Origin of the sequence: Kluyvera sp. (assembly GCF_047971185.1) — a bacterium.
Taxonomy (GTDB): domain Bacteria; phylum Pseudomonadota; class Gammaproteobacteria; order Enterobacterales; family Enterobacteriaceae; genus Kluyvera.
This window is the reverse complement of record NZ_JBKDZH010000042.1, coordinates 56468-112159: the sequence shown is the minus strand read 5'-3', so window position 1 is coordinate 112159 and position 55692 is coordinate 56468. Positions and strand designations below refer to the sequence as shown.

Here is a 55692-nt window from a genome sequence, read left to right as displayed (position 1 = left end):
TGCGCCAAACGTTGAAGTGCTGCTGATTTCCCGCGTGTTGCTCGGTCTGGCAGTCGGTGTGGCCTCTTACACCGCACCGCTGTATCTGTCTGAAATCGCACCGGAAAAAATTCGCGGCAGCATGATTTCCATGTACCAGTTGATGATTACCATCGGTATTCTCGGCGCGTATCTCTCCGACACCGCCTTCAGCTACAGCGGCGCGTGGCGCTGGATGCTGGGCGTGATCATCATTCCGGCGGTACTGCTGCTGATTGGCGTGATCTTCCTGCCGGACAGCCCGCGCTGGTTCGCAGCGAAACGTCGCTTTAACGATGCGGAACGGGTGCTGCTGCGCCTGCGTGACACCAGCGCTGAAGCCAAACGCGAGCTGGATGAAATTCGTGAAAGCCTGAAGGTTAAACAAAGCGGCTGGGCGCTGTTTAAAGAAAACAGCAACTTCCGACGCGCAGTGTTCCTCGGCGTACTGCTGCAGGTGATGCAACAGTTCACCGGGATGAACGTCATCATGTACTACGCGCCAAAAATCTTTGAACTGGCCGGTTACACCAACACCACCGAACAGATGTGGGGCACCGTGATCGTTGGCCTGACCAACGTACTGGCAACCTTTATCGCCATCGGCCTGGTTGACCGCTGGGGCCGTAAACCTACGCTGATCCTCGGCTTTATCGTGATGGCCGTCGGCATGGGCGTGCTGGGTTCCATGATGCACGTCGGCATCCACTCCGCTACGGGGCAGTATGTCGCCGTGCTGATGCTGCTGATGTTCATCGTCGGCTTCGCCATGAGCGCCGGTCCACTGATTTGGGTACTGTGCTCTGAAATCCAGCCGCTGAAAGGCCGCGATTTCGGTATCACCTGCTCCACCGCCACCAACTGGATTGCCAACATGATCGTCGGGGCCACCTTCCTGACCATGCTGAACTCGCTGGGCAGCGCCAACACCTTCTGGGTATACGGCGGCCTGAACGTGCTGTTCATCTTCCTGACCCTGTGGCTGATTCCAGAAACCAAAAACGTCTCTCTGGAACACATTGAACGTAACCTGATGCAGGGCCGTCCGCTGCGCGAAATTGGCGCTCGCGACTAACCTTCATCCCGCTTCCTCCCGCCCGGGAGGAAGCTTCCCCTTGCACCGCCCCGCGTCTCGCTCTATTCTCAGCCGTTATGAAAACCCCTCGAATTCCTATCGCCATTCAGCAAAACGTGATGCGCAGCCTGCGGGAAAAACTCGCCCAGGCCAATCTGGCGCTGGGCCGCAGCTACCCTGAACCTAAGCTGGTGTATCAGCAGCGCGGCACCTCGGCGGGCACCGCCTGGCTACAGCAGTATGAGATTCGCCTCAACCCGGTGCTGCTTCAGGAAAACCTACAGGCGTTTATTGATGAAGTGGTGCCGCACGAGCTGGCCCACCTGCTGGTGTGGAAACACTTTGGCCGCGTCGCGCCGCACGGCAAAGAGTGGAAATGGATGATGGAGAGCGTGCTCGGCGTACCGGCGCGGCGCACGCACCAGTTCGAACTGGATTCGGTGCGTCGACAAACCTTTCCCTACCGCTGCGGCTGCCAGCTGCATCAGTTAACGGTTCGCCGCCATAATCGTGTGCTGCGCGGTGAAGCCACCTACCGCTGCGTGCACTGCGGTGAGCCATTAGTTGCAGAAATGTAACCATTGGAAATAACAGGAAGTTTTCCGCGCTAACTGATTGCATCTGACAACCACATTCGTTACGTTGCGAGCTCGTTTTGAGATGGAGTTCGTGATGTACCGTCATTTTTCTTTCACCGTTGCGTTTCTGGCAGCGGCTCTCTCCGGCCAGGCATTGGCCACCGGTATCAACAGTTTTTCCCAAGCGAAAAGCGCGGGCGTGAAGGTTAACAGCGACGTCCCCGGCGATTTCTACTGCGGCTGCAAAATCAACTGGCAGGGCAAAAAAGGCGTTATCGATCTGGAATCGTGCGGCTATAAAGTGCGTAAAAATGAGAACCGCGCCAGCCGCGTCGAATGGGAGCACGTCGTTCCCGCCTGGCAGTTCGGCCATCAGCGCCAGTGCTGGCAGGACGGCGGCAGGAAGAACTGTTCCAAAGATCCGGAATATCGCAAGATGGAAAGCGATATGCACAACCTTCAGCCCGCCGTTGGCGAAGTGAACGGCGACCGCGGCAACTTTATGTACAGCCAGTGGAACGGCGGCGAGGGTCAGTACGGCCAGTGCGCCATGAAGGTCGATTTTAAGCAGAAAGTGGCCGAGCCGCCGGAACGTTCGCGCGGTGCCATTGCCCGTATCTACTTCTATATGCGCGACCAGTATAGCCTCACCCTGTCCCGCCAGCAGACTCAGCTGTTTAACGCCTGGGACAAAATGTATCCGGTCAGCAGCTGGGAGTGCGAACGCGACCAGCGCATCGCCAAAATTCAGGGCAACCATAATCCCTATGTGCTGCGGGCTTGCCAGGCACAAAACAGCTAACCTACACTAGCGGCAATCGTTAATTTGCTCCTGCCCTCTCCCGAGCGAGGGGGCAAAGCCACAGATGGAATTCAGACTTATGCGTATCCCTCGCATCTACCACCCGGAACCGATCACCGTCGGCACGCAGATCCCGCTGTGCGAGGACGCCGCCAATCACGTAGGCCGCGTTCTGCGCATGGGCCAGGGCCAGGCCGTTCAGCTGTTCGACGGCAGCAACCAGCTGTTCGACGCCGTCATTACCGAGGCAAGCAAGAAAAATGTGATGGTGGAGATCCAGAGCGGTACGCTGGACGATCGTGAATCCCCCATCCACATTCATCTGGGCCAGGTGATGTCGCGGGGCGATAAAATGGAATTCACCATCCAGAAATCGATTGAACTGGGTGTAAGCCTCATTACGCCACTTTTTTCCGAGCGCTGCGGGGTTAAACTGGACGCTGAACGTCTGAATAAAAAGATTCAGCAGTGGCAGAAAATCGCCATCGCCGCCTGCGAGCAGTGCGGCCGTAACGTGGTGCCGGAGATTCGCCCGGCAATGGACGTAGAAGACTGGTGCGCCGAGCAGGATAACGCCCTCAAGCTCAACCTGCACCCGCGCGCCAGCGCCAGCATCAACACGCTGCCGCTGCCGGTGGAACGCGTCCGCCTGCTGATTGGCCCGGAAGGCGGTTTGTCCGCTGATGAAATTGCCATGACCGCACATTACCAGTTTACTGATATTCTGTTAGGGCCTCGCGTTCTGCGCACAGAGACTACCGCACTCACCGCCATCACCGCACTGCAGGTGCGCTTTGGTGACCTGGGTTAAAGGAGAAAAATAATGATCAAGCTCGGCATCGTGATGGATCCCATCGCAAGCATTAACATCAAGAAAGACACCAGCTTCGCTATGCTGCTGGAGGCACAACGTCGCGGCTACGAACTCCACTATATGGAGATGAACGATCTCTATCTGCTGAACGGCGAGTCGCACGCCCGTACGCGTCTGCTGAGCGTTGAGCAGAACTACGACAAATGGTACGAATTCGGCAGCGAGCAGGAGATTAAGCTCGCCGATCTCGACGTAATCCTGATGCGTAAAGATCCGCCGTTCGACACCGAATTTATCTACGCCACCTATATCCTTGAGCGCGCGGAAGAGAAAGGGACGCTGATCGTCAACAAGCCGCAGAGCCTGCGCGACTGTAACGAGAAGCTGTTCACCGCGTGGTTCTCCGACCTCACGCCGGAAACGCTGGTCACCCGTAACAAGGCGCAGCTGAAAGCGTTCTGGGAAAAACACGGCGACATCATCATGAAGCCGCTGGACGGCATGGGCGGTGCGTCGATCTTCCGCGTGAAGGAAGGCGATCCGAACATCGGCGTGATTGCCGAAACCCTGACCGAACTGGGCAGCCGCTACTGCATGGCGCAGAACTACCTGCCGGCAATTAAAGACGGCGATAAGCGCGTGCTGGTCATCGACGGCGAGCCGGTGCCTTACTGCCTGGCGCGTATTCCGCAGGGCGGCGAAACCCGCGGCAACCTGGCCGCCGGTGGCCGTGGCGAACCGCGCCCGCTTAGCGAAAGCGACTGGGCGATCGCCCGTAAAGTGGGCCCAACGCTGAAAGCCAAGGGGCTGATCTTCGTCGGTCTGGACATCATTGGCGATCGTCTGACGGAAATTAACGTCACCAGCCCAACCTGCGTGCGCGAAATTGAAGCGGAATATCCGATTTCCATCACCGGTATGCTGATGGACGCTATCGAAAAACGCCTGCAAAAATAGTCGCTTGCTCTAACACGGCGGGAGGGAACCCGCCGCCAGCCTGGCAACCAGCGCTGCATATACGCAGGCCAGCCAGGTGACAGCCGTGCGCTTTCCCCTCATACTGGGCATTGCTGCTTTTTAAAACAGGACAAGAACCTCTGATAATGAATTTACAGCATCATTTTCTTATTGCTATGCCAACCCTCCAGGATCCTATCTTCCGCCGTTCCGTGGTCTACATCTGCGAATACAACGACGACGGCGCAATGGGCATCATCATTAACAAGCCGCTGGAAAACCTGCAGATCGAGGGGATCCTCGAAAAGCTGAAGATCGATCCGGAACCGCGCGATCCGTCGATTCGCCTGGATAAACCGGTCATGCTCGGCGGCCCGCTGGCGGAAGATCGCGGCTTTATTCTGCACACACCCCCGGCGTCGTTTTCGTCCAGCATCCGCATCTCCGACAATACGATCGTGACGACCTCCCGCGATGTGCTGGAAACGCTCGGCACCGAACGTCAGCCGTCGGAAGTGCTGGTGGCGCTGGGCTATGCTTCCTGGGAGAAGGGCCAGCTGGAGCAGGAGATCCTCGATAACGCCTGGCTTACCGCCCCGGCTGATTTCAATATTCTGTTTAAAACGCCGATTGGCGAGCGCTGGAAAGAAGCGGCGAAGCTGATTGGCATTAATATTCTGACCATGTCAGGCGCTGCGGGGCACGCATAATGAGTGGAACACTGCTGGCTTTCGATTTTGGCACCCGCAGCATCGGCGTAGCGATTGGCCAACGCATTACCGGCACCGCCCGGCCGCTGGCGGCCATCAAGGCGCAGGACGGCACGCCCGACTGGAACATCATTGCCCGCCTGCTTAAAGAGTGGCAGCCAGAGACGGTTATCGTCGGCCTGCCGCTGAATATGGACGGCACCGAGCAGCCGCTGACCGCCCGCGCGCGTAATTTTGCCAATAAAATTCACGGCCGCTTTGGCGTGCCGATCACGCTGCATGACGAACGTCTGAGCACCGTTGAGGCTCGCGCCGGGCTGTTTGAACATGGGGGATTCAGAGCGTTGAACAAAGGCAGCGTCGACTCCGCCTCAGCCGTGGTGATTCTGGAAAGCTATTTCGAGCAGGGTTACTAGCCGTAGGCAGCCCCGGGAATCTTTTCCCGGGAACACGCCAGAATACGCATCTCGCCGATCAGTGGCGCAGATTTTCATTGGCCCAGCTGACCGCCTGCGTTCTGTTCTTCACGCTCAGTTTACGGAAAACATTATACAGATGGGTACGCACGGTGTTTTCGCTGATAAACAGCGCACGGGCAATATCCATATTGGTCGCGCCGTGGCGTAATTCATTCAGAATTTCGCATTCACGTTCCGTCAGCGGCACGCTATCGTGGTTTTCCGCAGCGTGTTCAACGGCATACATTGCCGGGTGCATCACGCTCAATTCAGCCGTCTGCTCGCCGTTTAAGACCGCTTTGACGCCCTCAATTAAGCGCGATTCTTCGTCGTCATGACGGAAAACGCCGTACAGTGCTGGCCATTGCGCCATTTCGTATAATTCATACTTCTGCGCGCTGTTAATAATTAACAGGCGTGGTGAATCAAACTGTGTGCGGATAATATCACGCCAGATACCGTTCAGCTTTTTGTTGGAAACGGCGATATCAAACAATACCACGGTGCCCTTACTCAGGCGCTGCATCAACGGCTTATTGATGTTATGTACTTCGACAGAAACTGACAGCAATTCAGTGAGGTAGTTTGAAAACGCGTTGGCTTGTACTGACGGATGGGTGATTAAGATAATCTTGCGGGAATTAGATACACTCTCAGTTACTTCAAACATTTTGAAACTCTCCATAGTCTATATCCACCATCATGGTGATTTAATAAGTCAAAGCAAAGGTAAACCTAATACCATTAATAATAAGAACCAACCAGTAAGTGAAACATTATTTTATAAGATTAGTCCTAATTACATAAATAGGATAGAACGAAGACCTTAGAAGTGTCAAAAGAATATCACCCTTTTTTGTAAGTCTACGCAACATAATGTAATTAACCCATTGCAAAAATCTCATCCCTATGGCGTAGGAACGAATAACATATTAGAATAAACGTCGTAGGAAGTTTTGTTTCCGCCTCGCTAAATATCACTCGGTAATTACAAAAAGGTACATTCCCGCAACAGCGTTAATAAGTAAGTTTACAAAATTAAAAGTCATATTGATTATTAAACAAACGTTGAGTTGAGAAACAAAACAGCCATCACATTATTGCGCTAAATAATGTGATAGCCGACATAATTGTTTCAGGACGACTGCCGCCAGTCGATCGTGCTGGCTAAAAACCAGACGCCTTTTCCTCTTTTATAGCATCCCCGCCTTCACCCACTGCTGATAGCTCTGGCTAAAGGTCTGCATGCCCGTTTGTAGCCCGGTCTGCATGACGCCGGCAATCTGATGCGTTTTCCCCTCACGGATCAGATTACCGACGGCCGGGGTATTAATCAGCATTTCGAACAGCGCGACGCGCCCGCCCTGCTTATCCGGCTGAAGCCTCTGCGCCAGCACCGCGCAAAGGCTGCTGGCAAGCTGGTTGCGCACCGGGTCCTTCTCCTGGGCCGGGAACACATCCACCAGCCGCTCAATCGCCTGCGCAGCACCGCGCGTATGCAGGGTCGCCAGCACCAGATGGCCGGTCTCCGCCGCCGTCAGCGCCAGGCGAATGGTTTCGCTGTCGCGCAGCTCCCCCAGCAGAATGACATCCGGATCCTGGCGCAGCGCCACCCGCAGCGCGTCGGCAAAAGAGGCGGTATGCTCCCCCACTTCACGCTGCTGAATCAGGCAGCCGCCGCTGGTGTGCAGGAATTCAACCGGATCCTCCAGCGTCAGAATGTGCCCCGCCAGATGCTGGTTGAGGTGATCCACCATCGCCGCCAGGGTGGTCGATTTCCCGCTGCCCGTCGCCCCCGTCACCAGAATAAGCCCGCTCTCTTCTTGCAGCATTTCGGCCAGCGCGACCGGCGTATGCAGCTCGGCAAGCGTTGGGCAGCGCGTGGGCAGAAGGCGCAGCACCAGCGACGTTCCCTGACTGTGCGCAAACGCGCTGGCGCGCAAACGCGGGCAGCCGGAAAGCGAGACGGAAAAATCAAGCTGTCGGTGCCGTTGCCACGCCTGCCGCTGGCCGTCGCTCAGCCAGCTCGCCATTAATGCTTCGGGATCCGGGGCGGGAAACGGCGCAATTTCCAGCTTGCCCCGCCTGCGCCAGCGCGCGTTTGCGCTGCTACACAGGTGTAGATCCGACACGTTATGCTTTACACTAAGCGCCACGATTTCTTGTATATCCATAGACCCACCAGCCCATATGAACGATATTGCGCATAACCTGGCACAGGTCAGGGAGAAAATCTCAGCGGCAGCAGCGCGTTGCGGCCGGGATTCAGAAGAAGTAACGCTGCTTGCAGTGAGTAAAACAAAACCTGCGAGCGCCGTCGAAGAAGCCGTTGCGGCGGGCCAGACCGCATTTGGTGAAAACTACGTTCAGGAAGGGGTAGAAAAAATTCGCCACTTTCGCGAGCAGGGCGTCACCTCGCTGCAATGGCACTTTATTGGCCCGTTGCAGTCCAATAAAAGTCGTCTGGTTGCCGAGCACTTCGACTGGTGCCATACCGTAGACCGGCTGAAAATCGCGGTTCGCCTGAGCGAACAGCGCCCAAGGGAGCTAGCACCGCTCAATGTGCTGATTCAAATCAACATCAGCGATGAGCAGAGCAAATCAGGCATTCCGCTGGAGGCGCTTGACGCGCTGGCGGCTGAAATCGCCGCGCTGCCGAACGTCCGCCTGCGCGGCCTGATGGCGATTCCCGCGCCGGAAAAAGAGTACGACCGGCAGTTTGCCGTGGCCCGCGAAATGGCTGTAGCATTCGCGCGGTTGAAAGCAGACTACCCGACCGTAGACACGCTATCTCTGGGTATGTCTGACGACATGGAAGCCGCTGTTGCGGCAGGTAGTACAATGGTACGCATTGGCACCGCGATTTTTGGTGCGCGTGATTACACAAAAAAATAAGGAACCCCAAGGAACGCCATGAAGACGTTGACCTTCCTGCTCTCTACAGTGATTGAACTGTACACAATGGTGCTACTGCTGCGCGTCTGGATGCAGTGGGCGCGCTGCGATTTTTACAACCCGTTCTCGCAGTTTGTGGTGAAAATCACCCAGCCTATCGTCGGGCCGCTGCGCCGCGTCATTCCGCCGATGGGCCCGCTGGACAGCTCTTCGCTGCTGCTGGCCTTTATTCTGTGCGTGGTGAAAGCCATCGTGCTGTTTATGGTCATCACCTTCCAGCCGATTATCTGGATCTCGGCGGTGCTGATTCTGCTCAAGACTATCGGCCTGCTGATCTTCTGGGTACTGCTGCTGATGGCGATCATGAGCTGGGTCAGCCAGGGCCGCAGCCCGGTTGAGTTCGTTCTGATGCAGCTGGCCGAGCCGCTGCTGCGCCCTATCCGTCGGCTGCTGCCGTCCATGGGGGGAATCGATTTTTCCCCGATGGTGCTGGTGCTGCTGCTGTACGTCATTAATATGGGCATCGCCGAAGTGCTGCAAGCCACCGGCAACATGCTGCTGCCAGGACTGTGGATGGCGCTATGAGTGCCGTCACTCCCTGCGATGACGGGCTGGTGCTGCGGCTGTATATTCAGCCAAAGGCCAGCCGGGACGCGATTGTTGGGGTGCATGGCGACGAGCTTAAAGTCGCCATCACCGCCCCGCCCGTGGATGGGCAGGCTAATGCCCATCTGGTGAAATATCTCGCCAAACAGTTTAAGGTCGCCAAAAGCCAGGTCATCATCGAGAAAGGTGAACTGGGGCGACATAAACAGGTTAAAATTATTCATCCGCAACAGATCCCATCGGGCGTCGACGCCCTGACACATTAGGATATCCCATGCAAAAAGTTGTCCTCGCGACCGGTAACGCCGGTAAAGTGCGCGAGCTTGCCTCGCTGCTCGGCGATTTTGGTCTTGATATCGTCGCCCAGACCGAGCTTGGCGTAGAGTCCGCCGAGGAGACCGGGCTGACCTTTATTGAGAACGCGATTCTCAAAGCGCGCCACGCCGCACAGGTCACCGGCTTACCGGCTATCGCCGATGATTCCGGCCTGGCGGTTGACGTACTCGGCGGCGCGCCGGGCATTTATTCCGCGCGCTACTCCGGCGTCGACGCCACGGACCAGCAAAACCTGGAAAAGCTGCTGGAAACCCTGAAAGACGTGCCGGACGACCAGCGTCAGGCGCAGTTCCACTGCGTGCTGGTGTATATGCGCCACGCGGAAGACCCGACGCCGCTGGTGTGCCACGGCAGCTGGCCGGGCGTCATTACCCGCTCGCCGGCAGGCCAGGGCGGCTTTGGCTACGACCCTATCTTCTTCGTGCCGTCGGAAGGCAAAACCGCCGCCGAGCTGAGCCGTGAAGAGAAGATTGCTATCTCCCACCGCGGCCAGGCGCTGAAGCTGTTACTGGAAGCGATGCGCAATGGTTAAGCTGCCTCCGCTGAGTCTTTACATTCACATCCCGTGGTGCGTGCAGAAGTGTCCGTACTGCGACTTCAACTCGCACGCGCTGAAGGGCGAAGTGCCGCACGACGACTACGTCCAGCATCTGCTGAGCGATTTAGACGCCGATATCGCCTACGCCCAGGGACGTGAAGTGAAGACCATCTTCATCGGCGGCGGTACGCCGAGCCTGCTGTCAGGCCCGGCGATGCAGGCCCTGCTGGACGGCGTACGCGCGCGTCTGACGCTGGCCCCTGATGCAGAAATTACCATGGAAGCAAACCCGGGCGCCGTTGAAGCCGACCGCTTCGTCGAGTACCAGCGGGCAGGCGTTAACCGCATTTCGATCGGCGTGCAGAGCTTTAGCGAAAGCAAGCTCCAGCGGCTTGGCCGCATCCACGGCCCGGAAGAGGCAAAACGCGCCGCGCGGCTGGCGAACGAGCTGGGGCTGCGCAGCTTCAACCTCGACCTGATGCACGGCCTGCCGGATCAGTCGCTGGAAGAGGCGCTCAGCGACCTGCGCCAGGCGATTGAGCTGGCACCGCCGCATCTGTCCTGGTATCAGCTGACCATCGAACCGAACACCCTGTTTGGCTCGCGCCCGCCGGTACTGCCGGACGACGACTCGCTGTGGGATATCTTCGAGCAGGGCCACCAGCTGCTGACCGCCGCGGGCTACCAGCAGTATGAAACCTCGGCCTATGCCAAACCCGGTTACCAGTGCCAGCACAACCTCAACTACTGGCGCTTCGGCGACTACCTGGGCATTGGCTGCGGCGCACACGGTAAAGTCACCTTCCCCGACGGCCGCATCCTGCGCACGGCGAAAACCCGCCACCCGCGCGGCTATATGGAAGGACGCTACCTCGAACGCCAGCACGATGTCGAAAACGCCGACAAGCCGTTCGAGTTCTTTATGAACCGCTTCCGTCTGCTGGAAGCCGCGCCGCGCGCCGAATTCAGTGCCTATACCGGCCTGGATGAGAGCGTCATCCGCCCGCAGCTCGATGAAGCGCTGGCTCAGGGCTACCTGACCGAGTGCGAGCAATACTGGCAGATAACCGAGCACGGTAAGCTGTTTTTAAACTCACTGCTTGAACTGTTCCTCAGCGAATAAAAAACAAATATATTTCGCCGTTATTTATAATGGCGAAATATATATCACTCATCTTTACCGAACGATCACCGCAATACTTACCGAATAATTCCACTGCTAATATTTAATAAAAATATTAATAGCCAATAACGAATACATAATAAATATAATCCAGCGCACAAAAACCGCATTTAATGCGTAGATAATTTAAAAGTGTGAGAGTGGTAGCGTAAAGCTGTCAGACAACCAGGATAATATGTCATACAGAAATTCAACGCTGTCCCTCTAGATATAAACCACAATAATGAATGTGCATGGAGCCTATTAATGAAATCTCTCTCTTTTCGCAAGACGATGATCTGCGCATCGCTTTTCGCATTGCTTTCCGCTGGGGCCACTGCCGCTGAAAAAGTAACGCTAAAGCTGGCGCACAACCTTGAGCGTAGCCACGTTGTACACCAGGCTTTTGAAGAAATGGCTAAAGAAGTCAAGCAGCTATCAGACGGTAAAATGACGATTCGTATTTACCCCAGCAGCCAGATGGGCAGCGCCCGTGAAACGATGGAGCTGTTACAGAACGGCGCGCTGGATATGACCAAAGGCTCCGCCAGCGATCTGGAATCGTTTGATAACGTTTACGCCATTTATAATTTACCGTTCTTATTTAAAGACCAGGCACATTTTAATAAAGTAGTATTCGGTGACGTCGGTAAAGAAATTATGGACTCAACGAAAGAGAAAGGTTTCTTCGCGCTTTCCGCTTATGTTGCCGGTACCCGTAGTTTTTACGCTAAAAAACCAATTACCAAACCGGAAGATTTAAAAGGGCTTAAAATTCGCGTTCAGGCCAGCCCCACCACCATTAAAATGATTGAATTAATGGGCGGCTCGCCAACGCCAATTTCATTTGGCGAAGTGTATACCGCCATGCAGCAAGGGGTGGTTGACGGCGCGGAAAATAACGTCCCGTCATGGGTACAAACGCGCCATATCGAAATTGCCAAAGTCTTTTCCGAAGATGAGCACGCCTCTATTCCTGACTTCCTGGTGATCTCCACCAAAACCTGGGACAAGCTAACGCCGGAGCAGCAGCAGATTCTGGCCAAAGCGGCTAAAGACTCGGAAGCTTTCCAGCAGAAGCTGTGGGATAAAATCGACGCCGATACCCGCGCTCAGGCGAAAGCGATGGGCGGTGAGATCGTCAAAGTCGACAAAGCGCCGTTCCGCGCCGCCGTCCAGCCGCTGTTTGACGATTTCAACAAAGATCCAAAACAGGCCGCGCTGCTGGCCAAATTTGAAGCCGCCGCCGAGTAACTCCCTTTTTACGGGCCAGCTTCTGGCCCGCTTTCACCAGGATAATAAACGATGATTTTTACCCGCACTAACCGCGCGGTCGACCGCGCGATCGCGGCATTCTCCGTCGCGGTGATGGTGGCACTGGTCGTCTGCGTGGTCTGGCAGGTGTTCAGCCGCTACGTATTAAACCAGCCCAGCACTCTCACCGATGAGCTGGCGCGCTTTCTGATGATTTGGGTGGGCCTGCTCGGCGCGGCCTATACCGTCGGCGCACAGCGCCATCTGGCGATCGATCTGCTGGCCATGACGCTCAAGCCGCGTAAGCAAACGCTGCTGGGCGTGGTGATTAACCTGCTGATTTTTATCTTCTCCGGTTCGGTGATCGTCACCGGCGGCCTGAAGCTGATAGCGAAAACGCTGGCTACCGCACAGGTCTCCGCGGCGATGCAAATTCCGATGGGCTACGTCTATCTGATCCTGCCGCTGTCCGGCCTCATCATGATGTTTTACGCCCTGTGGTTTATCGCCAACGGCCTGATTAGCCTGAAACAGTCCACAGAAGGAGCGCACTAATGGACGGGTATATTGCTTTAACGCTGTTTGGCGCGTTCTTCGTGCTGGTGTTTATCGGCGTGCCGATTTCGTTTTCCATCGGTATCGCCACCGTCGCCTCGATGCTGCTGATGTTCCCGTGGGATATCGCCGTCATTACTGTTTCCCAGCGCCTGGCCAACGGTCTGGATAACTTTGCCCTGCTGGCGATTCCGTTCTTCATCTTCGCCGGTACGCTGATGAACAGCGGGGGTATTGCCATCCGCCTGATTAACCTCGCGCAGGTGATGGTGGGGCGCGTTCCCGGCTCGCTGGGCCACGTCAACGTGCTCGCTAACATGATGTTCGGTTCTATCTCCGGTTCGGCGGTGGCCGCAGCGGCGGCGGTAGGCGGCACGCTGCACCCGATTCAGACGAAAAAGGGCTACGATCCGGCCTTCTCAACGGCGGTTAACGTCTCGTCGTGCATCACCGGGCTGCTGATTCCGCCGTCTAACGTGCTGATCGTCTTCTCGCTGACCGCCGGCGGCGTATCGGTGGCCTCGCTGTTTATGGCCGGTTATCTGCCGGGCATTCTGATGGGGCTGTCGATTATGGTGGTTTGCGCGATTATCGCTAAGCGCCGCGGCTACCCGGTCTCCGAGCGCCCGACCTGCGCCCAGGCGGCGAAAGCGTTCCTCGACGCTCTGCCGAGCCTGCTGCTGGTGATTATCGTGATGGGCGGGATTCTGGGCGGGATTTTCACCGCCACCGAAGCGTCGGCCATCGCGGTGGTTTATACCTTTATCCTGTCGGTAATTATCTACCGCGAAGTGAAGTGGCGCGATCTGCCGAAGCTGATTCTTGAATCGGTAGTGACCACCTCAATCGTGCTGCTGCTAATCGGTTTTTCCGTCGGCATGTCGTGGGCGATGACCAACGCGGATATTCCTTACATGATTAGCGACACGCTGATGGGGATCTCGGAGAATCCGCTGGTGATCCTGCTGCTGATTAACATCGTGCTGCTGATCGTCGGCATCTTTATGGATATGACACCCGCGGTGCTGATCTTCACGCCGATCTTCCTGCCGATCGCCCAGGACCTGGGTATGGATCCGGTGCACTTCGGCATTATGATGGTCGCCAACCTGTGTATCGGCCTGCTGACGCCGCCGGTAGGCAGCGCGCTGTTCGTCGGCTGCTCTATCTCCGGCGTCAAAATCCAGCAACTGATTAAACCGCTGCTGCCGTTCTACGCCGCGCTGCTGGTCGCGCTGATGATGATCGCCTACATCCCGCAGATTTCGCTGTTTATTCCGCAGCTGCTGGGGTTGATGTAACACCCACGTCACCCGGACGAGGCGCGAACGCGCCGACTCCGGGTTATCAAGGAATTGCTCCCTCTTTACGCATCCGCGCCACCCCTTCCTGCCAGCGCTTCGCATTATACGTTAGCTCCTGGTTGCTGGCCTCCAGCACCACCATTTGCCCACGTAACGCCTCGCGCTGTTTTCTCAGCGGCGCCACCTTCGCGTCTTTTTCCGCGATCGCTTTCGTTATCTTTTCCTGCATCAGATCGTGCTGGCGATGATATTCGCGTCGCTGTTCTTCCAGCGCAACGTCGCGCGCGGTGCGAATCGGCTCGGCATCGCACACCGCCTTTTTCTGGCAGGCGACCAGCGCGGGTTCGTAAACGTTGATGTAGTACTGATTGCTGAACTTTGTCATGTCGTTTTTATGGTCGACGGCGTACATCTCAGCGTTCATCGCCTGCAATACCGCGCTGCGGTCGAGCGATTTACCGCTGGCGTCCGTTCCCCATGAGCGCTTTATTTGCTCGTCTAAATCCATCACCTGCTTTTTCAGCTCATCGTACTGTTTCTGCTGGGTTTCCACCGTGGTTTTACTTTCGGCAAACTGGGTATCAAGCTTCGCGAACTGCGCCATAAAGCCGCTGTCGTTAACCACCAGCGTCTTACTCAGATCCTCCGTTGGGCTAAACGGCCTGCCGGCATTTTTCGCCGCCGTTTGCATGGAAAAAAACGTCGTCGTCCAGCCCGAAGCCTGGGTACCCACGGCGGTCATCATCGCTGAAAATTTTACCGGACGGTCTTTTACCCAGGTATTTTCATAGAAGAGGTAATCCCCCGCCATCCCCACCATGCGATAGAGATTGTCGTCAGCCGCCATATCGCCTTCAACCGAATAGGTGGCCTGATTACCGACGGCGTCAAGCCGACGTAGCGTGATATGCCCCAGGTGCATCATGCCGCCAGACTGCTTCGCGAACTGCTGCTTGATAACGTCATCCGTGGGCGTGTTGCCGCTGGCGAACACATGGACAGAGCCGCAGCACAGCAGAAGCGCCGCGTATTTCCAGGCGAGTTTCATGGCAAATTCCTTTTAGTATGAAAAGCGCATCATACGGAATCTGCGAAAGGGAGACGGATAAACAAAATCTGAATCTGGCTACCCGCAGAAATGCAGGTAGCCGGGAGGGTATTACTTCAGCGTGCCGACCAGCGCCTTGCGGCTATCTTCCAGCGACACCACGCGGCTGCACACGTCTTTACCAAACGCCTGGAAATCCGCTTCCTGGTTTTTCCATTCGTTCTGAATGGCGGTTTGCAGGCCGCCAAGGCTGCCCAGCACGCCCTGTAGCGGGTTGCCGCCGCCTTTCAGTACCGCTTTGGCGCCCATCTCGTTAATGCTGTCCTGCAGGATGCCGCCCATCGCCTGATTGACCAGCTGCTGGCCGTCGGCGCGAACCTGGTCGATGGCTTTGTAGTGGAAGGTTAAGCCATCGCTACGACGTTCAATAATGCGGTTCATCTGCGCTTTGAGCTGCGCGTCCAGCTTGGTCAGGCGACCGCGCATGTTGCTGTTTTCGCCGACTTCTTTGGCGATGATTTTATCCAGCGCCACGCGGCCCTTTTCTACCCGGCTGCGTGCGCCATCGTCGATCCACGGCAACGCGCTGCGCAGCTCGGTCTGATAATCTTTGGCCTGCTCACGCTGGGCTGGCGTTAACGTATACGCCTTGCCGTTGTAGGTGACATCGCCGTTGGGGGTAATAATAAGATTGCCGTTTTCGCCCTGCACCTGCACGGTTTGCGGCTTGAGCACCACGTCATCGCGTGGCGTGACGCTGCACTGGTAGTCAGCGTGGGCGGTCATCGCCGAGAACGAGAGTACTGCCGTCAGCAGCGTTTTGCGCATCATAACTTTCCCTCAGTACAAATCGGGCCAGCAAATGCTGGCCCCGTATACTTATTTAGTCCCACCAAACGTCGAAAAGTTCGCTGGTGCGCACTTCTTCAAACTTGCGGTCTTCCAGCCACTTGCGGACCAGCGCCTGATGTTCTTCGGTGCATTTGCCCACTTCCTGGGTGCAAATCAGGCCTTCCCAGGCCAGATAGCCGCTGCCGTCAAACGCCAGCTTGTTCGGCTCGATCACTTCATCGATAAACTGGTCGACGGTCTGGTCGATCTGTTCTTCGCTGGTGCCTTCCGGAAAACGCCACGCCACGGAGAAGCCGATTTCCTGAAATTCATCGATGTGCATTTTTTTACGCAAACGACGGCTACGATTCTTTGCCATTTATTTCACCCTCTCGAACATTAAGTCCCATACGCCGTGGCCAAGACGATGACCACGCTGTTCAAATTTAGTTACCGGGCGCGAATCCGGGCGCGGTACGTAATCCTGAGTTTCAGACAGGTTCTGATACCCGTCGATTGAGGACATCACTTCCAGCATGTGCTCGGCATAGGCTTCCCAGTCGGTCGCCATGTGGAAAACGCCGCCCAGCTTCAGCTTGCTCTTCACGAACTGGGCAAACGGTACCTGCACGATACGGCGTTTATTATGACGCGCTTTATGCCACGGGTCAGGGAAAAAGAGCTGCACCATGTTCAGGGAGTTGTCCGGGATCATCTTGTGCAGCACTTCAACCGCATCGTGACACATCACCCGCAGGTTATCGACGCCCTCTTCGTGGGCCGAAGCCAGGCACGCGCCGACGCCCGGCGAGTGCACTTCAATGCCGAGGAAATTCTGTTCCGGTCGCGCTTTGGCCATCGCCACCAGCGAAGCGCCCATGCCAAAACCAATCTCCAGGGTCACCGGCGCGTCGCGGCCAAACAGCGTGGCGAAATCGACGGGCTCTTCGCTGAACTCAACGCCCATCACCGGCCAGTAGTTTTCCAGCGCGTGTTCCTGCCCTTTGGTCAGTCGCCCCTGGCGACGAACAAAACTACGAATGCGGCGCAGCGGGCGGCCGTTTTCATCAAAATCCGGTGAAATGACGTCGTTCTTCATAAAAGTTAAGTCTGCTTGTGAGAGTGTTCGGGAAACGGGCATTATCCAAAGTTAGTTGCCGGATGCAAGCACCGGAAAGTTCCTGTTTACAGCATAGTACCGCTGTGCTGCAATCTGGCCCCTTAATCGGACGATATCGGAAACACGGCTTTGACCATGCAAGCGTCTCAATTTTCAGCCCAGGTGCTGGACTGGTACGACAAATACGGGCGTAAAACCCTGCCCTGGCAAATTGAAAAGACACCCTACAAAGTATGGCTGTCTGAGGTGATGTTGCAACAGACGCAGGTTGCCACAGTTATCCCCTATTTTGAGCGGTTTATGTCACGCTTTCCAACGATCACCGATCTCGCCAACGCGCCGCTGGACGACGTGTTGCATCTGTGGACGGGGCTGGGCTACTACGCCCGCGCGCGCAACCTGCACAAAGCCGCGCAGCAGGTCGCCACGCTGCATCACGGCCGTTTCCCGGAAACCTTCGACGAAGTGGCCGCGCTGCCCGGCGTCGGGCGCTCTACCGCCGGGGCGATTTTATCCCTGTCGCTCGGCAAGCATTTTCCGATTCTCGACGGCAACGTGAAGCGCGTGCTGGCACGCTGCTACGCTGTCGGCGGCTGGCCGGGCAAAAAAGAGGTGGAGAAAAAGCTGTGGGATATCAGCGAACAGGTGACGCCTGCCAACGGCGTGTCGCGCTTTAACCAGGCGATGATGGATCTCGGAGCGATGGTCTGCACCCGCTCGAAGCCAAAATGTTCGCTGTGCCCGCTGGAAAACGGCTGCCTCGCCACCGCCGACGGCAGCTGGGCGCAGTATCCGGGCAAAAAACCGAAGCAGACGATCCCCGAGCGCACCGGCTATTTTCTGCTGATGCAGCACGACCGCGAGGTGTTTTTGCAGCAGCGTCCGCCTAGCGGCCTGTGGGGCGGTCTATACTGTTTCCCGCAGTTTGCCGATGAAGCGGCGCTGCGCGACTGGCTGGCCGAGCGGCAGATTCCGGCAGACAAGCTGACCCAACTGACCGCCTTCCGCCACACTTTCAGCCATTTCCATCTGGATATTGTGCCTATGTGGCTTAGTGTGTCCTCATTCGCCTCATGCATGGATGAAGGCAGCGCTCTCTGGTATAACTTAGCCCAGCCGCCCGTCGTCGGGCTGGCCGCACCGGTTGAGCGCCTGTTGCAGCAGTTACGCGCCGATTCCCTCGTTTAGCGAGCGGCGAAATAAGAGGATTTATTATGAGCAGAACCATTTTTTGTACTTTCCTGCAGCGCGACGCCGAAGGACAGGATTTCCAGCTCTACCCTGGCGAGCTGGGAAAGCGCATCTATAACGAGATTTCGAAAGAAGCCTGGAAGCAGTGGCAGCACAAGCAGACCATGCTCATTAATGAAAAGAAGCTGAACATGATGAACGTGGAGCACCGTAAGCTTCTGGAAGAAGAAATGGTCAACTTCCTGTTTGAAGGCAAAGATGTGCACATTGAAGGCTACACGCCGCCAGAAAAACAGTAAGGCCCCGACGGCCCTTTAAGACAACAACAACACGCGCTCCCGGAATGATGAAAAAAAGAATATTCGCACTGGCATTGATCGCGCCGTTGCTGGTCTCCTGCTCGGGTTCGAAAAAAGGCGATGCCTACAACGAAGCCTGGGTAAAAGACACCAACGGTTTTGACATTCTGATGGGGCAGTTCGCCCATAACATTGAAAACATCTGGGGGTTTAACGAAGTCCTGATCGCCGGTCCGAAGGACTACGTTAAATACACCGATGGCTACCAGACCCGTAGCCACATTAACTTCGACGACGGTACCATCACCGTCGAGACTATCGCCGGCACCGACCCGGCCGCGCGCCTGCGCCAGGCTATTATCACCACGCTGCTCATGGGCGACGACCCCGGCTCGGTTGACCTCTATTCCGACGTCGACGATATTCAGATTTCCAAAGAGCCATTCCTGTATGGCCAGGTGGTCGACAATACCGGCGAAGCCATTCGCTGGGAGTGGCGCGCCGCGCGCTTTGCCGACTACCTGCTGCAAACGCGGATGAAAAAACGCAGCAGCGGCCTGCACATTATCTACAGCGTGACCATTAATCTGGTGCCGAACCACCTCGATAAGCGTGCGCACAAATATCTGGGGATGGTGCGGCAGGCTTCGCGCAAATACGGCATCGACGAGTCGCTGATTCTGGCGATTATGCAGACCGAATCGTCCTTCAACCCGTATGCGGTGAGCCGTTCCGACGCGATGGGGCTGATGCAGGTGGTGCAGCACACCGCCGGGAAAGATGTCTTCCGCTCGCAGGGGAAATCCGGTACGCCGAGCCGCAGCTTCCTGTTCGATCCGGCCAGCAACATCGATACCGGGACCGCCTATCTGGCGATCCTCAACAATATCTATCTTGGCGGTATCAGCAACCCGACGTCGCGCCGCTATGCGGTGATTACCGCCTATAACGGCGGCGCGGGCAGCGTGCTGCGCGTCTTCTCTAACGATAAGGTGAAGGCGGCGAATATCATCAACAGCATGTCGCCGGGCGATGTCTATCAGACCCTGACCACCCGTCATCCGTCAGCGGAATCGCGTCGCTATCTCTACAAGGTCAATACCGCGCAGAAAGGCTATCGCCGGAAGTAATAATTCTCACAAAATCAGCCGCTTCTTGCCTGTTTTCACAGCATGAAGCGGTTTCCCCGCCTGAATCCCGAACAAAAATGTTAGTTTTGTCACTATTTCGTTGTGCAAAGTAAAAATAATTGCAATTTTTTGCGGCGCTTAACAATGTCACATCACGGCAATTGATAGCATCAGCACAAATAATGCCTTCGGATGTTATTACACGAACACTTATCCGGTTATATTTGTGAGGAAATTAACATGAATTTAAAGCTGCAGCTTAAGATACTGTCGTTCCTGCAGTTCTGCCTGTGGGGGAGCTGGCTGACCACGCTCGGCTCGTACATGTTTGTGACGCTGAAGTTCGACGGCGCCTCCATCGGCGCGGTGTACAGCTCGCTGGGTATCGCCGCCGTCTTTATGCCAACGCTGCTGGGCATCGTGGCGGATAAGTGGATTAGCGCCAAATGGGTCTATGCCTTCTGTCACCTGGTCGGGGCCGGGACGCTGTTTATGGCCGCCGAGGTCACCACGCCGGGGGCGATGTTCTTCGTGATTCTGCTTAACTCGCTGGCCTATATGCCCACGCTGGGGCTGATTAACACCATCTCCTACTACCGCCTGAAATCGGCGGGCATGGATATCGTGACCGACTTCCCGCCTATCCGTATCTGGGGCACCATCGGCTTTATTCTGGCGATGTGGGCGGTGAGCTTCTCTGGCTTCGAGCTGAGCCATATGCAGCTGTATATCGGCGCCGCGCTGTCGGTGGTGCTGGTGCTGTTCACCCTGACGCTGCCGCACATCCCGGTATCGAATCAGCAGCAGAAACAGAGCTGGAGCAGCATGCTGGGGCTGGACGCCTTCGCGCTGTTTAAAAACAAACGCATGGCGATCTTCTTTATCTTCTCCATGATGCTGGGTGCGGAACTGCAAATCACCAATATGTTCGGTAACACCTTCCTGCACAGCTTCGATAAAGATCCGCTGTTTGCCACCAGCTTTATCGTGCAGCACGCGTCGGTGATGATGTCGATTTCGCAAATCTCCGAGACGCTGTTTATCCTCACCATCCCGTTCTTCTTAAGCCGCTATGGCATCAAGAACGTCATGCTGATCAGTATTTTCGCGTGGATGCTGCGCTTCGGCCTGTTCGCCTACGGCGACCCGACGCCGTTCGGCACCGTGCTGCTGGTGCTGTCGATGATTGTCTACGGCTGCGCCTTCGACTTCTTCAATATCTCCGGCTCGGTATTCGTTGAGAAAGAAGTGCGTCCGGAAATCCGCGCCAGCGCACAGGGCATGTTCCTGATGATGACCAACGGTTTCGGCTGCATCCTCGGCGGAATGGCGAGCGGCAAAGTGGTGGAGATGTACACCGTGGACGGCATTACCGACTGGCAAAGCGTATGGCTGATTTTCGCCGCCTATTCGCTGGTGCTGGCGGTGGCGTTCGTTGGGCTGTTCAAATATAAACATGAGCGTGTTGCGCCGGGCACGGTGCCGGTCACGCACTAAGGTATCGCCTTTCCTGGTGGGGAGAGGGAGAAAAACAGACCAGGTGCTGGTTTTAATCACCGCACCTGACGGTCCCCTCTCCCCCATGGGGAGAGGGTAAGGGTGAGGGGTTCCCCCGCACCTTACTTCAAAACATACCCATACAGCCGGCTAATCCCGTCGGCATCCTTCTCGCTGTACACCCCCTGAAGCTCCGGCGAAAAGCCGGGCAGCAGGTTCACGCCCTCTTCCAGCGCCAGGAAGTAGCGCTGCACCGCGCCGCCCCACACTTCCCCCGGCACCACGCACAGCACGCCCGGCGGGTACGGCAGCGCGCCTTCGGCGGCAATGCGCCCTTCCGCTTCGCTGATGCGCACCAGCTCAACGTTGCCGCGAATAAACGCGCTGTTGGCGTCCTGTGGGTTCATCACCACCGGCGGCAGGCTCTCTTTGCGGAACATCGCCTTTTGCAAGTCCTTAACGTCGAAGCTGACGTACAGGTCGTGCATCTCCTGGCACAGCTCGCGCAGGGTGTAGTCGCGGTAGCGCACCGGGTACTTGTTGTAGATAGTCGGCAGCACCTCGGCCAGCGGCGTGTCGTCTTCAATGTGCTGTTCAAACTGGCCGAGCATCGCCACCAGCTGCGCCATTTTCTCCGCCGTTTCCGCCGGCGTCAGCAGGAAAAGAATCGAGTTCAGATCGCATTTCTCCGGCACGATGCCGTTCTCGCGCAGATAGTGCGCCAGAATGGTCGCTGGAATACCGAATCCGGTGTACTGCCCGGTTTCCGCGTCGATCCCCGGCGTGGTCAGCAGCAGCTTGCACGGATCGACGAAATACTGATCCTGCGCGTAGCCCGCAAAGCCGTGCCAGCGCGCGCCCGGCGCAAAGCTGAAGAAGCGGCGTTCGCTGGCCATCGTTTTGGTTGGGTGATCCTGCCACGGGCGGCCATCCACCCTCGGCGGGATAAACGGCTGGATCAGCTTGCAGTTGGCGATAATCGCCTTGCGCGCTTCAATCCCCAGCTCGACGCACTCAGCCCACAGACGGCGTCCGCTCTCCCCTTCGTGAATTTTGGCGTTGATATCCAGCGCCGCGAACAGCGGGTAGAACGGGCTGGTGGAGGCGTGCAGCATAAAGGCGTTGTTCAGCCGCTTGTGCGGGCAAAAACGCGCCTGGCCGCGAATGTGGTTATCTTTTTTGTGGATCTGCGAGGTTTGCGAGAAGCCCGCCTGCTGCTTATGCACCGATTGGGTGACGAAGATACCCGGATCGTTTTCGTTCAGCTCAAGCAGCAGCGGCGAGGTGTCCGCCATCATGTCAATAAACTGCTCGTAGCCTACCCATGCGGAGTCAAACAGGATGTAGTCGCAAAGGTGGCCGATTTTATCCACCACCTGACGGGCGTTATAGATGGTGCCATCATAGGTACCCAGTTGAATAATAGCCAGCCGGAACGGACGCGCGTCATCGGCCTTCTCCGGCGCCGCTTCGCGGATCTGCTCACGCAGATAGCGCTCATCAAAGCAGTGTTCATCAATGCCGCCGATAAAGCCGAACGGGTTACGCGCCGCTTCCAGATAGACCGGCGTCGCCCCGGCCTGGATCAGCGCGCCGTGGTGGTTCGATTTGTGGTTGTTGCGGTCGAACAGTACCAGGTCGCCGCGGGTCAGCAGCGCGTTGGTCACCACTTTGTTGGCGGCGGAGGTGCCGTTCAGCACAAAGTAGGTTTTGTCGGCGTGGAAGACCTTCGCGGCAAACTTCTGCGCGTGCTTGGCCGAACCTTCGTGGATCAGCAGGTCGCCGAGCTTCACGTCGGCGTTGCACATGTCGGCACGAAAGACGTTCTCACCAAAAAAATCGTAGAACTGACGGCCCGCCGGGTGCTTTTTAAAGAATGCGCCGTGCTGATGCCCCGGGCAGGCGAAGGTGCTGTTGCCCATGTCAACATACTGGGTCAGGGTGTCGAAGAACGGCGGCAGCAGATCTTCTTCATAGCGAAGGGCGGCCGCTTCCAGCTCCAGCCACTCCTGTTCTTTACCGCTGATGATCGCATCTACGCCGCTCGGAGCGCTGATATCGTCGGTCGTCAGCACAAACACCGGCAGCTTAAAACCGGTGCGCTTGAGCAGCGCAAGAATACCGCTGTGGCTGTCGGCCACGGTAATGACGAGTGCTGCCACATCGGTAAAGTCGGTGCTATCCAGCGCCACCACCCCACGATGGGTAGACAGGCGAGAGACCAGTTCACGACTGGCAGCAATGTTCATTGATTTCATAAGCGCAACGTTCCACTCAGGGAGAGTAAAGGCCCCGGGCAGAGCGTCTGGCTCTGCCCCACGAAGCGTCTGGGTGCAACTGGGTTACAGCTCCGACCGCCAGACATCAGTAAAAGCAGACATGGTCTAATCTTACTGTTGTCCTGCAGTGAGCGTGCGTTGGCTTCACCGCATGGTGAGCGATGAGACAGGGGCAGACCTTCGCGTACGGGCGAAACGGCATTGGCGATGTAATGGCAGAGATGTCATTGCAGGCGGCCCCGATTCAGGAAAGGAGAAATTTCGCGCATCATGGCACCATTCACCAGAGGGCGCAAGACGAAATTTTTATGCGCCGATACCACGTTGAAACAAGCACTGAACCGATTAATCAGTCCATAATAATGCAGGACTTATCGATAAATAACAGGAGTTAATGTGGTAATTGGCCCATTTATCAATGCCGGTGCGGTGCTGGTCGGCGGTTTGATCGGCGCCCTGCTGAGCCAGCGTCTGCCGGAGCGCATCCGCGTTTCAATGACCTCTATTTTCGGCCTCGCTTCGCTGGGCATCGGGCTACTGCTGGTCATCAAGTGCGCCAACATGCCGGTGATGGTGCTGGCCACGCTGGTCGGCGCGCTGATCGGCGAATTTTGCCACCTGGAAAAAGGGATCAACAACGGCGTCTCCCGGGTGCAAAAGCGGCTGATTAAGCCGGGTAAAAGTCGCGAACATGAAACCTTTATACAGAGCTACGTGGCGATCATCGTGCTGTTCTGCGCCAGCGGTACCGGGATTTTTGGCTCGATGCACGAAGGCATGACCGGTGACCCGACCATTCTGATCGCCAAGTCGTTTCTCGACTTCTTTACCGCAATGATTTTTGCCTGCTCGCTGGGCTTTGCGGTCTGCATCATCAGCGTGCCGATGCTGGTTATCCAGCTGACGCTGGCGTTCTGCGCGTTTATTATCCTGCCGCTGACCACCCCGGCGATGATGGCCGACTTCACCGCCGTTGGCGGCCTGCTGCTGCTGGCCACCGGCCTGCGCATCTGCGGTATTAAGATGTTTGCGGTGGTCAATATGCTGCCCGCGCTGCTGCTGGCGATGCCGATTTCCGCCGCCTGGACGGCATTTTTTGCCTGACGCGGCGTGCAAAAACCGCAAAGTGGTGATAGATTGTGCAACTCGCCGCAAATTTTATAAATTTCGTTGACGAGTCGAGGCGATTACGGTTTAATGCGCCCCGTTGCCCGGATAGCTCAGTCGGTAGAGCAGGGGATTGAAAATCCCCGTGTCCTTGGTTCGATTCCGAGTCCGGGCACCACTATTTAAAGAACCCAGCCTATGGCTGGGTTTTTGCTTTTTGGGGTTCCGGTAGATGTCGGCGGCTAAGCCACCTCATCCAGCCCTGACTCAAAGATGCGCTTGCGCAGAGAGGCGATCGTGTTCGACAGCGCTTTCTCCTGCTGGCGGAAATAGGCCTGCGGGTCGGCAAGCGTTGATACCAGCAGCCAGGATTTCTCCTTCTCCAGAGCGAGCATTTCGGTCTGCAGGCTGGTAATTTGCCGCTGAGTATCGCTGATTTTACGCAGCAGTAGCGTGAGATCGTTCAGCCTTTCGCTCGCCGTCATGGGCTCATGCTCGCGCATCAGCCGCGCAAGCAGGTTACGGATAGTAGGCAAATCGCCGCGCTGTCGGGCCTGGTTGAGCTGAGCCATCATCTCGTTAGCTTCCGCCTTTAGCGCATCGTCGACCAGATCCGGGTGACACAGTTTGCTCGCCTGACGCCACAACCGTTTGAGTTCATGCCGATCTTCCTGCGCCATATTTTCATGATGTTCGCGACGCTTTTGCGCTTTTTGCTGCTGATCGCGCCAGGTTTCATACTGCTCACGCGCCTCGTCACGCGCCTGGCGTTCGCGGGTATCTTCACCGTGGCACATTGCCGCTCGCTTGCGCAGCGTGGCTTCTGCCAGGATCTTACGCAACCTCAGCACCTCGGCCATCAGCGGCCCGAGATGCTGCATATAAAGATCGTTAAACTCATCAAGCTGGGCCAGCCTTGCGTTTCTGGCATCAATCAGCGCTCGCAGCTGCGTTTCCAGCGTTTTTAGCTCCAGCTTGCTGGCCGCAATGCGTGGATCCTGCCAGTGGGTGATCGACCGCTGGCTTTGCAGCCAGCTGACGATGGCGTTCATCGCCTCGCCATAGCGCCGGGTCTCCAGCGCCTGAATGATGGCGTCAATCGCAGGATCGTCAATGTCGCCTTTCAGGTGCGAAATCTGACTGGCAATGATCTCATCATCTTCCAGTTCAATGGCATTTTTGATGATTTCCAGCCGCTTGATGGGTTTACTCATGGGCGTTTGCTCGGCGTCCTGACCGTGGGAATGGATCGCAGAGTAGCACCCGTTCCGGTACGCCGTCAGCCGCTACGTCATAATATAAGTAACGTTATTTCAGTCATTTATAATTTCGATATGAAGTATAGACTTAAGTCGGACTGACGGCGGTTAATGTCGTTAATCAGCCAGCGCCTGATGCAGAGCCGCACTCACTCACTGATAAACAAACGTCACCCCAATAATCGACTGCACGTTTCCCGCCGTGACCTGGCCGCTGGTGCGCGCGTAGTTTGCCGTTAACCCGAGGCTTACCGCTGAGGTGTTTACCGTACCGAGCGACACCGTGCTGTTGGTGGGTACGACGCTACCGTTGCGGGTCAACTGAACGCCAATTCCCCTCGCAGGTGAAGCCGAGGCGGTGTTGGTAAAAATGGAGTTCGCCGAGTCCTCGGTCGTTCCCGACAGGTAGTAGCCAAGCTTCTGGCTCTGCGCGCAGTAAACCGTCAACGGAATGGCCGTAGAGCCGGGGTAATCCGGCAGCGTCACCGTCACGTCTCGCGCCGAAACGTCGCAACCCCCGGTTGGGATCACCACGTTGTTGTTGGCGTAGATATTCCAGACAAACTGGAAATCATCGCTGTCTTTACTGTTGGTCTGGCGCAGAATCAGTACCGCGATCAGCGTTCCGGCGCTAATCGCCACGCCCCCGGCGGAACTGATCGGCGTCAGGTAGAGCACCGTGGGCCAGGGCTTCTCGGTTTTTGAGTTGTAGGTGATCCGCGCCGTTTCGGTGGTGGTAGGGAACGGATAGCTGGTGCCGTTGTATTTGACGGTGCCGGAGAAGCTCGACAGCACGCCGCCGTAGGCGGAACCACGCTGCAGCGTCACGTAGTCGGTGATCGTTTCCGGGTAATCGTTATGACAGAAAATCTGCGTCGAGAGATCGACCACCAGGTTCTGCCCCACGTTCACCGCAGGCGCCAGATCCACATACACGTTCGCGCTGCCGCCGCCAATGGGCACCGTCGTCCCGCTGGCGGTCCGGCAGGCAAATGACCAGGCGTTAAACGACCAGACGCTTATCAGCAGCATCGTCAACAGGGTTATCGCTCTCTTCATGATTCTCTTCTCCTGGTCAGGCGTAGGTATAGGTGACGTTAATCACCGCCTGAATGGTTCCCTGAGTCGCGCCGCCGTTAACCGACAGCGCCCTCACCTGCAGCGGAAAACGCGCGGACTGCGAGGACTCATCCACCGTAACCGTCGTGGTCGCGCCGGTATTCAGCGTCTTGCCTCCGTTATCCTGTAGCTCCAGCTGAATATTTCTGGCGGTCCCCTGATTCTGGTAATAGCCGGTGGCGTCCGCCGTGCCGCTGAAGCTGGCGGTGACCCGCGATGTGCCAATCGGGCAGTTGCTCAGATCCAGCGCGACGCTATGCCAGGCCGAGGTCGAACCGGCGGCGAGCAGGCTGAACGTGTAGAGATCGCCCAGCTCAACGTCGGCATTCGTCGTCGACACCGTGCACGGCTTCGCCACCACTTTGCCGTTGACGGTAATCGTCACATCGGCGGCCCAGGTCGCCGAAGAGAAGGCGACCAGCACCAGCGCCAGCAATCCACCGTAATAGGTCCGTTTCATCAGCGCCTCCGCTTACTGGAATTCAAGGGTGAACGTCGCCGTGGCGCTAACGTGGCCCGGCGTAACCGGCACCTGCGTGGCCATCAATCGCGCATAAAAATTCAGCGTGTTGCTCTGACCGGGCGTCAGCGTCGTCCACGGAATCGCCGAGGATGAGGCATTGATCGGCAACGTTGCCTGCTGCCCATCGAGGATCTGCACCCCCATACCCGCCGCGGCGGCGGTGCCGCCATCCAGCTTTAACAGGCTGGTGTTGTCGTTATTCGCCACGCCGGTAAAGCCCACCTTTACGGCGCTGACCGACCCGCCGCAGGGTGAAAGCACAATACGAAACGGTATCGCCGGCGTGGTCGCGCCCACGGCGTTGAACTGCTTCGCGGCGTTATCCAGTAGATCGACGATAAAGTCCTTCGACTCGCCCGCCACCGCGCAGCCGTTATCCCGGACATAGCCGCTGATGGTGATCGTGCTATCTGCGGCCAGGGCGTCGGCGGCGGTCAGCGAAAGGAGCGCGCTAAGCAGGTAAAAAGATTTGGTCATCATCATGTCCTTAGCGGCACGTCGCCGACAGCTGAATCAGCGGCTGTCGCTGGCTCTCGTTAGGTAACTGATAGTCCGCCTCGCAGCGCGCGTTCGCGCCTTGCCCCCACGTCACCTGCACCTTACCGGCTAGCGGCATACCGCTGAGGTAAACGAGGCCGTTGTCGGCCACGATGCTGCCATTCTGGTTGCCGTCCGAGGTCACCATCGCGCCAAACGGCACCGGTTTACCGTTGTGCATTAGCGTCATCAGCAGCTTCATCCCGACGTGCGCTTTGAATTCCGCGCGCACAATTGCGCCGTGCGTCGGCACCACGCTGACCACCGCATCGTCCAGGTCGACGTTATCCGCCAGCGAGTTGGTATCCAGCGCAACGCGGTTTTCCCGGTACTCGGTGGCATACGGCAACACGGCGTAGCCGCGCCAGTCGGTGCGGACGCCGGTCTGGTTTTCAACTTTTGTCCCTTTTGCTCCCGGGGCGCTGACCAGCACCACCGTGTCATTCAGAGGCTGGCTGAGGGTGACGCCGTTGGCATGGGCCAGCACCCCGCCGCTCATGCCGTAGTAGAGCTGTTTAATGCCGTCGCTATGGCTGTAGCCCACGTTGGCGTTGCCATAGCCGCCGCGATAGTTGAGCGCGGCGTAGCCCGTGCTTCCGCTACTGCCTTCGCCGCCGCTGGCATAGCCGGTCTGCACGTTGTAGCTCAGGTTGTTATCTTCCAGCAGCGTGCCGTACAGCCCCGCCAGGTTGCTCATCCGGCCATTGAGATCGTCGGACATGCTGTAGCTGGCGCTGGCGTGTCGCCAGGCGGACTGGCTGTCGGACCGCAGCCAGTGGCTGAAGGGTATATTGACGTTCACCGCCAGCATCTGGTCACGCCCCTCTTGCCAGGCGTTTTTAGTCAGGCTGTAGCTCAGCGTCCAGTTAATGTCGTCGACGGCAGTATTCAGCCCGGCCTGGAACTGCTCGTCGACGTTGCCGGTCCCCCAGTAGGTTTGCTGGCTGCCGCTCAGATACAGCGTGGCGGTACGCCCCAGTTGCTGAGTAATACTCACCTGCACCTTGCCCCGCTTGCTGTAGGCAAGGTTGTAGTAGTCGGTGAATTTCGGCTTCACGTAGACCGGGCCATCTTCAGTCACCACGCTGTGTCCGCTCATGCGTTGATAGGTGGTATCGGCAAAGCTAAAGTAGCCTCGCGTGGAGTAGCGATAGCCCACCAGCTGAATATTGGTGCCTAACTCATTGAGCGATTTGTTATAAAGAAACCTCACCGACTGGCCCTGCTGTCGGCTGTCATCGGGCAGCGTGGCGTTGGCCTGGGTGACGTCCACCGACAGCGCCCCCAGCGCGCCCATGTTTTTCCCCAATCCAAGGTTAAAGGCGCGATAGCGATCCGCCAGCTGAGTGCCGCCGTACAGCGTCCAGCCCGCCGGTAGCCCGTGCAGCAGGGTGCTCTGAAAGAACGTCGGGTCATCCTGTAGATCGTTGCCGCTACGGTATTTCCCGGCCGTCAGCGCGTAGCGAGTATGGCCTTCACGCTGCAGCACCGGCACGGAAGAATACGGCACGCTAAAACTCTGGCTGCTGCCGTCCGCCTCTTTGATCACCACCTGCAGGTCGCCGCCGTTACCCGCAGCATAAAGATCGTCAATGGTGAAAGGGCCTGGCGGCACCGTGCTGTGGTATATCTCATAGCCGTTTTGCTTGATAGAGACCTGCGCCGTGCCGCGGGCAATGCCGCGAATCACCGGCGCAAAACCTTTCTGGCTGTCCGGCAGCATGTTGTCATCGGAAGCCAGCTGCGCGCCGCGAAAGTTAATGCCGTCAAAGATGTCGCCGTTGGTGTAGCTGTCGCCGAGCGTCAGACGAGCGCGCAGCGGCGTGATATCACGCTCCAGCCAGGTATTGACGTGCTGCCATTTGTTTTCACTTTCCGAGCCGCTGCTGTAGCTCCAGGTGCTGTTATCACGCAGCCGCCACGCGCCAACGTTCAGCCCGCTTTGCAGGTTTAAATAGGCATACTGGCTGCTCCCGCCGATGTCGTTCTGAACGCTATTTCCGGTAAAGTTATAGTTGAGGAGCCCGGCCGTAATACCGCTATCCCACATGTCCGGCGGTATATAGCCGCGCGCCTGGTTTCCCATAAAAGCCTGCGGAATGGTCAAATAAAGGCGCTGCTGTCCCACATCCAGACGGGCGGTCGCATCCTGAATCATCGTGATTAACGGTACGCAGGCGTCTGCCGCGAGCACATTCAGCCCGCTGACGGCGGCGACATTCAACCCCATGCCGGCAAGCTGCCCGCGCGTCAGGCACGGCATCAGCCCATCACCATCTTCGGGCGCGTTGAAGACCACATCGCGGGTCGTCATGTACCCATCGTTCAGGTAGATATCGACGCGATAGGTTCCCGGCGGCAGCTCCTGCCCCTGCTCAAAACCGGAGAGATCCGCAACGGCGGCCGGGTCATCGGCCAGGAAGCGTGGGTTAAAGTAAAGCTCCGCCTGGGCGAAAAAAGTGGGTGAGGCGAGCAAAATGGCAACGGGAAGCTGCCGCAGATGCCGGACCTGTAAATAGACGAGGTCAAATTTTCGATATGACATAGTCCCTCCGGTTTAACATCACCCGGCTAGCGTTTCTTATTGTGTTTAAGGGATACGGGGAGCCCCGTTGCTTAACGCATTGCGCCGATCATGCGCGGCGTCAGCGCGCCATAGTCGTTGATGGTCCTGAAGGTAATGTCGCCGCTCGCGCTGTCCGGTATCTTCACCCGCGCTTCGCCCATCGGCGGCACCAGCGCGTTTTCCAGCCCCCGACTGCCGACGTTCAGCTCGGTGACCGTCAGGTAGTACGGCGTGGGGTTGTTCAGCGTCAGGATGCCCGCACTGCGGCGAAACGTCAGTTTTTCTACCGCCTGTTCCGGCGGCATGGTCAGCTTTGCCGGGCGGTAGTAGAGCTTTATACGGCTGATAATCGCCAGCTGCAGAGTGTTGTCGTTGAGCTTCGATTTATCCATCGCCGGAATCGCCTTCACGTTCATCCAGAACAGGCTTTCCCGGTCCTGCGGCAGCTGGTTATTGGATGCATCAACAATGCGCAGGGTGTTCTCTTTTTTGCCCTGCATCGCGAACAGCGGCGGCGTCACCACAAAGCGCCCGTCTTTCACGCCATCGGCATTTTCCACCCATGACTGAATCAGATAGGTGCTACTGTCGTCGGTGTTGGTCACCGCCAGCGGTACCTGCTTTTGCCCCGCCGGATAAATGACTCGCGTCGCCCCCAGCGCCACGCCCGCTTCTGCACGATGACTGACCCCGGCCGCCGCGATCAGCAGCAGCCCCGCCAGCGCGCCGCGCATCATCATCACCGTTGTTTTCATAGTTACCCTTGTTGTACTCACCGTCATTTCCTGCGTTCGGTTAATTACTGGTAGGTCAATGCGAACCAGGCCTGCGCATTGGCCGTGCCGCCGGTCACCTGCCGAGAGGTCGAGCGATATTTGGCCGCAAAATGCAGCGTAGTCGGCCCCTCGTGAAGTCGCGCCCAGCGAACGGGCGGCTGGTTGAGCGGAATCAGGCTGCCCTGGTCATCAAACAGCGCAATGCCGATACCGGTAGCCATTCCCGCCCCTTCCCCGACGGAGAGAACGTTGGGATCTTTACCGTCAGCGACGCCCTGAAACGACACGCCAACCTGCTGGCTGACTGCCGTACTGCAATCTTCAAGATGAATATCAAAAGCGATGGGATTGGACTCTTCCCCCACCGCATGGAAACGGTGACTGGCAACCTGGCCCATTTTCACCGTCATCAGGCGATCTTCCGCCGCCACGCTACAGGCTTCAGCGATAACAACGCCCTGGAAACGCAAATTCCCGCCGGGTAACGTCACGTTCCAGCGGTTTCCGGCCTGAACGGCGATGGGCAGCAGCAAAACCAGTAGCCAGCCTGATATCCAGCGCATAATGAGTCTCCGTTCCTTCGTGATAACGGGCCCTCCTGGCCCTCGTCGCGTCCCTGCCTGATGAATTACTCGTACTGCACTTTAAAGGTCGCGTCGGCGTTCGCGGAACCAGCCGTTGCCGCACCGGTGGCGTAGTAACGCGCCTGGAATGGAATCACGTTAGTACCATCGTTCAGCGTGGTGGCGGAGCTGAAGGTCGCGCCATCCAGCGCCAGCGGTTTGCCTTTGTTATCGAGGATCTGGATACCCACGTTCGTTGCGCCGCCCGACGCAGACCCTTGCAGCGCCAGCACGGTTGTGTTGGTGGCATCAATCGCCGTGCCGGAGAACGCTACCGAGGCTTTGGTCGACACGCTGGTATCGCAATCGTTCAGCTGGATGTTAAAGCCGACCGCCGAGCTGGTGCTGCCCGCCGTCGCCAGCTTGGCCGAGCGCACCTGGCCCATCGGTACCGTCTGGTCGGTGGAGCCCGCATCGACGGCACAGGCCGCGTTAACCACGTCACCTTTAAAATGCACGGTGCCGCCGTTAACGGTGGTGGTATCCGCCAGCGCGACCGCTGAAGTGAAGGAAAGCGCAGACATAATTACCAGCGCAACTTTATTAATTCCCATAAAACCTACTCCTGATTCATTGAGAATATTATTCTCAGGTTGTTAAAAACAGCGCTGAAGGCAGGGCCCAGAGGTTCCACCTGACGCACATCGATTATTTATGTGAAGACAGCCACATCCCAATAACCGCATCGTTATCTGGATATCAGAAATAACTTCACCAGCGCCGATTCAGTCTGGAGATATCCAGATAAAACGACATCGTTGCAGCATTATTGCCACGTAGCCCAAACATTCGTTTGGTCTTCTGCCGCAAATAATAAATATGTTTTTCGCTGAACCCTGCCAGCTTATTAATTTGTGACACGGAGTACCCTTCGCAAAGATAGCGAAAGACAATCAACTCTTGTTCAGAGAAATCTCGCCGATCAAAAATAGACTTACCCGCCCTATACAGGCATAAGTAAAGTTCAGAAAAGCCTATCTTTTCAGAGATGAGCCAGGGGAAAGGCCCCTCGAAGGCACATCCGGGAGAACCATCCATCTTGTATAACAGTACAATTCGGCAAGGAGAGCATGGTGCTGCAATTAAGCCAAGTATGCGATGTCGTTCAGCAATATCAGAAATATAAATCACAAAGATATCGCTGACCGACGTGTGTAAGTAACATTTCGACTTTAATTGTGTGGAGTGGATCGCAGAAACGTTCCCTCTCCGAATAACTTCATCATCTTGCAATGCCAAAAGGAAAAAACTGTTATCCGAGATAATACATTTCCTCATATATTACCCCAACATCCAAATCCGATTTATTTTATTTGATATCCATAATTCCTGTTTCCAGAACCTGTACCCTAAACTACGATTTAATTATATACACAGCAAATATACATCGTCAAAAACGATCAATTGATTATTATTGATAGATATCGGCAATTGATTTATGGCGTATAGATCGCCTTGTTCGATCAATTAATAAATAAAAACAAGCAGATCAATGAAATAGATAATCTATTTTTAGGATTTTTCAATTAATAAGAAGTTGTTCGTATTAATATGCATCGCAGGTTAATTGTAATTTTATGTAAATAGCATATCCCGAAGCGCAATTTAACTTAAATTTCACAAACACATAAATTGACCTAAATCAATTCACAGAGTTTAAACAAAAATCATTTTATTGATCTCGCATCAATCACCAGCCATAAATCCAGCACGTGAAGGGAAATAAAGACGCGAATACGCCGTTCGGTAGTGAGTATAGACGTCAATCTGACGTTTGATTGGTTTTGAAGGGGGGAGAATAAAGAGGAGAAAAATGACGGCGCAGCGTTCATTCAAGAACGCTGCGCCATGTAGATAAGCACGCTATCTCAGACTTTCCACCACCGCGTTTGCCAGCTCATCCGGGCAAGCAAACCCGGATGCGACGCAATGGGTCAGCAGCTTCGAACCATACTGCCGAGTAATCTGCGGCAGGCAGGCGTCGTGAAACGCTTTCAGATCCGCAAAGTAGTCCAGCGTATACTGGCTCTCCCCGGAACGACCGCGCGCCAGACACGCGTTAAAGCAGGACTCAACGTCCCGATCGATATAGACCACCAGATCGATCTGCGGATAGCTCTTCAGGTAGTGCTTAATTTGATAGAAATAGGACATATAGCGAGCCGACGGCTGTTCGGTCATCAGGAAATTGACGTGACAGAAAACAATATCGCTAAACAGCGAGCGCTCAACAATGTAGTTACCGTCCGGGATATCCTTTAACAGCGCCTGTCGGCTGCGGGTAATATACAACTGGAAAGCGACCCGGGCGTCCGCATCGCTGGGGTTTTCCACGAAGACCTGCAGCAGCTCCAGAAAGACCGGATCTTCATCTACCGGCTCTTTAATCACCTGCCAGCGAGCGCCCGTCTTCTGCGATAGCGCCTGGGCGAGCGGCTCCAGCAGCGTCGTTTTTCCGGCGGCGATATTCGCCTCAATCGCGACAATCTTCATGGCTAAAATCTCTGCAAATTAGTGGGAAGGCATGGAATCAACGTGTTTTTCCAGACTCAGGGCTGGGCATGACGGAGCCTCACACAAAAGGTATTCCTGGTACTCGGCAACGTGCAACAAAGCCAGGTCGCCGCAGAACTCCTGCTCACCGTAATCGACCTGCGTCGAAGAGTGTCTGAAGAATTTGAACATTATGTATTCACACTGTCGGGATGGGGCTCCCCCACCGTTCGGTGGAGGAGCAGCAGAATCAGGATTTTTTGGCGCTATAAACTTCGTCGCCGGAGAATGACGGTTCGGCCCAGAAGTTGATGTTGAACTGCGCGTCATCGGTCATTTCAATATGGTGCCAGTACTGCGGCGGGCTGGTCGCGAAGCTGCCAGCGTTAATTACCACCTTCACTTCCGGCTCCGTGGCCTGTTCATCAGCGAAGCCGTAGTAAGTCACCGTCCCTTCCATAACGCACAGCTGGCCGAAAATACCGGCGGCGGTATTGTGGTGGCTCAGCAGCGCAGCCGGGACATTGTCTTTAGTGAAAAATGGGGTTGAACGTTTGATCGTCCAGTTTTTAGGGATTCTGTGATGGCTCATATTAACCTCCGGCTATAAACATGCATTCAAAATACATCTTTAAGGTTGGACTGTAAAGCGTTTTTGATAATAAATCTCATTACCATGTAACCACCGTTCTTCGCGCTGTATCACAGTTCCGCTTTTTGCTTGTTGTCGATATTCGACATTTATTTATATTAAAAATGTCGAAACACAACAGAGGTAATGCATGAACCCGCTCGCTTTCACCATCTCGCAAGAACAGAATGTCGATACCTGCCACCTGGCGGACTTGCCGCTGGCAGAGATGCTGGCGTTGCTCAACGAACACGACGCCCGCGTCCCGCAGGCGATCCGGGCCGTCCTCCCGCAGGTGGAACAGGCGGTTTGCCTGATCGTGAAGCAGATGAAAAGCGGCGGCAGACTGTTTTACGTCGGCGCGGGCACCAGCGGGCGCCTTGGGGTGCTAGACTCCGCCGAGTGCCCGCCCACCTTCGGCACCGATCCGCATCTGGTGCAGTCGGTCATTGCCGGCGGGCTGGACGCCATGCTGCGCGCCGTGGAAAACGTGGAAGATGACGGCGAAGCCGCCGTTGCCGAACTGCGCGTGCGCGGACTGAACGAACGGGACGTGGTGCTGGGTATCGCCGCCAGCGGCCGTACGCCGTTCGTGATGTCGGCGCTCGACTTTGCGCGCCGCTTGGGGGCAAAGACCATTGCGCTCACCACCCGCGGCCCTGGTCTGATTTCAGACAAGGCGGACGTGGCGGTGGCTCCGGACGTCGGCGCCGAAGCGCTGGCCGGTTCAACCCGCATGAAAAGCGGATCCGCGCAGAAGATGCTGCTGGGCATGATCAGCACCGCCACCATGATCCAACTGGGGCGCGTGCACGGCAACCTGATGATCGACGTGAAAGCCTCCAACAAAAAGCTGCTGCGCCGCGCCGAGCATATGGTGGTGCAGATCTGTGAAGTGGATAACGCCACGGCGCAGGCGCTGCTCCAGCAGGTGAACTACAACGTGCGCGCAGCGGTGCTGAGCAATCTGCTGAACCTCGCCCCTGATGCGGCGCTGGCATTAGCCGCCCAACCCTTTGTCGCCCTAAAAGATCAGCTACTTTCAGGAGCCTGTCATGGCCAATAAAATAGAACACCTGGAGCTTATCGCCGACGCCATCGAGCAACACATTGGCGGCTTTGGCAACGTTGCCACCCTGACCCACTGTATGACCCGCGTGCGCGTAGTGCTGCGCGATCGCAGCCAGTTTAACACCGAAGCGCTGCGCAAAACCGACGGCGTCAAAGGCACCGTCGACGCCGGAGAGCAGTTCCAGATTATCGTCGGCGCGGGCACCGCGTCGAAGGTGACGGGCATCCTGACCAAACGCATGAGCCGCTCGGGCGTCGCCCCTGCGCCCGCAGACGACGGGGAGCGTAAGCCTTTCTCTATCCGCCGCTGCCTGAATATTCTGGCGGCCATTTTTGTCCCCACCATCCCGGCGCTGATCGGCTGCGGGTTGATCCTCGGGCTGGTGAACGTCTGCCGCCTGATTGGCCCTGAATTTGTCGCCAGCCATCAGGATCTGTTTACCCTGCTGACGGTGATTGGCAAGGCGGTGTTTACGGTGCTGGCGGTGATGATCGGCATGAATACCGCCAAAGAGCTACAGGCTTCTCCGGCAATCGGCGCGGTGATGGCGGCGGTGCTGACCGCGCCGGATCTCGCCAACATCAAGCTGTTTGGCAGCGCATTAACGCCGGGCGGCGGCGGGATTTTCGCCGTGCTGCTGGTGTGCGTCTTTGCCGCCAAATTTGAGCTGTGGTTCCGTCGCTACTGCAAAGAGAGCCTGGATCTGATTTTAACGCCGATGGTCACCATTCTGGTCTCTTCGCTGGCGGCACTGTTGATTCTGCAACCGCTGGCGCACGCCATAAACCAATGGCTGGGCGACCTGGTGGCGCTTTCCCTGCTGAATAACTCGGCGGGCTCGGTGGTGGTGGGCGCCCTGCTCGGCGGCGGGTTCCTGTTCCTGCTGCTGACCGGTTTACATCAGGGGCTGATTCCTATTCATGCGCAGATCCTCGATACGTTTGGTCTCAACTATCTGTTCCCTATCCTCGCGATGGGTGGTATGGGCCAGGTTGGCGCAGCGGCCTACGTCTATCTGAAAACCAAAAATCCGCGCCTGAAGAAAACCATTTCCGGCGCGCTGCCGGTGGGCATTATCGGCGTTGGCGAACCGCTGCTGTTCGGCGTTTCCTTACCGCTGGGTAAACCGTTTATCGCCGGCTGTATCGGCGGCGCGGCGGGCGGCGCGGTCATTGCCGCCTGTAAGGTGGGGATTATTATCCCGTTTGGCACCGCCGGGCTGTCGCTGCTGCCGTTAGTGGGCGCCGGGCAGATCCTGCCGTTCCTGCTGGCGGTGGTCAGCGCTTGGGTCGTCGGGTTTATCGCCGCCATGATCCTGGGCTTTACCGACCCGCAGGAATAGTCATAATCAGGTACAGGGCGCCAGGCGCCCTTCCCGATGACGAGAAATAAGGTACGTAATGGAATCCATCATCAGCAAAATTCAGGCGCTGGCGCATGCCAAAAACGGCGGCGACCGTCGTATCTCGACGTTTCTGATTGCGCGCAATTTTGATATTTCCGACCTCAGCGCCACGCGCATGGGGCAGGAGCTGGGCATCAGCGATTCTTCCGTTATTCGCTATGCCAAAGCGCTCGGCTGCAGCGGATTTCCGGAGCTGAAGCTGTGGCTCGCCGCAGCCGGCCGACCGCAAAAAGAGAGCGTGCGCCAGGAAATCTATGAAGGGATTGAAGCGAGCGACTCCACCCAGCAGATGGTCGAAAAAGCCCGCGTGCTGTTCGCCAGTAAAATCGACCAGTCGCTGGATCTGCTCGACCCGGCCACCGTCGACACCTGCGCCACGCTGCTGATCGACAGCCGTAAAATCGTCCTCGTCGGCATCGGCACGTCGGCGCTGATTGCGCTGGATATCAACCACAAGCTGATTCGCTGCGGGCTGAACGTACAGTTTAACTACGATTATCATACGCAAATTGTGCAGGCGTCGCTGCTACAGCCCGGCGACGTGCTGCTGGCGGTCTCGGCGCGCGGTGAAACCGCAGAGGTGGTGGAGGCGCTGAGCCTGGCCCGTGAACGCGGGGCGCAGACAATAGCCATCACCCGCTACGGCAAAAATAAGGTCAGCCAGCTTGCCGACCACGTGATTCCCTACAGCTATACCGAGGCGCACGAGAAGCTTGGCATGGTAACGCCGCAAATCCTGCAGATGATCGCGTTTGATATTCTGTTCTTCCGCATCAATAGCCTGGTCTCGCCGGACAGCATGTCTACCGCGCTGCGTACCATCGACAAACGTCAGCAGAAAGGCGCGTCGTCATGACGAAGAAAAATCCTATTTTTTATCCATAGATATCATACCGCTAAATATCCACAGCAATAACATTGTCTTTTGGTGTTTATTAACAGATAGTACATTAGGATTTAACTTAAGTTACATTTCATTTGTTCTGGGATATTCACTCAATGTTATTAATGAAAAACACCATTATTCGTTCGCTGGTTATTGTTCCTGCTCTTTTCATCGCCAGCCACAGCGCCGCGGCAGCCGAATTAACCGGCTGCGCGGCGAAAAAGCAAGAAATCAGCCGCCAGATCGATCAGGCCCGCGCGCACAATAATCAGCATCGGGTTAACGGGCTGACCACGGCGCTGGAAGAGGTTGAGGCCAACTGTACCGACGCTTCTTTACTGAAAGAACGCCAGCAGAAAGTGGCTGAAGCGAAAGAAGAACTGGCGGAAGCTCAGGCTGAGCTGTCACGCTAAGCGCAGGCTGGTGCCCTTCGGCACCAGCCTCTGTTTTATTCGCCGTCACTCCGCCTTGCGGATGATCACCGGCACGCTCTTGTAGGCTGGCGTCAGGCTCTGAGTATCCACCGCGTCGAGCGACAGCAGCACGTTCGCCTCCGGCAGATAAGCGCCGATCGAACCGGTCGCCATGCTGTATACCACAACGGTCAGGCCGTACATCGCGCGATCGGCGCTCGGCTCGCCGCTATCGTCCAGCGCCTGAATGTTAATGACGTCGCCTTCGACCAGCCCCCGCGCCTCGGCTTCGGCCTGGCTTAAAAACGCCACGTCGCGACGGCCGGTGATACCGCGATAGCGATCGTTCATCCCGTAAATGGTGGTGTTGTACTGGTCGTGGCTGCGCAGCGTCGCCAGCACCAGCGCATCGCCCGGCTGCTGCTGACGCGCTACCGCCCGCTGATGACTGACGACAAAGTTCGCTTTGCCGGTGTCCGTATGCCATTCGCGACGCGAGGCTGGCGTATCCATCCGGAAGCCGCCCGGCGCCGCGATGCGCGCGTTATAGTCGGCGAACGCCGGAATCACGCTGGCGATAGCCTCGCGAATCAGCGCATAGTTGCCGCTCATCGCTTCCCAGTTCACCGGCGAATTCGGCAGCGTCGCGCGCGCCAGCCCGGCAACGATGGCCGGCTCTGACTTGAGCCAGCGCGACGCCGGTTTCAGCGCTCCGCAGGAGGCGTGCACCATCGACATGGCATCTTCAACGGTCACCGACTGAACGCCGGTGGCCTGGAGATCGCGCTCGGTACGGCCCAGCGCCGGGAACAGGTAGTTGTGCTTCGCCATCAGCAGGTGCGAGCGATTCAGTTTGGTCGCCACGTGAACCTGTAGATCCAGCTTTTTCATCGCCGCAAAGGTGCGCTGCGGCTGGGGCATCGCCACCGCCAGATTGCCGCCCATGCAGATCAGCGCCTGCGCTTCGCCGCGCTCAATAGCGCGAATGCTCTCCACACTGGAACGCCCGTGTTTGCGGGAGACGCGAATACCGAAATGTTCTTCCAGACGCGCCAGAAACGCTTCCGGCGCCGCCTCGTTAATGCCGACCGAACGGTCGCCCTGCACGTTCGAATGACCGCGCAGCGGGCAGATACCGGCGCCCGGTTTACCGATGTTGCCCTTCAACAGCAGCAGGTTCACCAGCTGCTGTACGTTTTCGGTGCCGTTTTTATGCTGGGTGATCCCCAGGCCGTAGCAGATGATGGTGGCCTTTGAGCGGTCGTAACGGTAGGCCAGGTCTTCCATCTGGCTGCGGGTCAGGCCGGAGTCCTGCTCCAGATCCGCCCAGCGGCAACGGTGTAGATCGTCATACAGCGCCTGATAACCGTGGGTATGCCCAGCCAGGAACGCGCGGTCGAGGCACGGCTCCTGGCCAAGCAAAATTCTGGCTTCATCCATTTCAATCAGCGCCTTCATTACCCCTTTCAGCAGCGAGGCGTCACCGCCGATTTTGACCTGGTAGTAGTCGTTACTGAGAGTCGTGGCATGGCCTTTCAGCATATCCGTCGGGCTTTGCGGGAAGCTAAAACGTTCAAGGCCGCGCTCTGCCAACGGATTGATGGAGATAATGCGCGCGCCGCGCTGCGCCACTTCACGCAGGGTGGTCAACATGCGCGGGTGGTTAGTGCCCGGGTTATGACCAATGCAAATCACCAGGTCGCAATGCTCGAAATCATCCAGTTCGACGGTGCCCTTACCCAGACCGATAGCGCTGGTCAGCCCGGCGCTGGTTGGCCCATGGCACATGTTGGAGCAATCCGGGAAATTGTTGCTGCCGTATTCGCGGGCAAACAGCTGGTAGAGGAACGCGGCTTCGTTGGAGGTACGCCCGGAGGTATAAAACTCCACGCGTTCCGGGGAGTCGTAGCTGCGCAGGCGCTCGCCGATTTCGGCAAACGCCACCTGCCATTCGACGGCCTGCCAGCGGTCAGTGGCGGCATCGTATTTCATCGGATGGGTCAGGCGACCCGCGTTCTCCAGCTGATAGTCGCTGTAGTGCCACAGCTCGGCCACCGTATGCTGACGGAAGAATTCCGGAGAGGCTTTCTTGCTGGTGGTTTCCCAGGAGACGGCTTTCACGCCGTTTTCGCACAGCTCCATCGGCGAACGATGAGCGGGGTCAGGCCACGCGCAGCCCGGGCAGTCAAAACCTTTCACCTGGTTCATGCGAAACATCGCGATCACGTCGCGCGCGACGGCCTTTTGCGAAAACACCGATGCACCAACCGCTTTTACCGCACCCCATCCACCCGCAGGCCCTTGATAGCCGCTTATACCCGGAACGCCCTTGCTCATTTTTACCGCTTTTTCTGTACCCGATTTCAATGGCGACTACGGTAGCAATTTCTCTGGACTAAAGATTTCCTCTTCACGAGGTACGGCGGCTATACGCTGTACGGGTTAGTCTGCAGCTCCCTCTGGGAGCATAGCGATTCCCCCCCTCGCGCAGGGAAAAACGCGGACGCCACACGAAAATTGGGGTTGATCTGATACGAACAACCTCTTATTTTTCATCTTTCTTTTTTATCGAGCCCTGCGATGTCAGCTATGAATAATGCGAAAGCGGTAGTGAACAGCAGAATAATAACAACAATAAGCTGAGGTATTTCTGATGTGGTTATTTATTGGCACTATCACCGTCGCCTTTTTAGCATCGCTGATGCTGATCTGGCTTGACGACAGAATTGCGGAAACGGAATAAATCCGTGGATGACGTTCCGCGCCAGGGAGCGGCGCGGAACGGTGAGAATTACAGCGATTTCGCCAGACGTTCGACGGCGGTTTGCAGCCCTTCCAGCGACACCGTAGAGTAGGATAAACGCAGCGTGCGGGTATCCGGATTGTCGTTGTAGAACGCTTCACCCGGCACGTACACCACGCCATTTTCCAGCGTTTTTTCCAGCCACTTCATGGTATCGAATGGATAGCGGAAGCGCGCCCACAGGAACATCCCGCCCTTCGGACGGCTGAACTCCAGATGCTCGCCGAGACGGCTTTCCAGCGCGTCGGCCAGCGCATCGCACTTCTTCCGATAGTCTTCGCGGATCAGCGCGATCTGCTTATCCAGACGGCCCAGGCTCAGGTACTCGGCGGTGATCACCTGCGACAGCATGTTGGTGTGCAGATCGGCGGCCTGCTTGACGATCACCGTCTGCTGCGCCAGCCAGTCCGGCATGACGATCCAGCCAATACGCATCCCCGGCGCCAGAATTTTGGAGAACGTCGAGGTATAAACCACCTGATCTTCACAGCCCAGCTCCACCGCATGCTGGTACAGCGGGCGCTGCACCTCGTCGGTAAAGCTGATCTCGCCGTACGGATCGTCTTCAATAATCACCACGTCATGCTGCTTCGCCAGCTCAACCAGACGGCGGCGGCGATCGTCGCTCAGCGTTTTCCCGCCGGGGTTACCGAAGGTGGGCACCAGATAAACGGCCTTGACGCGCGTGGTGGCCAGTAGCTCGGCGAGCTGTTCCACCAGCATGCCGTTATCGTCGGTATCCACGCTCAGGATGTTGGCCTGCGCCAGCTGGAACACCTGCAGCGCCGCCAGGTAGGTAGGGCGTTCGACGACGATAGTATCGCCCGGATCGAGCAGCGTGCGGGCCACAATATCCAGCGACTGCTGCGAGCCTGAAGTGATATAGACATGGCTTGCCTGACAGGCCACGCCGCGCGCCTGACACAGTTCGCTCACGGCCTGACGCAGCGGCGGATAGCCTTCGGTCAGCCCGTACTGGAACGCATCGTTAAACCGTTCGCTCATCACCTTCTGCACCGCCAGCTCCAGCCCTTCGGTATCAAAAAGCTCCGGTGCCGGAATGCCGCCACCAAGAGAAATCACGCCGGGCAGTTTACTGTGTTTTAGGAGTTCGCGGACGGCGGAGGGTTTGAGTTCACCCGCGCGCACGGCCAGTCGCCGATCGTGCATATTCTTTTCCTTTTCTGTCTTGTTGTGTTTGTTGCAGGCTTTCTTTTACCGTAGCCCGGCCGAGCAACGCGACGCCGGGAACATCCCCGGAGTCGGCGTTTTTAACGCCTCGTCCGGGCTACTCACCTTTATTCGTTATCTTTTATTACCACCAGCGGTTCGATGTCGCTCTCTTTTTTAATCACCAGAGATTCATCGCCGCGCAGGCAGGTGCCGCCGTAGTTACCTCCGACGGTAAAGGTACATACCTGAATATATTTTCCTGCCACGTTTGGCAAGCACCAAAGCTGCTGGTAAATATTTTTCCGGTCATTAAATTTACCGCTGGTTTGATCCAGTAGCTGATCGTGGCCGCTGACCAGATCGATATTGCTGCCGCAACGCCCGGAAATCGGCTTGATGGCATAGCCGGTTTTGGCCAGATGCTCGCTCACCTCAAAGTCGGTATCCAGCAGATACGGATGGTTCGGGAACAGCGACCACAGCACCGGGAGAATGGCTTTGTTGCCGGGAATCACCGTCCACAGCGGCTCGAAGACCATCACTTCCGGGCGCAGCAGCACGTCAATCAGGCGCACTTCGTTATCCGGGTGACCGGTACGAATCGGCACGGCGGCGTATTCGTCTTCGTCCACCTCGCGCACCTGCTCAATCGCCGTTTCCCACGCCCAGGTTTTCCACACGCAGTTCACCAGACGACCGTCGCCATCAATCAGCTGACCGGCAGCATCCCAGCGTAGCTCGTCGAGGCCGTAGAGAATTTTGCTCTCGAAGCCCGCCTGCTCAAGGGCGCGCTGCATAAACTGGGCGTGGTAATTTTCTTCCAGATCGTTGTCCTGCATGATGTGCACGAACGGCCTTGCCTGGCTGTGTTTCCACGCGCCCACCAGCTCGCCCAGCAGGTCTTCCGCCGGGTTGTGGCCGTTGCCGCGATAGCCGGTTTTCAGCCACTGTTCGAGAATCAGGCCGCCTTCGGTGTGGCAGGAAGCGGAGTCAGCGTTGTACTCGTAGACCTTCAGGCCGCGCTCATCCATACAGAAATCCATGCGCCCGGTGATCATATCGTGGCGACGACGCTGCCACGAAAGGCGCAGACGCGGCCAGAGGATTTTAGGAATATCAAACAGCGCCAGCAGGTTGTCATCACGCATCACTTTGTCGGTGGCGTGGAGATACATCAGGTGCATCTCGTTGGTGGCTTTAATCAGCTCCTGCTCGGCGCTCTCGGTGATGGTGAAGTACTGATACGGGTCGCCGTTAATGACATGGCCGTTGGCGGCGACATACGCCTGCTGAAGGGAATCTTGCTCGTCGAGCCATTTACCGTCGAACTGGCCGTGATTCTCCAGCCGCGCCCCGCCAAGCTTCAGCGCCTCTCCGGCAATCGCCGGCTGCGGCAGACTGTAGCGCGCATCGTCGGTCTGGATCATCCAGCCGAGAATGGTGGTGTCGTCGAAGGTATCGTGCAGCGTGTAGCGCCCGTCCTGGACCTCCAGCGTTAGCTCGCGGGTCCACTGCTGCCCGGCGGGCAGCGGCGAGTGCAGCACGTTCTGCTCGGCAATGCGCACCTTGTTGCCCAGCAGCTGGGTAATGACCGCCACGTGGCCGGTTTCGTTAAACTCGCCGCCCTTCTGCCAGATAAGCAAGGAGCCGACGAGCGGCGCGCGGCGGGAGCCGTTGGCAAAAGCCTGAAGCGGGAGAATGGCGTCATTCACCACCTGGCGCAGATAGCGCAGGGAGAAAATCTCGTAGGCCATGCCCACATCGGTGAAGACAAATCCGTAGTTGATAAACAGGAAGCGGCGGGCGAACTCGACGCACTGCCACTTGTGGCCCATGTATTCGTTGTCGATATAGCTGCGGAACGACGCGTCGTCATGCATATCGCCCGGTTTTAAGCTGCTGTAATTTGAAGAGTAAATCGCTACGCCACCCGGCGCATACCCCAACAACGTGCCAAATGGGGCGTCACTATTGGTACTTCCCTTGCTCATGAACCTTCCTCAAACATCGCGTGCGATTTTCTCGCCCGCACGTTGAAATTAATCCAACAAAAGTGGATTAATCATACACCCGTGTATGCGAGGATGACCCACCGGGAGAGAAAATATTCATCCGCAAAATGCACATTGATGACATCAGGAGTCCACATGAGTTTACAGGCACAACCGCTGGTATGGGGCCACGGCGCACGCACGTTCGACGTATTCCTGGAACCTACCTGCCCGTTTTCCGTCAAGACCTTCAACAAGCTGGACGCGCTGCTGGCGTTAGCGGGCGAGGAGAACGTCAGCGTCAAAATTCGTTTGCAGTCCCAGCCGTGGCATCTGTTTTCCGGCGTGATTGTTCGCTGCATTCTTGCCGCCTCGACCCTGCCGGACGGCAAGGCCGCCGCGCATAAGGTGATGAAGGCGGTGGCGGATCATCGCGAAGAGTTTGAGTTTACCGACCATTGCAGCGGCCCGAATATGAACGCAACTCCGCAGGAGATTATCACGCGTCTTGAGCGCTACAGCGGCGTGGCGCTGGCCGAGGCGTTCGCCCAGCCGGAGCTGCAAAAAGAGATTAAATGGCACGCACGTTACGCGCGTCAGAACGGGATTCACATCTCCCCAACCTTTATGGTTAACGGCCTGGTACAGCCCGATCTCAGCAGCGGCGACGACGTCAGCGTCTGGGCGGCGCGGATTTTTGCCTGAGGCTGCTAAACTTCATTATCCCAACACATCATCAACATAAGAGAAGGCGAGCGATTATGTCAGAGAACACCTATCAGCCACCCAAAGTCTGGGAGTGGACGCAGAACAGCGGCGGCGCATTCGCCAACATTAACCGCCCGATCTCCGGGGCAACCCATGAACAGGCGCTGCCGGTCGGCCATCATCCGCTGCAGCTCTACTCCCTGGGCACGCCGAACGGCCAGAAAGTCACCATCATGCTGGAAGAGCTGCTGGCGCTGGGCGTCACCGAAGCGGAGTACGACGCGTGGCTTATTCGCATTGGCGAAGGGGATCAGTTCTCCAGCGGCTTTGTGGAAGTGAACCCCAACTCGAAAATTCCAGCGCTGAGCGACCACTCCACCACGCCGCCAACCCGCGTGTTTGAGTCCGGCAATATTCTGCTGTACCTGGCGGAAAAATTCGGCCACTTCCTGCCGAAAGACCCGGCCGGGCGCACCGAAACCCTCAACTGGCTGTTCTGGCTGCAGGGTTCGGCCCCGTTCCTGGGCGGCGGTTTTGGCCACTTCTACAACTATGCGCCGGTGAAAATTGAGTACGCAATCAACCGCTTTACCATGGAAGCCAAGCGCCAGCTCGACGTGCTGGATAAGCAGCTGGCGCGCGGGCGCTACGTGGCGGGAGAAGAGTACACCATCGCCGATATCGCCATCTGGCCGTGGTACGGCAACGTGGTACTGGGCAATGTGTACGGCGCGGCGGAATTCCTCGATGCGGAAAGCTACAAAAACGTGATGCGCTGGGCGCAGGATATCGCCAGCCGTCCGGGCGTGAAGCGCGGCCGTATCGTCAACCGCACCAACGGCCCGTTGAATGAACAGCTGCACGAACGTCACGCCGCCAGCGATTTTGACACCAACACCGAAGATAAGCGTCAACAGTAGACGTTAAACCACCGGGCGCTCAGCGCCCGGTTTTATTGCCCTTCCAGCCGATATCCAGCCATGAAATAGCGCACGGTGGTGCTGGAGTCGTGTTCCTTAAAGAAGTCCATCACCATCTCTTTATCCAGCCCGTAGCGGCGGGTCAGGATCCCTGCTTCCCAGGCGCTAAGCTGACGGTCGCCCGTCCTTTCAAACATCCGGTGCGAAAAGCCCAGCACAAAGCCGCGTTTATAGTCGGTGCAAAAGCCAATGACTTTTTGCGCGCTGTCGGCATAAGGCGCCTTCAGCCCCGCCATCAACCCTTTGCCAAAATGGTTATCCATCTGTCTCCCCCTAATCGTTATATATAAAATTATATAGCGATTATTTGAGCGCTGGCTAGCGCTATTTGAATACGACCCTGAAGCGCATGCCGCCAGCCAATTCCCGGCAGTGTGATCGCGCCAACGGGCACGCGCCCGCAAAGCACGTATTCTGGAAACAGCGTTTCAAAAATAAGAGAAGGAGATGTTATGGCCTGGCAAGCAAATCCAGCCCGTTATGAGCAGATGCAGTATCGCTACTGTGGCCGCAGCGGTTTACAGCTTCCTGCGCTGTCCCTCGGCCTATGGCACAGTTTTGGTCATATTCACGCGCTTGATGACCAGCGCGCGCTGCTGCGCAAAGCCTTTGACTGCGGGATTACCCACTTCGACCTGGCCAATAACTATGGCCCGCCGCCGGGCAGCGCCGAGGAGAACTTTGGCCATCTGCTGCGCGACGATTTTGCCGCTTATCGCGATGAGCTGATTATCTCGACAAAAGCGGGCTACGACATGTGGCCCGGGCCATACGGTTCCGGCGGTTCGCGCAAATATCTGCTGGCCAGCCTCGACCAGAGCCTGCAGCGGATGGGGCTGGATTACGTGGATATTTTCTATTCCCACCGGGTGGATGAGCGAACGCCGATGGAAGAAACCGCCAGCGCGCTGGCCCAGGCGGTACAAAGCGGTAAGGCGCTGTACATCGGTATTTCGTCCTACTCTTCTGAACGTACCCAGGCGATGGTAGACCTGCTGCGCGACTGGAAAATCCCGCTGCTGATTCATCAGCCTTCCTATAACCTGCTGAACCGCTGGGTCGACAAGAGCGGCTTGCTCGATACCCTTGAACAGAATGGCGTCGGCTGTATCGCCTTTACGCCGCTGGCGCAGGGGCTGCTGACCGGTAAGTACCTCAACGGCATTCCGGACGGTTCGCGGATGCAGGCGGAAGGCAAAAAAGCGCGCGGGCTGACGGAAAATATGCTTAGCGAAAGCAACCTCAGCAGCCTGCGTTTGCTCAACGAGATGGCGAAACAGCGCGGGCAGTCAATGGCGCAAATGGCGTTAAGCTGGCTGTTAAAAGATAGCCGCGTGACGTCGGTGCTGATTGGTGCCAGCCGCCCGGAGCAGATTGAAGAGAACGTGAAGGCGCTGGCGAATCTGCGTTTCTCCGCCGAGGAGCTGGCGCAGATTGATCAGCACGTGGCGGATGGTCAGCTAAACCTGTGGCAGGCATCGTCGGATAAATAAGGCAATCCCGGGGTCGGGTTAGCGCCTTCCCCGGAAGGCTTGTATCAGGCTTTTTTGGCGCGCGTCAGGCTATCGAGGTAACCCATCACAAACGCCGACAGCACGAAGGTCAGGTGAATAATCACGTACCACATCAGCTTGTTATCCGGCACGTTTTTGGCGTCCATAAACACCCGCAGCAGGTGAATGGAGGAGATGGCCACAATCGACGCCGCCACTTTGTTTTTCAGCGAGGTGGCGTCCATTTTGCCCAGCCAGTTCAGCTTCTCTTTATGGGCGCTGATATCGAGCTGGGAAACGAAGTTTTCATAGCCGGAGAACATCACCATCACCAGCAGGCCGCCGACCGGGGTCATATCAACCAGCGACAGCAGGGTGAGGATCAGATCCGCTTCCGCCATGCTGAAGATATTGGGCAGCACATGCAGGATCTCCTGAAAGAACTTCAGGGTTAAAGCCAGCAGCGCCAGCGAGAGGCCAAAATAAACCGGGGCCAGGATCCAGCGCGATGCGTACATCGCATTTTCCAGAAAGCGTTCCATAGTGTCCTGTTTTTGAGTCAGATTCGCCCTAGTATATCGTAATCATGCAACATCACATCAACACTTCAGATCACACATCGTGGGTACGAACAAACGGCCGCTGGACGTCCGGCCAGACCAACGCCACCAGCTCGGGATAGGCTTCCAGGGCAAACTCTTCGTAGCACTTTTGCAGGCTGAGTACCACCGGATCGACGTCGGCCACCCGCTCGCCTTTCAGGCAGCGGCGCTTAATTTCATCGTAATATTCATAGACCGCGCCGTTGAGGTTGCGGCAGCGCTCCTGCGCTTCAAACAGACCCGGCGTTGCTTTTAGCTGGTCTATCGACAGACGCTTAATCGTTGATTGGACAAAATCGATATACTCGTGATTAATACGCCAGTACCACGACGGAGTGACCCGGCTCATCAGCCCGGCAAAATGGTTTTCGCCCTGATCTTTGTTCAGCGGAGCAGGCGCCGGAGGGGGAACGGTTTCATTATTAGTTTCAGCCGTTTCGTTATTTTGGCCATACATAAAAAATAAAATAACGACGGTAAGTAACAGCAACACCATCACAAAATAAATAATACCGCTCATGGTTTTCTCCACTTTTTTTGATTTTAAAAGTGCGCCATGTTAATGTCAACGAACCTCACTATAATAAAAATCATTCTCCAGCCATTTAACAGACGACGCCTATATGATAGCTGAAACCCTTATCCCAGCCCGTTTCTGCATCGCCGCAATAGATGCGGAAAACAAGGACGCGCAGGCAAGCCAGCGGGCCGAGCCGGAGACAGTCTCGCTCGCAGACTGGCAGGACGAGATATTGATTGGCGGCGGTCAGTCACGTAATCCATTGCTCGAAGAACGCGACCGTCATATTAAAGACAGATTATATCGCATCGCTAAAATTGAAGCTTTTGCACTTATGCTAAATAATCTGGTGGTGCAGGGGGAGATCTCTGCGCTGGAGTTAAGTCAAATTATGGAGCTAAAAACTCAGGAGATAAATGAGGACGGTAATAAAATCTGGCTTAATTTAATGACTGAAGAAAGAAGCACGCCAATGTTTTATAATCTGACGGAAAAGTCGGCATGAAACTGGTCGATGTTAGCGCGGCTAATATTGCGTTAAGCCCACAGCTGAGTGATGAAACCCTTCTTCAGCGTAATTTGCAGACGCTGCGCGAGGAAAAAAACGCCGAGGGGCGACGTATTTCCGGCCTTGCTGAGCCGATCCCTGCCGCGCTGGTGAAAATGAAGTGGCAGCATCGCCGAGAAATCTATGCCTATCAAATCAAAGAAGAGATCTTTGGCGCGGCGCTGTGCGAAGTGATGGCGCGCTACCCGCACCTGCGCGACAAGATCCTCGCGCATACCGAATCCTGCTATCAGCGCGTGCTGAACCGGGAGGCCGCGACGCTTGAGATTAGCCGCGGCCTCGCCGATGGTGATTACCAGACGTCTAACGTCATCCTGAAAGTGGAAAAGGAAGACGAAAAACGCGCGGATCAGCCGCTGATGTCGATGGCAAAGTGATCGAACGTGCAGCTTCCCTGCGGCGACTGGCTGTCTAAGGACACCGCCACCAGCCCCACTTTTGCCCCAACCCACTTCCCTTTACCCGCGGCGAAAGGCTGAGTCACCCGCTGCCAGTCCGCCGTGCCGTTGCGCCAGGCAAAGCGGCATATACCGCCGTGAGAGACCTCTACCCGCATTGCGCAGCTGGCGCTATCCAGCGTCGCAATGACCTCGCGGCATTCACGGACCACGCCCGCATCGCTCATCCAGCCGGTCAGCCACAGCAGCCGATGCCGCCCGTCACGTTTCTCCAGCAGCAGCGCGGCATAACGCTCGCCGTAGATAACCAGACCGCCCGCATCGCCGCTGGCTTCAGCGTTCAGCGTCAGCGTGGTTTCGGCGCTAAACTGCCAGGCCGGGAATTTTTGCAACAGCAGGTTAGGCAGCCAGTAAAAGTTTTGTTTCTCTTCGCCGCGAGGTAGCGCACAGCAGCGGAGATTCAGCTGGCTTTCGCCCGCCAGCAGCCACAGGGGATTCGGATTAGCCTGCCACTGCCACTGTAGCCCCGGCACGCCTGAGGCAAAATCATCGCTGGTTTGCGGCTGCGATGGCGATGACGGCGCTAAGCTCGCCGGACGCGGCCAGCGTATCACCGGCTGCCCGACGCCGTCATCCCCCAGCGGCTCGCCGATGCGCGGCCAGCCGTCCTGCTCCCAGCGCATCGGCTGAAGGTGCACAATGCGCCCGTAGAGATGCGCGTCCTGGAAATGGACAAACCAGCACTCACCATCGTCAAGCGCCACCCAGCCGCCCTGATGAGGGCCGTTAACCGGAGTATTGCCCTGAAACAGAACGTTTTTCGCCTCCCATGGCCCGCTCATGCTGCGGGCGCGCAGTACCGTTTCCCAGCCGGTTTCAACGCTGCCCGCGGGGGCAAAAATGTAGTACCAGCCGCCGCGCTTGTAGACTTTTGGCCCTTCGAGCGTTGGCTGGTCGCAGCTGCCGTCGTAAATAATCTGCCCTTCCCCGCGCAGCGCGGTGCCGTCAGGCGACATGGCGAACAGCTGAAGCTGGTGTTTGATGCCGCTGCGGCTATGGGCAAAAGCGTGGACCAGCCAGGCGTCGCCGTTGTCATCCCAGAACGGACAGGGATCGATCCAGCCTTTCGCCGGCTGCACGCAGTGCGGCGCGCTCCATTCGCCCCACGGATCGTCGGTCCGACACATAAAAATCCCTTCATCCGGGGTACTGAAAAAGACCCACAGCTGATTGGCGTGCCAGCGAATCGACGGTGCCCATACGCCCTTTCCCGGCTGATACTGGTCATAACCCGCCAGCGGCAGTGACTGGAAAACATGGTTGATGATCCGCCAGTTCACCAGATCCGTCGAATGCAGGATCGGCAGCGCGGGCATATGGTTGAAGCTCGACGAGACCATAAAGAAGTCGTCGCCGACGCGAACAATATCCGGATCCGAATAGTCGGCGCAGAGGATCGGGTTATGGTAATCGTGGGAAGTCATTGCCGTCTCCTCAGGCTTTATGTAATACGCCGCTTACGGCTTCAGGTTCTGCTTGCACCGCCGCCTGCTGGCGCGCGGAAAGGTCGCGCTGGATGGTCGCCATGGCGCGGTCGTCCAGCTTATAGAAGCGCGACAACCACCACAGCACCAGATAGGAGAGCGATGGCCCCAGCGTCAGCAGGCCCACGATGCCCATCGTCGCCATCGGGGTTTGTTCGGTGACGCCCGCCTGATAGCCAAACAGCCCCAGCGAGAAACCCACTACCGCCCCCGCGACCGCCATACCCATTTTCAGCGCAAACAGGTTGCCGGAGTAGGACAGGCCGGTAATACGGCGGCCAAACTTCCACTCGCCGTAGTCGGCGGCGTTCGCCATCATATTCCACTTAAACGGTTGATACATTTGATGGAAGAAGCCCACCAGGAAGTACAGCGGGAACACCACCGGCAGCCAGGTCGGCGGCACAAAGAACATCACCACGCCCACCGCCACCAGCAGCAGGTTGATGTTTTTAAACAGCGATACCGCGCGATAGCGCTTCGCCAGCCAGCCCGCCGCGATGCTGCCGATAATGGTGCCGACCACGCTGGTTGAGACAAACGCCGACTTCATCGCCGTTCCCGCCGCTGATTCGACGCCGCCCATCATCAGATAGGTGGCGTAGTACAGTGTTGCCGCGCTGCGCATCACCCCGGCCATGCTGGAGAAGAAGGTGATGATCGCCACGATCCGCCACTGATCGTTGGCCAGCAGCGAGCGCAGATCTTCACGAATGCTTCCCTGCTGCTCCACCGCGGGCGCCACGCGCTCTTTGGTGGAAAAGAAGCAGAAGGCCAGCATCACAATGGCGATCGCCCCCATAATGCCCATGGTGGCCTGGAAGCCGAACTGTTTGTCTTCTTTGCCCAGATAGTCGACCAGAAACAGCGTGGCGACGGAGACCATCAGCCCGGCCACGGAAGAGATGGTAAAGCGGTAAGACTGCGCGGACAGGCGATCTTTTTCATCGCGCGTGATCACGCCGCCCAGCGCGCAGTAGGGAATATTGATAAAGGTGTAACACAGCATCAGCAAGGTGTATGTCAGGTAGGCGTACATCAGCTTACCAGAAGCGCCAAAAGCGGGCGTGGTAAAGGTCATCACCGCCAGCACGGCGTAGGGAATCGCAAACCAGATCAGCCACGGACGGAAGTGGCCCCAGCGGGTTTTTACCCGGTCGGCCACAATGCCGGTGAGCGGGTCGGTAATCGCATCCAGCACGCGGGTCACCAGGAACATCACCCCTACCGCCGCCGCGGAAAGACCGTAAATATCGGTGTAAAACCAGGTCAAAAACATCGTGACCGAAGAGTAGACAATACCGCAGGCGGCATCGCCCATGCCGTATCCCAGCTTTTCGGTAATAGACAACTTCGTATCGTTTGCCACACGTATATCCTCCTGAATTGAAGTGGTTTCACTGTAGGAGGATGGGGTGGGCAATTATATTGTCATTTTTCGTACCGCTATTACGTTTTCTGGCAACTGCGTAAGTTGTCACATAACTGGATTATTTGTCATACACCTTTCGTTTTTTGTGAGCTTACACCAGTCTGAAAACCGAAATAGCCGTCTTCAGCTCGCCGGTATGCTGTTGTTGTCGATGCGCAACCTGAATGGTCTGGGCCACGTGCTGCACGTTCTCCTGCACGCTGGCGTCGATATGGGCAATGCTGCCTTTCATCTGTAATACGCTGGCGCGCTGCTGGTCGCTCATTGAGGAGAACACATCGACACAGGCTTGCAGGCTATCGATATGGCTGATGATTGCCGCCATGGTTTTGCCCGCCCGCTCCACCTGTTCCGCGCCCTGATGGGTGCGCTCTACCGAAGCGGCAATCAGCTGGCGAATCTCCCGCGCCGCGCCCTCACAGCGCAACGCCAGCGTACGCACCTCCGCCGCCACTACCGCAAACCCTTTACCGTGGGCGCCCGCCCGCGCGGCTTCCACGGACGCGTTGAGCGACAGGATGTTGGTCTGGAAGGCGATGCCATCGATCAGCTCCAGAATGCCGCCGATCTTCAGCGATTCATCACGGATTTGCGACATGGAGGCCATCGCTGAACGGATATTCTCACCGCCCTCGCGCGCCACGCCGCTGGCCTGCTCCGCCAGCTCCCGTGCTTCACCGGCCTTTTCGCTGGTCAACGACGCGGCGCCGGCTAGCTGTTCCATGGCGCTGGCGGTGACCGCCAGCGAGCGCGCCTGGCTGTCGGTGCGCTCGGACAGCGCCGTGTTGCGTTGCAGCAGCGTCTGCGAGGCATCCAGCAGCTGCGACACATTACCGCTCACCTGCTCAAGCGTATTGCGCATGGCATCCAGCGTCAGGCTGAAGGTTTTCGCAAAGGGGGAACGGCTGGTTTTTCTATCGCGCTCCAGCGTCAGGTAGCCCGACTCGCGGTTAATCACCGCCGCCAGCTTCGCCACTTCGCTGGCCGAGCGCGCGTCCTGCTCCATCCGCACCGCAAGAAACACCAGAAATACCGTCTGCGCCACCACGTACACGCCGTGCATAATCACCATGTGCAGCCCGGAATACATAAACACGGTGATATTAAACAGCCCGTATTCCTGTAAATAATTAAATATTAAATGATGAGCGGCAATCACTCCCGCCCCCATAATTAACGGCCGCCAGTCGCGCCACGCCAGCAGCGCAGACAGCAGCACAAAAACGGAGAAATGATATTCGGTTTCTCCATCGCCAAGCTGAATCAACAGCGCGGAATAGGCCATCAGGATAAACGCATAGGTTAAGCGCGTCAGGAGTTTGCCCGCAAACAGCAGCGTCATGAGCGTCGCCAGCGCTGCCAGCATCGTCGCCACCAGCAGCGCCAGGCCGGGATTGTCATTCATCCAGCCCACGCCCAGTGAAATCGCCCACATAACCCAGGCCAGCACCAGTAGCAGCCGGTCGGCTCGTTGACGAATGGAGGATAAAGAGATCAGGTCGCGCTGCGAACCTTCCGCTTGTCGCACAGTCATTATGGCCATGATATTTTCCGTCCGCTGTAGATTTATATTATTGTTAGCGTTCAGAATTAAGCGTAGGAAGATTATTTCAGGCTGGCTACTTTCTATAAAAAATAGATTACGGAATTTAAGTGGCGCTAAATAATATTTAAATATTTGCGTAAGTAATGCGTATTAATAGAACTTAAGGGAAATATTATATTACTGGGGAAATAATAACGGATGGCGCAGAACGCGCCATCCGGATGCTTTATTTTTTGGCGACGGTTTCTTCGCCGACCAGGCCAATCTTAAGATAGCCAGCCTGATGCAGCGTATCCATCACCTTCATCATCGTCTCATAGTCCACCGTTTTATCGGCGCGGAAGAAGATGGTGGTGTCTTTCTTGCCTTCCGTCAGCGCTTCCAGCGCCGGAACCATGCTGTCGTCGGTAATAGGATCGTTACCGAGGAACATTGATTTATCCGCTTTCACCGACAGGTAGACCGGTTTTTCCGGACGCGGCTGCGGTTGGCTGGAGGAGGCCGGCAGATTGACTTTCACATCCACGGTGGCCAACGGCGCGGCCACCATGAAGATAATCAGCAGAACCAGCATGACGTCGATAAACGGCGTCACGTTGATTTCATGCATTTCGCCGGTATCGTCCAGATTTTCATTAAGACGCATCGCCATGGGGCATTAACCTACTCGTAATTTCTGGGCGGTACGAACCGGATGCACGCCGCTGGCGCTGAGATCCAGATCGCGGCTCTGCAGCAGCAGAACCTGTGCGGCCACATCGCTCAGGTTGGCTTTGAAGCCACCGATGAGGCGCGCGAAGACGTTATAGATGACCACCGCCGGAATCGCGGCGAACAGGCCGATCGCCGTAGCCAGCAGGGCTTCTGCGATACCCGGCGCAACGACCGCCAGGTTAGTGGTTTGCGTCTGGGCGATACCGATGAAGCTGTTCATGATACCCCATACGGTACCGAACAGGCCGACGAACGGCGAGATCGCGCCGATGGTCGCCAGGAAGCCGTTACCGCGTCCCATATGACGGCCAACCGCCGCCACGCGACGCTCAAGGCGGAAACCGGTACGCTCT

58 protein-coding genes and 1 tRNA gene (2 of these 59 only partly in view) are annotated in these 55692 nt (G+C 56.9%); 30 read left to right on the top strand and 29 right to left on the bottom strand.

What is annotated here, in order from left to right; genetic code table 11:
* The 7 genes from ACK5JN_RS12010 to ruvX form a co-directional block, all read left to right on the top strand.
* Positions 1-1093, top strand: partial view of a sugar porter family MFS transporter gene (locus ACK5JN_RS12010; protein WP_416870383.1) — the 3' portion only. 302 nt of this gene lie to the left of the window's left edge; only the last 1093 of its 1395 coding nucleotides appear in the window; its start codon lies off the left edge, out of view; the stop codon is at positions 1091-1093.
* Positions 1094-1170: 77 nt separating this feature from the next.
* Positions 1171-1671, top strand: coding sequence for a SprT family zinc-dependent metalloprotease (locus ACK5JN_RS12005; protein ID WP_416870382.1), 501 nt, complete (start codon positions 1171-1173; stop codon positions 1669-1671).
* A 94-nt stretch (positions 1672-1765) separates the two neighbouring features.
* Positions 1766-2473: a deoxyribonuclease I gene (endA, locus tag ACK5JN_RS12000; RefSeq protein WP_416870381.1), complete on the top strand. Its 708-nt coding sequence runs from the start codon at positions 1766-1768 to the stop codon at positions 2471-2473.
* Positions 2474-2552: 79 nt separating this feature from the next.
* Entirely contained in the window at positions 2553-3284 is a 732-nt protein-coding gene (rsmE, locus tag ACK5JN_RS11995) for a 16S rRNA (uracil(1498)-N(3))-methyltransferase (protein WP_416870380.1), read from the top strand.
* Positions 3285-3296: 12 nt separating this feature from the next.
* Positions 3297-4244 carry a glutathione synthase gene (gene gshB / locus ACK5JN_RS11990; RefSeq protein WP_416870379.1) on the top strand — a complete coding sequence of 316 codons (948 nt, stop codon included), beginning with the start codon at positions 3297-3299 and terminating at the stop codon, positions 4242-4244.
* Positions 4245-4390: 146 nt separating this feature from the next.
* Positions 4391-4954, top strand: a complete 564-nt coding sequence (locus ACK5JN_RS11985) for a YqgE/AlgH family protein (protein ID WP_416870378.1) — start codon at positions 4391-4393, stop codon at positions 4952-4954.
* Positions 4954-5370, top strand: a complete 417-nt coding sequence (gene ruvX, locus ACK5JN_RS11980; protein WP_064542651.1) for a Holliday junction resolvase RuvX — start codon at positions 4954-4956, stop codon at positions 5368-5370. Before ACK5JN_RS11985 ends, ruvX begins: the two co-directional genes overlap by 1 nt.
* A 58-nt stretch (positions 5371-5428) precedes the next feature.
* Here the strand turns inward: ruvX and ACK5JN_RS11975 are convergent, their stop codons facing one another.
* Both ACK5JN_RS11975 and ACK5JN_RS11970 read right to left on the bottom strand, forming a co-directional pair.
* On the bottom strand, positions 5429-6082 hold the full coding sequence (locus ACK5JN_RS11975) for a LuxR C-terminal-related transcriptional regulator (RefSeq protein WP_416870377.1): 654 nt from the start codon (positions 6080-6082) through the stop codon (positions 5429-5431).
* Positions 6083-6605: 523 nt separating this feature from the next.
* Positions 6606-7586 carry a type IV pilus twitching motility protein PilT gene (locus tag ACK5JN_RS11970; protein ID WP_416870376.1) on the bottom strand — a complete coding sequence of 327 codons (981 nt, stop codon included), beginning with the start codon at positions 7584-7586 and terminating at the stop codon, positions 6606-6608.
* Between the two features lie 16 nt (positions 7587-7602).
* On the opposite strand from ACK5JN_RS11970, the gene ACK5JN_RS11965 reads away from it, so the two are divergent.
* The 8 genes from ACK5JN_RS11965 to ACK5JN_RS11930 all read left to right on the top strand — a co-directional run bounded on the left by ACK5JN_RS11965 (position 7603) and on the right by ACK5JN_RS11930 (position 14059).
* Entirely contained in the window at positions 7603-8307 is a 705-nt protein-coding gene (locus tag ACK5JN_RS11965; RefSeq protein ID WP_416870375.1) for a YggS family pyridoxal phosphate-dependent enzyme, read from the top strand.
* An 18-nt stretch (positions 8308-8325) separates the two neighbouring features.
* Entirely contained in the window at positions 8326-8892 is a 567-nt protein-coding gene (locus tag ACK5JN_RS11960; protein WP_064542638.1) for a YggT family protein, read from the top strand.
* Positions 8889-9179 (top strand): DUF167 family protein YggU, encoded by a 291-nt coding sequence (yggU, locus tag ACK5JN_RS11955; protein WP_416870374.1) that lies wholly within the window; start codon positions 8889-8891, stop codon positions 9177-9179. Before ACK5JN_RS11960 ends, yggU begins: the two co-directional genes overlap by 4 nt.
* An 8-nt stretch (positions 9180-9187) precedes the next feature.
* Positions 9188-9781: an XTP/dITP diphosphatase gene (locus tag ACK5JN_RS11950; protein ID WP_416870373.1), complete on the top strand. Its 594-nt coding sequence runs from the start codon at positions 9188-9190 to the stop codon at positions 9779-9781.
* On the top strand, positions 9774-10910 hold the full coding sequence (gene hemW, locus ACK5JN_RS11945; RefSeq protein ID WP_416870372.1) for a radical SAM family heme chaperone HemW: 1137 nt from the start codon (positions 9774-9776) through the stop codon (positions 10908-10910). Before ACK5JN_RS11950 ends, hemW begins: the two co-directional genes overlap by 8 nt.
* Positions 10911-11216: 306 nt before the next feature.
* Positions 11217-12203: a TRAP transporter substrate-binding protein gene (locus ACK5JN_RS11940; protein ID WP_416870371.1), complete on the top strand. Its 987-nt coding sequence runs from the start codon at positions 11217-11219 to the stop codon at positions 12201-12203.
* 51 nt (positions 12204-12254) lie between these two features.
* The gene (locus ACK5JN_RS11935; protein WP_416870370.1) at positions 12255-12758 is read left to right on the top strand and encodes a TRAP transporter small permease; all 504 of its coding nucleotides are present in this window, start codon (positions 12255-12257) and stop codon (positions 12756-12758) included.
* Positions 12758-14059 carry a TRAP transporter large permease gene (locus tag ACK5JN_RS11930; protein WP_416870369.1) on the top strand — a complete coding sequence of 434 codons (1302 nt, stop codon included), beginning with the start codon at positions 12758-12760 and terminating at the stop codon, positions 14057-14059. Before ACK5JN_RS11935 ends, ACK5JN_RS11930 begins: the two co-directional genes overlap by 1 nt.
* Before the next feature lie 46 nt (positions 14060-14105).
* Here the strand turns inward: ACK5JN_RS11930 and ACK5JN_RS11925 are convergent, their stop codons facing one another.
* The 4 genes from ACK5JN_RS11925 to trmB form a co-directional block, all read right to left on the bottom strand.
* Positions 14106-15110 carry a DUF1202 family protein gene (locus ACK5JN_RS11925; protein ID WP_416870368.1) on the bottom strand — a complete coding sequence of 335 codons (1005 nt, stop codon included), beginning with the start codon at positions 15108-15110 and terminating at the stop codon, positions 14106-14108.
* Between the two features lie 111 nt (positions 15111-15221).
* Entirely contained in the window at positions 15222-15941 is a 720-nt protein-coding gene (locus ACK5JN_RS11920; RefSeq protein WP_416870367.1) for a DUF2884 domain-containing protein, read from the bottom strand.
* A gap of 52 nt (positions 15942-15993) precedes the next feature.
* The gene (locus ACK5JN_RS11915) at positions 15994-16320 is read right to left on the bottom strand and encodes a YggL family protein (RefSeq protein WP_065356020.1); all 327 of its coding nucleotides are present in this window, start codon (positions 16318-16320) and stop codon (positions 15994-15996) included.
* Positions 16321-17040, bottom strand: a complete 720-nt coding sequence (trmB, locus tag ACK5JN_RS11910) for a tRNA (guanosine(46)-N7)-methyltransferase TrmB (RefSeq protein ID WP_416870366.1) — start codon at positions 17038-17040, stop codon at positions 16321-16323.
* Positions 17041-17196: 156 nt separating this feature from the next.
* On the opposite strand from trmB, the gene mutY reads away from it, so the two are divergent.
* The 4 genes from mutY (at position 17197) to ACK5JN_RS11890 (ending at position 21178) form a co-directional block, all read left to right on the top strand.
* Positions 17197-18249 carry an A/G-specific adenine glycosylase gene (gene mutY / locus ACK5JN_RS11905; RefSeq protein ID WP_416870365.1) on the top strand — a complete coding sequence of 351 codons (1053 nt, stop codon included), beginning with the start codon at positions 17197-17199 and terminating at the stop codon, positions 18247-18249.
* Positions 18250-18275: 26 nt separating this feature from the next.
* Positions 18276-18551 carry an oxidative damage protection protein gene (locus tag ACK5JN_RS11900; RefSeq protein WP_064542603.1) on the top strand — a complete coding sequence of 92 codons (276 nt, stop codon included), beginning with the start codon at positions 18276-18278 and terminating at the stop codon, positions 18549-18551.
* A 47-nt stretch (positions 18552-18598) separates the two neighbouring features.
* Positions 18599-19681: a membrane-bound lytic murein transglycosylase MltC gene (gene mltC, locus ACK5JN_RS11895; protein ID WP_416870416.1), complete on the top strand. Its 1083-nt coding sequence runs from the start codon at positions 18599-18601 to the stop codon at positions 19679-19681.
* Between the two features lie 240 nt (positions 19682-19921).
* Entirely contained in the window at positions 19922-21178 is a 1257-nt protein-coding gene (locus tag ACK5JN_RS11890; RefSeq protein WP_416870364.1) for a nucleoside permease, read from the top strand.
* Positions 21179-21300: 122 nt separating this feature from the next.
* On the opposite strand, the gene ACK5JN_RS11885 is transcribed toward ACK5JN_RS11890, so the two are convergent.
* Complete coding sequence (locus ACK5JN_RS11885) at positions 21301-23436, bottom strand: ornithine decarboxylase (RefSeq protein WP_416870363.1); 2136 nt, start codon at positions 23434-23436, stop codon at positions 21301-21303.
* A gap of 417 nt (positions 23437-23853) precedes the next feature.
* On the opposite strand from ACK5JN_RS11885, the gene ACK5JN_RS11880 reads away from it, so the two are divergent.
* Together ACK5JN_RS11880 and ACK5JN_RS11875 are read left to right on the top strand one after the other, a co-directional pair.
* Complete coding sequence (locus ACK5JN_RS11880; protein WP_416870362.1) at positions 23854-24561, top strand: DUF554 domain-containing protein; 708 nt, start codon at positions 23854-23856, stop codon at positions 24559-24561.
* Between the two features lie 105 nt (positions 24562-24666).
* Positions 24667-24742: transfer RNA gene (locus ACK5JN_RS11875), tRNA-Phe, on the top strand.
* A gap of 64 nt (positions 24743-24806) precedes the next feature.
* Here ACK5JN_RS11875 and ACK5JN_RS11870 read toward each other — a convergent pair.
* From ACK5JN_RS11870 to ACK5JN_RS11820, 11 genes are all read right to left on the bottom strand, one after another.
* Entirely contained in the window at positions 24807-25778 is a 972-nt protein-coding gene (locus ACK5JN_RS11870; RefSeq protein WP_416870361.1) for a DNA repair protein, read from the bottom strand.
* Between the two features lie 198 nt (positions 25779-25976).
* Complete coding sequence (locus tag ACK5JN_RS11865; RefSeq protein WP_416870360.1) at positions 25977-26882, bottom strand: fimbrial protein; 906 nt, start codon at positions 26880-26882, stop codon at positions 25977-25979.
* Between the two features lie 16 nt (positions 26883-26898).
* Positions 26899-27402 carry a fimbrial protein gene (locus ACK5JN_RS11860; RefSeq protein WP_416870359.1) on the bottom strand — a complete coding sequence of 168 codons (504 nt, stop codon included), beginning with the start codon at positions 27400-27402 and terminating at the stop codon, positions 26899-26901.
* Positions 27403-27414: 12 nt separating this feature from the next.
* Positions 27415-27945 (bottom strand): fimbrial protein, encoded by a 531-nt coding sequence (locus tag ACK5JN_RS11855; RefSeq protein WP_416870415.1) that lies wholly within the window; start codon positions 27943-27945, stop codon positions 27415-27417.
* 7 nt (positions 27946-27952) lie between these two features.
* Entirely contained in the window at positions 27953-30547 is a 2595-nt protein-coding gene (locus ACK5JN_RS11850) for a fimbrial biogenesis usher protein (RefSeq protein ID WP_416870358.1), read from the bottom strand.
* Positions 30548-30618: 71 nt separating this feature from the next.
* Positions 30619-31323, bottom strand: a complete 705-nt coding sequence (locus ACK5JN_RS11845; protein WP_416870357.1) for a fimbria/pilus periplasmic chaperone — start codon at positions 31321-31323, stop codon at positions 30619-30621.
* 44 nt (positions 31324-31367) lie between these two features.
* Positions 31368-31907: a fimbrial protein gene (locus ACK5JN_RS11840; RefSeq protein ID WP_416870356.1), complete on the bottom strand. Its 540-nt coding sequence runs from the start codon at positions 31905-31907 to the stop codon at positions 31368-31370.
* A gap of 65 nt (positions 31908-31972) precedes the next feature.
* The gene (fimA, locus tag ACK5JN_RS11835) at positions 31973-32521 is read right to left on the bottom strand and encodes a type 1 fimbrial major subunit FimA (RefSeq protein WP_416870355.1); all 549 of its coding nucleotides are present in this window, start codon (positions 32519-32521) and stop codon (positions 31973-31975) included.
* Between the two features lie 157 nt (positions 32522-32678).
* Entirely contained in the window at positions 32679-33098 is a 420-nt protein-coding gene (locus ACK5JN_RS11830; RefSeq protein ID WP_416870354.1) for a hypothetical protein, read from the bottom strand.
* A gap of 732 nt (positions 33099-33830) precedes the next feature.
* Complete coding sequence (locus ACK5JN_RS11825; protein WP_416870353.1) at positions 33831-34460, bottom strand: deoxynucleoside kinase; 630 nt, start codon at positions 34458-34460, stop codon at positions 33831-33833.
* Between the two features lie 250 nt (positions 34461-34710).
* On the bottom strand, positions 34711-35052 hold the full coding sequence (locus tag ACK5JN_RS11820; RefSeq protein WP_416870352.1) for a DUF1971 domain-containing protein: 342 nt from the start codon (positions 35050-35052) through the stop codon (positions 34711-34713).
* 190 nt (positions 35053-35242) lie between these two features.
* Here ACK5JN_RS11820 and murQ point away from each other — a divergent pair, with 190 nt between their 5' ends.
* The 4 genes from murQ (at position 35243) to ACK5JN_RS11800 (ending at position 38867) form a co-directional block, all read left to right on the top strand.
* Entirely contained in the window at positions 35243-36157 is a 915-nt protein-coding gene (gene murQ / locus ACK5JN_RS11815) for an N-acetylmuramic acid 6-phosphate etherase (protein ID WP_416870351.1), read from the top strand.
* Positions 36147-37505: a PTS transporter subunit EIIC gene (locus ACK5JN_RS11810; RefSeq protein ID WP_416870350.1), complete on the top strand. Its 1359-nt coding sequence runs from the start codon at positions 36147-36149 to the stop codon at positions 37503-37505. The genes murQ and ACK5JN_RS11810 overlap by 11 nt, the downstream gene beginning before the upstream one ends.
* A gap of 58 nt (positions 37506-37563) precedes the next feature.
* A complete protein-coding gene (locus tag ACK5JN_RS11805) occupies positions 37564-38424 on the top strand; it encodes a MurR/RpiR family transcriptional regulator (RefSeq protein WP_416870349.1) in 861 nt (286 codons plus the stop codon).
* Positions 38425-38576: 152 nt separating this feature from the next.
* Positions 38577-38867 (top strand): DUF1090 domain-containing protein, encoded by a 291-nt coding sequence (locus ACK5JN_RS11800; RefSeq protein ID WP_416870348.1) that lies wholly within the window; start codon positions 38577-38579, stop codon positions 38865-38867.
* A 45-nt stretch (positions 38868-38912) separates the two neighbouring features.
* Here the strand turns inward: ACK5JN_RS11800 and ACK5JN_RS11795 are convergent, their stop codons facing one another.
* The 3 genes from ACK5JN_RS11795 to gss all read right to left on the bottom strand — a co-directional run bounded on the left by ACK5JN_RS11795 (position 38913) and on the right by gss (position 44834).
* Positions 38913-41204: an FdhF/YdeP family oxidoreductase gene (locus tag ACK5JN_RS11795; RefSeq protein ID WP_416870347.1), complete on the bottom strand. Its 2292-nt coding sequence runs from the start codon at positions 41202-41204 to the stop codon at positions 38913-38915.
* 454 nt (positions 41205-41658) lie between these two features.
* Complete coding sequence (locus ACK5JN_RS11790; RefSeq protein WP_416870346.1) at positions 41659-42840, bottom strand: PLP-dependent aminotransferase family protein; 1182 nt, start codon at positions 42838-42840, stop codon at positions 41659-41661.
* 128 nt (positions 42841-42968) lie between these two features.
* Complete coding sequence (gene gss / locus ACK5JN_RS11785) at positions 42969-44834, bottom strand: bifunctional glutathionylspermidine amidase/synthase (protein WP_416870345.1); 1866 nt, start codon at positions 44832-44834, stop codon at positions 42969-42971.
* 156 nt (positions 44835-44990) lie between these two features.
* Here gss and ACK5JN_RS11780 point away from each other — a divergent pair, with 156 nt between their 5' ends.
* Both ACK5JN_RS11780 and yghU read left to right on the top strand, forming a co-directional pair.
* Positions 44991-45539 carry a DsbA family protein gene (locus ACK5JN_RS11780; RefSeq protein WP_416870344.1) on the top strand — a complete coding sequence of 183 codons (549 nt, stop codon included), beginning with the start codon at positions 44991-44993 and terminating at the stop codon, positions 45537-45539.
* A 56-nt stretch (positions 45540-45595) separates the two neighbouring features.
* Positions 45596-46462, top strand: a complete 867-nt coding sequence (gene yghU / locus ACK5JN_RS11775; protein WP_416870343.1) for a glutathione-dependent disulfide-bond oxidoreductase — start codon at positions 45596-45598, stop codon at positions 46460-46462.
* Between the two features lie 32 nt (positions 46463-46494).
* Here the strand turns inward: yghU and ACK5JN_RS11770 are convergent, their stop codons facing one another.
* A complete protein-coding gene (locus ACK5JN_RS11770; RefSeq protein ID WP_416870342.1) occupies positions 46495-46785 on the bottom strand; it encodes a DUF2623 family protein in 291 nt (96 codons plus the stop codon).
* Between the two features lie 189 nt (positions 46786-46974).
* On the opposite strand from ACK5JN_RS11770, the gene ACK5JN_RS11765 reads away from it, so the two are divergent.
* Positions 46975-48015, top strand: a complete 1041-nt coding sequence (locus ACK5JN_RS11765) for an aldo/keto reductase (RefSeq protein ID WP_416870341.1) — start codon at positions 46975-46977, stop codon at positions 48013-48015.
* A 44-nt stretch (positions 48016-48059) separates the two neighbouring features.
* On the opposite strand, the gene ACK5JN_RS11760 is transcribed toward ACK5JN_RS11765, so the two are convergent.
* Together ACK5JN_RS11760 and ACK5JN_RS11755 are read right to left on the bottom strand one after the other, a co-directional pair.
* On the bottom strand, positions 48060-48557 hold the full coding sequence (locus tag ACK5JN_RS11760; RefSeq protein ID WP_416870340.1) for a TIGR00645 family protein: 498 nt from the start codon (positions 48555-48557) through the stop codon (positions 48060-48062).
* A gap of 70 nt (positions 48558-48627) precedes the next feature.
* The gene (locus ACK5JN_RS11755; protein WP_416870339.1) at positions 48628-49137 is read right to left on the bottom strand and encodes an ESA_00282 family adhesion-associated protein; all 510 of its coding nucleotides are present in this window, start codon (positions 49135-49137) and stop codon (positions 48628-48630) included.
* Between the two features lie 103 nt (positions 49138-49240).
* On the opposite strand from ACK5JN_RS11755, the gene ACK5JN_RS11750 reads away from it, so the two are divergent.
* Both ACK5JN_RS11750 and ACK5JN_RS11745 read left to right on the top strand, forming a co-directional pair.
* Positions 49241-49642, top strand: a complete 402-nt coding sequence (locus tag ACK5JN_RS11750) for a hypothetical protein (RefSeq protein WP_416870338.1) — start codon at positions 49241-49243, stop codon at positions 49640-49642.
* Positions 49639-50082, top strand: coding sequence for a cytoplasmic protein (locus tag ACK5JN_RS11745; RefSeq protein ID WP_416870337.1), 444 nt, complete (start codon positions 49639-49641; stop codon positions 50080-50082). The genes ACK5JN_RS11750 and ACK5JN_RS11745 overlap by 4 nt, the downstream gene beginning before the upstream one ends.
* On the opposite strand, the gene ACK5JN_RS11740 is transcribed toward ACK5JN_RS11745, so the two are convergent.
* From ACK5JN_RS11740 to exbB, 5 genes are all read right to left on the bottom strand, one after another.
* Complete coding sequence (locus ACK5JN_RS11740) at positions 50055-51587, bottom strand: glycoside hydrolase 43 family protein (protein WP_416870336.1); 1533 nt, start codon at positions 51585-51587, stop codon at positions 50055-50057. The genes ACK5JN_RS11745 and ACK5JN_RS11740 overlap by 28 nt on opposite strands.
* Positions 51588-51597: 10 nt before the next feature.
* Entirely contained in the window at positions 51598-53016 is a 1419-nt protein-coding gene (locus ACK5JN_RS11735) for a glycoside-pentoside-hexuronide (GPH):cation symporter (protein WP_416870335.1), read from the bottom strand.
* A 154-nt stretch (positions 53017-53170) separates the two neighbouring features.
* On the bottom strand, positions 53171-54622 hold the full coding sequence (locus ACK5JN_RS11730; protein ID WP_416870334.1) for a methyl-accepting chemotaxis protein: 1452 nt from the start codon (positions 54620-54622) through the stop codon (positions 53171-53173).
* Between the two features lie 229 nt (positions 54623-54851).
* Positions 54852-55277, bottom strand: a complete 426-nt coding sequence (gene exbD, locus ACK5JN_RS11725; protein WP_416870333.1) for a TonB system transport protein ExbD — start codon at positions 55275-55277, stop codon at positions 54852-54854.
* A gap of 6 nt (positions 55278-55283) precedes the next feature.
* Positions 55284-55692, bottom strand: the 3' portion of a protein-coding gene (exbB, locus tag ACK5JN_RS11720; protein WP_416870332.1) for a tol-pal system-associated acyl-CoA thioesterase. The gene runs 323 nt beyond the window's last position; only the last 409 of its 732 coding nucleotides appear in the window; its start codon lies beyond the right edge, outside the window; the stop codon is at positions 55284-55286.

Coding starts and splice junctions, on each gene's coding strand:
- ACK5JN_RS11850 (WP_416870358.1), bottom strand. CDS start 30,547: ATGTCATATCGAAAATTTGACCTCGTCTATTTACAGGTCCGGCATCTG.
- gshB (WP_416870379.1), top strand. CDS start 3,297: ATGATCAAGCTCGGCATCGTGATGGATCCCATCGCAAGCATTAACATC.
- exbD (WP_416870333.1), bottom strand. CDS start 55,277: ATGGCGATGCGTCTTAATGAAAATCTGGACGATACCGGCGAAATGCAT.
- mltC (WP_416870416.1), top strand. CDS start 18,599: ATGAAAAAAAGAATATTCGCACTGGCATTGATCGCGCCGTTGCTGGTC.
- ACK5JN_RS11740 (WP_416870336.1), bottom strand. CDS start 51,587: ATGACTTCCCACGATTACCATAACCCGATCCTCTGCGCCGACTATTCG.
- ACK5JN_RS11860 (WP_416870359.1), bottom strand. CDS start 27,402: ATGAAACGGACCTATTACGGTGGATTGCTGGCGCTGGTGCTGGTCGCC.
- hemW (WP_416870372.1), top strand. CDS start 9,774: ATGGTTAAGCTGCCTCCGCTGAGTCTTTACATTCACATCCCGTGGTGC.
- ACK5JN_RS11865 (WP_416870360.1), bottom strand. CDS start 26,882: ATGAAGAGAGCGATAACCCTGTTGACGATGCTGCTGATAAGCGTCTGG.
- yghU (WP_416870343.1), top strand. CDS start 45,596: ATGTCAGAGAACACCTATCAGCCACCCAAAGTCTGGGAGTGGACGCAG.
- ACK5JN_RS11985 (WP_416870378.1), top strand. CDS start 4,391: ATGAATTTACAGCATCATTTTCTTATTGCTATGCCAACCCTCCAGGAT.
- ACK5JN_RS11930 (WP_416870369.1), top strand. CDS start 12,758: ATGGACGGGTATATTGCTTTAACGCTGTTTGGCGCGTTCTTCGTGCTG.
- ACK5JN_RS11825 (WP_416870353.1), bottom strand. CDS start 34,460: ATGAAGATTGTCGCGATTGAGGCGAATATCGCCGCCGGAAAAACGACG.
- ACK5JN_RS11870 (WP_416870361.1), bottom strand. CDS start 25,778: ATGAGTAAACCCATCAAGCGGCTGGAAATCATCAAAAATGCCATTGAA.
- ACK5JN_RS11890 (WP_416870364.1), top strand. CDS start 19,922: ATGAATTTAAAGCTGCAGCTTAAGATACTGTCGTTCCTGCAGTTCTGC.
- ACK5JN_RS11810 (WP_416870350.1), top strand. CDS start 36,147: ATGGCCAATAAAATAGAACACCTGGAGCTTATCGCCGACGCCATCGAG.
- ACK5JN_RS11790 (WP_416870346.1), bottom strand. CDS start 42,840: ATGCACGATCGGCGACTGGCCGTGCGCGCGGGTGAACTCAAACCCTCC.
- ACK5JN_RS11770 (WP_416870342.1), bottom strand. CDS start 46,785: ATGGATAACCATTTTGGCAAAGGGTTGATGGCGGGGCTGAAGGCGCCT.
- fimA (WP_416870355.1), bottom strand. CDS start 32,521: ATGGGAATTAATAAAGTTGCGCTGGTAATTATGTCTGCGCTTTCCTTC.
- ACK5JN_RS11940 (WP_416870371.1), top strand. CDS start 11,217: ATGAAATCTCTCTCTTTTCGCAAGACGATGATCTGCGCATCGCTTTTC.
- ACK5JN_RS11920 (WP_416870367.1), bottom strand. CDS start 15,941: ATGATGCGCAAAACGCTGCTGACGGCAGTACTCTCGTTCTCGGCGATG.
- ACK5JN_RS11855 (WP_416870415.1), bottom strand. CDS start 27,945: ATGATGACCAAATCTTTTTACCTGCTTAGCGCGCTCCTTTCGCTGACC.
- trmB (WP_416870366.1), bottom strand. CDS start 17,040: ATGAAGAACGACGTCATTTCACCGGATTTTGATGAAAACGGCCGCCCG.
- ACK5JN_RS11780 (WP_416870344.1), top strand. CDS start 44,991: ATGAGTTTACAGGCACAACCGCTGGTATGGGGCCACGGCGCACGCACG.
- ACK5JN_RS11750 (WP_416870338.1), top strand. CDS start 49,241: ATGATAGCTGAAACCCTTATCCCAGCCCGTTTCTGCATCGCCGCAATA.
- endA (WP_416870381.1), top strand. CDS start 1,766: ATGTACCGTCATTTTTCTTTCACCGTTGCGTTTCTGGCAGCGGCTCTC.
- ACK5JN_RS11805 (WP_416870349.1), top strand. CDS start 37,564: ATGGAATCCATCATCAGCAAAATTCAGGCGCTGGCGCATGCCAAAAAC.
- ACK5JN_RS11965 (WP_416870375.1), top strand. CDS start 7,603: ATGAACGATATTGCGCATAACCTGGCACAGGTCAGGGAGAAAATCTCA.
- ACK5JN_RS11745 (WP_416870337.1), top strand. CDS start 49,639: ATGAAACTGGTCGATGTTAGCGCGGCTAATATTGCGTTAAGCCCACAG.
- ACK5JN_RS11760 (WP_416870340.1), bottom strand. CDS start 48,557: ATGGAACGCTTTCTGGAAAATGCGATGTACGCATCGCGCTGGATCCTG.
- ACK5JN_RS11975 (WP_416870377.1), bottom strand. CDS start 6,082: ATGTTTGAAGTAACTGAGAGTGTATCTAATTCCCGCAAGATTATCTTA.
- mutY (WP_416870365.1), top strand. CDS start 17,197: ATGCAAGCGTCTCAATTTTCAGCCCAGGTGCTGGACTGGTACGACAAA.
- ACK5JN_RS11935 (WP_416870370.1), top strand. CDS start 12,255: ATGATTTTTACCCGCACTAACCGCGCGGTCGACCGCGCGATCGCGGCA.
- rsmE (WP_416870380.1), top strand. CDS start 2,553: ATGCGTATCCCTCGCATCTACCACCCGGAACCGATCACCGTCGGCACG.
- ACK5JN_RS11885 (WP_416870363.1), bottom strand. CDS start 23,436: ATGAAATCAATGAACATTGCTGCCAGTCGTGAACTGGTCTCTCGCCTG.
- ACK5JN_RS11915 (WP_065356020.1), bottom strand. CDS start 16,320: ATGGCAAAGAATCGTAGCCGTCGTTTGCGTAAAAAAATGCACATCGAT.
- ruvX (WP_064542651.1), top strand. CDS start 4,954: ATGAGTGGAACACTGCTGGCTTTCGATTTTGGCACCCGCAGCATCGGC.
- ACK5JN_RS11950 (WP_416870373.1), top strand. CDS start 9,188: ATGCAAAAAGTTGTCCTCGCGACCGGTAACGCCGGTAAAGTGCGCGAG.
- murQ (WP_416870351.1), top strand. CDS start 35,243: ATGAACCCGCTCGCTTTCACCATCTCGCAAGAACAGAATGTCGATACC.
- ACK5JN_RS12005 (WP_416870382.1), top strand. CDS start 1,171: ATGAAAACCCCTCGAATTCCTATCGCCATTCAGCAAAACGTGATGCGC.
- gss (WP_416870345.1), bottom strand. CDS start 44,834: ATGAGCAAGGGAAGTACCAATAGTGACGCCCCATTTGGCACGTTGTTG.
- ACK5JN_RS11900 (WP_064542603.1), top strand. CDS start 18,276: ATGAGCAGAACCATTTTTTGTACTTTCCTGCAGCGCGACGCCGAAGGA.
- ACK5JN_RS11730 (WP_416870334.1), bottom strand. CDS start 54,622: ATGGCCATAATGACTGTGCGACAAGCGGAAGGTTCGCAGCGCGACCTG.
- ACK5JN_RS11765 (WP_416870341.1), top strand. CDS start 46,975: ATGGCCTGGCAAGCAAATCCAGCCCGTTATGAGCAGATGCAGTATCGC.
- ACK5JN_RS11800 (WP_416870348.1), top strand. CDS start 38,577: ATGAAAAACACCATTATTCGTTCGCTGGTTATTGTTCCTGCTCTTTTC.
- ACK5JN_RS11820 (WP_416870352.1), bottom strand. CDS start 35,052: ATGAGCCATCACAGAATCCCTAAAAACTGGACGATCAAACGTTCAACC.
- ACK5JN_RS11960 (WP_064542638.1), top strand. CDS start 8,326: ATGAAGACGTTGACCTTCCTGCTCTCTACAGTGATTGAACTGTACACA.
- ACK5JN_RS11845 (WP_416870357.1), bottom strand. CDS start 31,323: ATGAAAACAACGGTGATGATGATGCGCGGCGCGCTGGCGGGGCTGCTG.
- ACK5JN_RS11795 (WP_416870347.1), bottom strand. CDS start 41,204: ATGAGCAAGGGCGTTCCGGGTATAAGCGGCTATCAAGGGCCTGCGGGT.
- ACK5JN_RS11925 (WP_416870368.1), bottom strand. CDS start 15,110: ATGAAACTCGCCTGGAAATACGCGGCGCTTCTGCTGTGCTGCGGCTCT.
- yggU (WP_416870374.1), top strand. CDS start 8,889: ATGAGTGCCGTCACTCCCTGCGATGACGGGCTGGTGCTGCGGCTGTAT.
- ACK5JN_RS11840 (WP_416870356.1), bottom strand. CDS start 31,907: ATGCGCTGGATATCAGGCTGGCTACTGGTTTTGCTGCTGCCCATCGCC.
- ACK5JN_RS11755 (WP_416870339.1), bottom strand. CDS start 49,137: ATGAGCGGTATTATTTATTTTGTGATGGTGTTGCTGTTACTTACCGTC.
- ACK5JN_RS11970 (WP_416870376.1), bottom strand. CDS start 7,586: ATGGATATACAAGAAATCGTGGCGCTTAGTGTAAAGCATAACGTGTCG.